Consider the following 57,671-nt stretch of genomic DNA (forward strand, 5'->3'; position numbering starts at 1 on the left):
AATTTTAGAGTCCATATCAGAGCAAGGTTTTGTTTGTTAAATATTTAAATATAAGACACTTAAATATAAACAAAACTTTGCTTTTTTGCTAGCAATTTCTTAGGTTTCTTACATCGAACTGACGTTACCTAAGCTTTTTATTATCAATGGATAATAAAAAATCCGGAGTAGCAACCCCGGATTTTTTTGCTTATAAAATTTTCGCTATAAAAGATGCTTTTGCAACAGTGCTGTTAATACGATATTTCCCATTGAGAAAGGCCTCCGGTATCTGCCAAAAATCGAATGGCTTCCCGGTAGCTAATCATTTGGACATCGAGCAACATTTCAGGAGTAAAGACGATTGGATTACCCTCATTATCCTTACCGTTAGAAAACCCGTGACTTGGAGTCTCAATCACCACACTCAATGCACCGCAATGAAAATTCAAAGCAGCATCGATACTAAACAGCATCGGACGGGGCCTTTTCGCTTGTGCATCTGCTTCCACCTCTACATTATTTGTTCGCTGAAAACCATTTTCGGTAAATCCTTTATGCACATACCGGAACAATGAATCAAAAACAGCATTCATGGATGAATTTAACAAGGGACGCAGCATTAACGGATAAACTGCACCTGTATGCATATTCAATATTAAATCCGGTTTTTCTTTCTTTACCAAATCGAATAATAGTTTTGTTTCGGGCTGTTGATTGCCCAAAAAATCATCATGAACAATATTGACGCCCGCATCATTTGGATACCCACCCGGGAAAACCGGGGTAGAAAAGTCAAATGGAATTTGTTTTTTCACCTCTGGCCAGCCGGTAATGGTGCCGTCAGGATTTCCTCCAGTATTTAAATATTCTATAATCGTTTCATCTTCACCCCGGTATGGAGCCATACGAATTGGAACCCGGTTTCGCCCGTCAGGATTAAGAAGTGGGATTAAAATGATACGATCAAGTTGCTTGATCATATCCGTGATTTCCGGACGCAATTTTCCACTTAAGTCTTTCCCACTTTCCATAACAGAAAGCAAATTAACAACGCCCATAATGGTTTCTGTTTCAAAACCGTGCATGCCACCCATTCCTAAAAATACTTTCTTGTCATGGTCTGGCCCTCTGAAAGCTTGTACATCCCGGAATCCAAGTGATCCTGAATAGGTAGAAGTTCCTTTCCCTTTCCTGGGGTTGCCGTAAAAAACGCCAAAAATGGGACGTCCGCCCGCAGAAAGGCCAAGTTGTTTTACCTCTCCTTTCTTTATCCGTGTTTGCAAAAAATTTAAAATCTCGTCATTGGTAGTAATCCAAAAATCAGGTATGGTTTCACGTTCCCGAAGGTACTCCTTTGGCACCTGAAAAGTATGAATCCCTGGTTTTATGGTTACAGTCTCCTGTCCATCAAGTGAACCAAAAGAAAACAATCCGATAAAAAAACTGCTAAAAAAAATCAAAATATTTTTCATATATCAAAACATTTAAAATCAAATCTATACAAATAAAGACATGATTAATAATCTATAAGTTCATTTTTCGATATAAGGCTTCAAGGAAATAATAATCAGCATATACCAGCGGAACATCGATTTCGACGCCATGAGGAATACTTCCTACGCTGTGATTAAGAATAAAATAATTATTATTTCCGCTCGTATTCATGTATGCAGGTGACGACAATGATTCAAAAATGGTTGAAGCCGCTTCGAAATACCGGTCGGCATTGGCTGCCGAAAATGTTCCTAATTCAAACAAGGCAGAACAAATAATAGCAGCAGCAGAGGCATCCCTTGGAATTTCGGTAAACTTTGAGGCATCGTATCCCCATTTTGGATTCATTCCCGGCTCGCCAACATTAAAATCCCAGTAGGGGACCATATCTTCCGGAAGGTTGGGATGTTCCAGAATAAAATCCGCAATATTTTCTGCAAACTTCAGGAATACTTCATCTTTCGTGTACCTGTAACAGGTAGTGAATCCGTAAAGTCCCCATGCCTGGCCGCGAGCCCACGCGGACTCATCGGCAAATCCCTGATTGTTTCCCTGGTCGGCCGCGGTACCTGTAATTGTATCATAGTTTACCACATGAAAACACGAAAAATCATCGCGGTAATGATTTTCCATTGTAGTCAGTGCATGTTGTACCGCAATATTTTTAAAGGAATTGTCACCACTTAACCTGGTTGCCTCAAACAACAGCTCCAGATTCATCATATTATCAATAATAACAGGATAAAACCATTCGGTATGCCCATCCCAGGACCTTTTGTAATTCCATGATTTAATAATCTTCGCAACCGGATTATACCTTGTACTTAAAGATTGGGCTGCATTTATAATTACCTCCTCATACTCCGTTTTATCTGCAAACCTTAATCCATTCCCATAACTACAATTAATCATAAATCCGACATCATGGTCTGCTGTATAAAATTGAACCGGAGCCAATGCTTCAGTCCATTTTACAGCCTCTGTTTGCCATTTAGAATCTCCCGTAATTTCGTATAAATACCAAAGACTCCCGGGGAAAAACCCACTCGTCCAACCAAAAACACCCGTTGTTCTCAATTTCCCTTCTTCCATAATCGTCCTGGGAAATTTGGTGGAATCATCAACTTCTGACAGTACATTTTCGAACTGACCAACGACAAACTGCATCTTTTCATCGGCAGGTACAGCCTTCTTTTCTATACTATTACATGCCGAAAAATGAACTGCAAAACCGAATGTCAGTAAAAATAAAATGTAGTTTCTCATAACTGTTTATATATTTCTAAAAATTAGTAATCCCCAACTCTAAAACATTCCGTATCCTATCCGGAATAATTTCTTCATGCAAAATCAAGAACCAAGGCTAAAATAAATGATTTCAGACAACGAATAACCTGCTTTTAAAAAATCTGGGATACAAACAAAATGCATCCTACTTTCTGCGATATCCGTTGTGCTGCAAATCACTCCATCCATTGATGTCAAAAAAGCCCCCCCTAATATATCAGGAAGGGGCTTTAATCCTTAAAATGATCTAAATTTTATTATCCTAAAGCTCTCCCAGGTGTTCATAAGGAACATCCGGATTGGTATCCCACCACATTTTAGATAATAATTTATCGCCACCAATTCGATTTGACACTTCCTGATAATTCTGACTGTTAAAGTTAGCTTCCGCAAAAGGATACCTCAGCCTTCTCGGAATCTGACCATCTGTATCACCCTTCATGGAACCAATCAAAATTTTAGGATATCCTGTTCTTCTCCATTCGGCCCAGGCCTCAAAAGAATTAGGGAACAGGGCAATGTGTTTCTGGTTTATAATTTGCTCCAATTTTTCTTCGTTGGTACCAGCTAAAGATATGGCAGGATTATCCAGGAATGCAGTAATACTTTCCTCCTCAATTCCATCGTTTTCCATATCAGCCCTTATTCCGTTTTCATACCACACATCGGCACTTGTTTCTCCCAATCCTAAAAATAACTTTGCCTCTGCAAGAGCAAAACATACCTCGCTGTAATACATTACAGGTGCCTGAACAACAGCCGGCCTGTAAAGTGGGCCTATTTCTGATAATTCATTCCCCGGATAAAGTTCAATCTCGTCCTGCTCAAGACCAAGAGCTCTTCCTCTATATTCCAGAAGACTTAAATCGCCTGTAGTGTCGGCATCCAACTTTGAATTCACCGTTGGATTAACAAGAAGAGTCAAACGCGGGTCGTCGTTGTCTTTTAGATTATCCACAATCGGTCTTCCCATGTAGCCACCATAATACCTGTTGGCAAACAGTGCATTATATATTGGATTTTGATTCGCTTCAAAATCGGTTGAAGTCATAACAAATGCACTGTGGGAATTATTTTCCATCAAGTCTGCACTTAAAACTTCCCCTATATGTTGTTGTGCCAGAGCCTCATCAACATAACGAGCTCTAAGTGCCAATCTCAGGCGAAGTGAATTGGCAAACCTCCTCCATTTATCTGTATCCCCTTTATAAATTAAATCAGCCTCTCCATAACCAACCGTATTGTCATCCTCCAATTGAGCAGCGGCTTCTTTCAATTCCTTTAGCAAATCTTTGTAAATACTTTCCTGCGTATCGTATTTGGGCTGAGTAATTACATTTTCTCCACTTTTTACTGCCTCAGTGTAAGGAACATCTCCATAAATATCAGTCACATACTGAAAAATGTAAGCCCTCATAATCCGGGCAATAGCTGTTTTATTTACCTGTGCAGGCTCATCCTGGGTCAGACGAATAATTTCAGCCAGGTTAAGCAGGTTTTTATAAGCCCTGTTAAAATAGGTGGGTTCATCGCCACCCATAAATGGATAACTCCCGGAAGTGGCCGTATATCCTGAATATTGACCGGGAAGTCCACCCTCGGCGATACTATTTCCAATGGTCATTTCTTTCTGTACGCGTGTCAGCAATAAACCAACATCAACCTGATCTGCAGTCATTATAGCAGGATCAGTATTGAGTTCCTGAAAATCATCGGTACAAGCATTACTTATAAAAAATGCAATACCAATCAATAATAGTTGCTTAAATATTTTGTTCGTTTTCATATCTGTATCTTATTAAAATTAGTTGATAACAATCTTTAAAACTCTACAGTTAAGTTGAACCCAAAGCTCCTTGTTGATGGCAAGGTATATGATTCGGAACCTTGCGCACCTGAAGCAGAACTGAAGGCACCTTCCGGACTAATTCCTAGTCCTTCCATATTTTCATGGATGTATAATAAGTTCCTTCCAACAACAGACATTTTTATATTAGATACAGGAGTATTCCTCAAAAGGGAAGCCGGGAAAGAATAGCCTAAGCTCACCTCTCTCAAGGAAACATAGCTGGCATCCAGCACAAATTCTTCAATAATATCAGCACGAGTGTACCACCCATGCAGGAACAAACGTTCTAATTCAATATCACTTTTTTCTCCTGCCTGAAGATGCAACACCATATTCCCATTTTCATCTTCAACATAATAATCATTTTCCATTACACCGTCAGCAACGCCAACCCAATGGCCTTCCGCGTTTTCATAAACACCTTCTTCCGTAAATTTTGCCGTACCTCTTGCCGTTTGAATATATTTAGTACCAGACAACAGGTTACCCCCCATTTTAATATCGATAAGTGCCTTTAATGAGAAACCTTTATACGAAAAACGGTTAGTAATACCACCAATCCAATCTGGCTGGATATTTCCTAAAACCTTCACTTCATCCGGATCACGCTGGTACATTCCATTATCATTCAGAAGCTTTTCTCCTTTTTCGTTTCGTTTAAACGCGTACCCAACAATATTCCCAAAATCGTATCCGGGCCTGGCTTCAATTGTACCCCAGCGGTCGCGTGACATTTCGTGGGTTTCAATTCCATCAGCAAGTGAAACCACTTTCGATTTGTTTTTGGCGTAATTAAAGGTTACATCCCAACGAAAACTATTACTTAACTGAACAGGTGTTACGTCCAATAAAAGTTCCACACCTTCGTTTGTAATCTCACCAGCATTGATAACCATTTGCTCAAAACCAGTAGCAGAAGAGATATTTACCGGTAAAATCTGGTTTTTAGTTGATGAATTATAATACGTAAAATCAACCCTTACCCTGTTATCCAATAACCGGAGATCAGTACCGAATTCGTACGATTGAGTCAATTCATTTTTCAGGTCCGGATTAGGAATCCTTCGTTGAATTTCAGCTTGTCCCTGACCTTGTACTGTTTCAGAAAGACTTTGATAGCCAAAAGATGTCAAATACGGGCTTGAGTCATTACCAACCTCTGCATAACCAGCCCTGATTTTACCAAAATTGAGCACATTCGAATCCATCTGTAATGCATCGGTCAAAACAAAACTGGCTGTTGCCGATGGGTAAAAGAAAGAATAATTGTTCATTCCCAGAACAGATGACCAGTCATTTCTGGCAGTAAGGTCCAGGAACAAATAATTTTTGTATCCTAATTGCCCTGCAGCAAATACCGAATTCATTTCTCTTTGCACTTTACGATGACGCGGAGTTATCTGAGCGGCATTATCAATGTGATAAAGCCCCGGAGTACGAAGAGCAATTCCTTTCATTCCGGTCACCTCATTCTTTGAATACAGGTGACTGGCTCCTAAAGTTAACGAACCTGAAAAATTACTGGATAAATCTTTCTCTGCCATCAATAAAATATCACTGTTGTTTTCCATTACATGGAAGGTATAATTAGACACCAGACCTGTCCTTGCACTGGTAGTTCCTACAGCCCTCCGTTCAAATCGTTGGTCGGTATAGAAATCAGTCCCTGTTCTTGCCTGCAATGACAGCCAGTCTGTAAATTCATATTTTAATGATACAAAACCGATAACCCGGTCACGTGCATCCTCGTTTTGAATTTCGTTAATGGTCCAGTATGGATTCTCATATCTTGTTGTCCAGTTCACCGGGTTACCATTTTCATCTTTATAGTTTTTCAATCTATCCATGTCAATATGATTCGGCCATTGGATAAGCTGTGCCATTATGTTGGATGAATTAGCCGACAGTCCGGGTCGGTTATTCCCTTCATGGTGCACATAATTCACTTTGGCATCAATTGAAAACTTATCTGTAATATTGGTTGTACCCCTGAAGTTTATTGATTGCCTGTTATATTTACTTCCGGGAATTATTCCTTCATTTCTTAAATCTGACAAAGAAAGATAAAACGTAGATTGTTCATTTCCCCCCGTAAAAGATATGGTATTCGTTGCTGTGTACCCTGTTTGAAAGAAATTCCTGACATTTCCTTCCGGCTGTGGATTCATGGCCATAACTTTTGTAGGATCCTGCCAGTCTGCAACCAACTGACCTTCCAGCCTGGGACCAAAATAAGCAAACATCCTTGGATCAAGAACCTCATATTCTTTCCCGTCAATTATTGTGGTTCCTATGGGTTCAAAACCATCAGCAGAAAAATACCCCGGTCCAAATTTGTTCTGATAAGTGGGCAGGGTGGCAACATCTTCGAAAGTATAATTCGAATTCACCGAAATCCCCAGTCCTTTTCTTGCTTTTCCGGATTTAGTAGTAATTACAATAACCCCGTTTGCTGCACGTGCACCATAAAGTGCGGCAGCGTTAGGACCTTTCAAAACACTCATTGATTTAATATCGTCCGGGTTAAGATTTACAATACCATCACCATAATCCACACCACCACTGGCATAATGAGGCGAATCAAGGTTTTGGTTGTCAATAGGAATTCCATCTACAACATAGAGTGGTGCATCATTCCCGGAAATGGAACTATTACCCCGGATAACTACCCGCGATGAACCACCGGCCCCCGTTGCTATATTTGTTACCTGAACCCCTGCAACCTTACCTGCCAGGGAATTAGCTATGTTAGTTTCCCTTGCCTCAGTAAGTTCCTTACCTTCAACTTCCTGCACGGAATACCCCAGTGATTTGGTTTGCCTGCTTATACCAAGTGCAGTAACAACAACCTCATCCAAAGCTTCGGTTGACATCACCAGTTCCACATCCAATACTCCTGAACTGCCAATTTCTGCAACTTTTCGTTCCATTCCGATAAATGAAAATACAAGCACCTTAGCTTCTGAGGGCACACTAAGTGAGTATTTCCCATCTACATCAGTAACAGTTCCGAGACTCGAAACCCCCTGCACTACCACAGTAACTCCAGGCAGCGGAAGCCCATCAGAGGCAGAAGTCACTGTACCTTTTATAGAACGTTGCTGTGCATATACACCACTGATTAAAGTGAGTAATAATGTAAACGTTACAATAAGATGTTTTTTCATAAGATTTAAAAATTTATAATTTAAAATTCTCTATTCCAGTAGCTGACCAAATGATTCAAAACGAAATACCTCAATCACACTACAAACACGCCGCTAATTTATTATATAATTTTAAACAATTCTTATTTTTTGTTATTTTTTTTTAATAAATCTTTCATAACATCACAAAAAGAAACTTATATAAAGTATTTTTACTTTACTAAAAAAAGCAGAATACGAACCTAATGCACCATAAAGCAAAAGCACTATTCGATACATAAAAAACTAATAGACAACATACTAAATAATATAAACATAATAAAATACTACTAGCCTACGCACTATGGTTCAAATGATCCATCGCAGTTGAACCTTAAAAGATGAAAAACGAAATGAAAATATTACAAAATGGTTCAACAAAGCCTAACAGTATCTTTTTCAAGATTACCTCCTACCTTTGTTATTTACTGAATCTCCTGTATACCCTTAAGAAAGGGCTATTCAACATAAATAAGACCTGAACAATTTCAATATCTATCCTTTTACCATGCTACTCAAAAAAGGAATTGATTTGCATTATTTTGACACAAATATCTTTTGAAACCTTACTTTTGTCATATTTTTGTCGCTTTTTTTTATTAGCCCTCATTAAAGTCACTTAACAACATTACCGCATGACTCATTCCGGAATAACTCCCACTCCTGCTTTATAAATTGCATAGCGCCCCTGAATCAATATTTCCTCCATAGAATTCTTGCGGACAAGAAAACCATTAAAAGTTTTGTTTGTAGATTTCACTTCTTTTAATCAGCCTACCGCAAGCCTTGCTGGCTATTTTAAGTGCAATTAACCCTGTGTGATTTGAAATTCACTTATGAATGGAAATATTTGGCAGAGACCAAATTCCATAAGAGAAGAAGGCCCTGGATATTATCTTCTACCCTTCCTCGAAATACATGTACGATATAATAAGAATCCTGTCTATTAATTATTGGTGCGCATTTATTTCAACAGGCAAGGCCCTAAGTGCGACTGTGACTATTCAATCCACACCAAACTGTTTTTTTGCCGTTTGCTTAAATCGTTCGTAATCTTCAAATGCTGTTGTTCCACCGGCTGCTGTTGTCGACACCGCACCGGTCAGGTTCCCAAACTTTTGGCATTCAGCAATCTCTTTCCCTTGTATAAATTTATAGATAAACCCTGCATTAAAACTATCCCCGGCGCCGATCGCGTCCACCACATTTTTATTTAAGAATGCCGGCATTTCAACAAGTTGCCCCTCACAAAAAACCACAGACCCCTTGTTCCCTCTTTTAATTACTAAAATATTGGCATACTCCTTAACTGCCTCAATTGCCTCATCCATAGTGTTCTTCCCTGTCAACAACTTTAACTCTGTTTCATTTGGAAGAAAAACATCCACGTGAGGAAGAACGTCAGCAACATCCAACTTCCAGGTCTCCTTTGGATCCCATTGCATATCAAACGATGTTGTTAAGCCATTAGCCTTGGCCTTTCTGAATAAATCACCCAGACTACCCCACATCCCCGGTTGAAGGAAGTACGAAGAAAAATGGAGATGTCGGGCTTTTTTCAGCTCGTCGTCACCAATATCGTCAATTGTCAGATAATCCATTGCTCCGGGATATGTTGTATTTGCCCTGTCTTCGTCCACATTCAAAATTACAGTAGCGCCTGTCCCTAAACTATCATCCACCTTAATCATTGATATATCGACTTTATTTTTCTGAAGGCTTTCGAGTACAACCTCTCCGAATTTATCTTTTCCTATTTTCCCAATAAATGCAACCCGGGCTCCCAAACTGGAAATATTACTGGCAAAAATGGCAGATGAACTTCCCAACGTTAATGTCATTCGCTGAGCCAGTACTTCTTTCCCCACCTCGGGAAATTTTTCAATTTCATCAAGGATAAGGTCAACATTTAATTCCCCAACAACCAATACATCGTACATTTTTTCCATTTTAAACACCTAATTATTTATTATTGTAATATCTCCAAACTGACACATTCAAAATCCTGTGAGGTCTTTAGCAGTTACATCAGGCTCCCAAAACCAATAAAGTCTGGAAACAAACTAGACCAAAGCAATAAAAATATCTTTCTATACTGACAAAACACATCCCGAATTCATTCAATTTATACTATTTTTTGCTTCTCCCGGAATTTTATGACTCTACTTATTTCAATAGTCAAACTTATAAAAAATAATAATTTGATAAGGTTTGCTAAGAAAATAAAACTTTTTATTTTTACAAAACCATTTTAATGAAATAAAATGACAACAATTATTATTTGTGCTTTTCATCATACAATAGAATAAACTGCAAAAAAGAGATCCCGATAAATGGTGTAATATTTCATTCGTAAAATGAAGCAGGAATAGAGTACAATACATGAGTTCATTGATAAACTTTCGATTTTAGCAAAGTATACATTTACACTGAACAGGATTGCAAACAGCTCTCCACATAGTGATTGACGATCAAACACTTAGTTTGATGTTGCAATTATTATCTTGCTAATCTTCAAGAAGTGTCAACATAAAGAAAAAAATACAAAAATTGAACAAGATGAAAAAAACAATTCAAATCGGGCTCGCCTTGTTACTTTTTACGGTAGCTGGCTGCCAAAAACAAAATGAGGAAGAATTTCCTGCAGAACTGGTCCATTTTAAACCCTACGAAAATAATCCTGTTTTCAGTGGTAGCGGAACAGGGACATGGGACAATCAAATAAGAGAACGTGGCTACATTCTGTTTGAAAACGGGGTTTACAAAATGTGGTATTCAGGATATAACGGCGGCGACAGCACCGAAAAACATTTGGGCTATGCCACTTCAACAGACGGTATTAACTGGAAACGTGATGCCGGCAATCCCATTTTTGATAAAAAATGGACGGAAGATATGTTTGTCTTTAAAAACAACGATATATATTATATGTATGCGGAGGGAAACAATGATGTCGCCCATTTGCTGACTTCTACAGACGGGATACAGTGGAAGGAAGAAGGCGATCTGACTATCCTCAAAACCAATGGTGACACTATTCCTTCACCTTACGGAACGCCAACAGTTTGGATAGAAGATGGTAAATGGTATCTTTTTTATGAACGTAATGATTTGGGAATCTGGCTGGCCACATCCGATGACAAAATCACATGGACGAACGTACAGGATGAACCGGTGATTAAAATGGGGCCGGAAGAATATGATGCCGCGGCAGTAGCTGCCAACCAGGTAATAAAACACAAAGGCCGGTATTACATTTATTACCACGGCTCTACCAATCCTAACTGGGCGGATCCAAATGAGAATGCACTATGGACCTCCAGTGTGGCCATGTCAACAGACCTCATCCATTGGAAAAAATATCCGGGGAATCCGATTGTTGAAGGCGACCATTCCAGCCCCATTCTTGTGTTTGATGGAGAAAAATATAATCTGTTCACCATGCATGATATTGTTTGGCTTTATTTCCCTGACTAACTATTGAAAGGCGCTTATTCGATAAAATTATATCGATTTCGCCACAATGGAGTCCCGTATAAGAACGACATAAAATACTGACAATAAAACAAGGAGGAGACGCCTGGTATTTGATTCAGCGAAATACACACTCCACCGGTTGCCCGTTTTAAAACCAAGGACAAACAGAAATATTGAAAGTTCGTAACTTAATGAAATAAATCAAAAACAGAAATGGCATAAAAACATAATAGTTCTGTCCTCTTTTTCAAGGAAATATTCGTTATTAGCTATTAAATAGTTTTTTTTGAAACGCATTGTACTATCTTTGTAATATTAATCAGTCAAAGCAACATTATACTATGAGTCGATCATCTAATAAGTCAACCGTATCAAGAAGGGCAAAAATACTTGAAGAGCTTGCAAACAAAGGTGAGGTGTCTGTAAAAGAACTAAGCAAGATGTTCAGTATAAGCGAAGTAACCATTCGAAATGATTTGGGGCATTTAGAAAAACAAAACATGTTAATCCGTGCACGCGGCGGAGCAATTAAAATCAAATTTTATCGAATTGGCAAGGATCCTTCAATTGCCGAAAAACAAAAAGAATTTCTGAAAGAAAAACAACGGATTGCCAAGGCTGCCATTAAATTACTTAATGATGGTGATACTATTGTATTAGACTCAGGATCAACCACCACAGAAATTGCAAAAAATCTGGAGCAACTTAACAATCTTACCATCATTACGAATGCCTTAAATATTGCCAGCATCCTTGCTGAATATGAAGGTATAAACATCTTTATGCCGGGCGGCTCCCTTCGTAAAAAGTCATTATCTCTTGTTGGCGTGCTCGCTGATGAAAACTTTGAAAAATTTTACTGTGATAAACTTTTTCTGGGCGCCGACGGATTCGACACAACCCATGGATTATCCACCCATGATTCTGAGGAAGCCCATCTTAATCAAATAATGATCAAAATTGCCCGGAAAGTGATTGTTGTTGCCGACTCAAGTAAATTTGAAAGAAGACGTTTTGCATTTATTGGCCCAATCTCCGACGTTGACATAGTTATCACTGACTCAGGAATTAGTAGTGAACATAAAGAGAGACTGGAAAAAAATGGCGTAGAAGTCATCATTGCTTAGAAGTGTTTTAACCAAGCACATAACCCGCTTCACATGCTATTTTTGTAAAAACAGAGTAAAACGGGAAATTACTTTTGCATTACCATTTTTACTTTTTGGCAATTCGGTCATTTTTTTTTATTTTCCATTTTAATAATTATACAGAAGAAAATGACAGAAATAATTCGTCCCACCTTAGTTATTGACAAAGAGGTTTGCTTGCGCAATATTGAAAAAATGGCGCAAAAAGCAAAAGATTTTAACCTGCGTTTCCGGCCACACTTCAAAACACACCAGTCAGCTGTTATTGGAGATTGGTTTCGAATGTATGGTGTGGAGGCTATTACGGTTTCTTCCATTCAAATGGCAGAATATTTTACCCAAAACGGATGGGATGACATAACGGTTGCATTTTCTGTAAATATACTTGAAATCAACAACATAAAAAGACTGGCTGCCAATATAAACCTGAATGTACTGGTGGAAAATAAGGAGGCTGCTACAGTATTATCCAATCAAATCAGTCAGCCACTGGGAGTTTACATCAAAATTGACACCGGCACCAACCGTACCGGAATTGACGCCTCCAAAATACGATTAATCGATACTATTCTGGATATTCTTTCTACAAACAAAAAAATTACATTCAAGGGTTTTCTTTCGCATAACGGAGAAACGTATTCAGCTCGTTCCACAAATGAAATTTTCAGCCGGCATTTTGACGCGTTACTTAAGTTGAAATCATTAAAGCAACGGTATAAAACCCAGTTCCCAAATGTTGAAGTAAGCATTGGGGATACTCCGTCGTGTTCTATTTGCAATAATTTCGACGGAGTAGATGAAATCAGGCCGGGCAATTTTGTTTTTTACGATTTGATGCAGCAAAATTTGGACGTATGCGGATTTGATGATATTGCGGCGCGAATGACCTGCCCCGTTGTCGCCAAACACCCTTCGCGAAACGAAGTAGTCATATACGGCGGAGCCATCCATCTTTCGAAAGACTCTCTTCCCAATATCGACGGCAAACACTTTTTTGGCCGCATTGCAATCAATATAAACGGGGAGAAAAAACTACTGAACAAAAGAAATTACGTAACCCGGCTTTCACAGGAACATGGCGTTTTAAAAGTTTCGCAAAAGAATTTTGGACTGTTCAATATTGGGGACTTGGTTGAAATCATACCCATTCATTCATGTCTCACAGCCAATCTTGCCAGAAAATACCTGACAACCGATGGAGAAGAAATAGCCATGATAAATTCCTGAACTCTTTTCCTGAACATATTTCCCGTTATTTTGACATACAACTTCTCCCGTTAAGAATTCAGGCTTACAATTCCTTCTGCCGGAATAAAACGGCTCCGGATTACACAATAACCCCGACGTTAAAAAAGGCTGGTAAACGAAAGTCGCCAACCTATCCGTTACATCCGGACAAAGGGAATATCATTTCGTTAAGATAGTTGATGTCCCCGGGAATCCAACACCTCCAGGCTCCTGCACAGGGCTTCCATATAAGCGGTTACCGGATACATCTTTTCATCGTACCACAATGAGGCAAAATATAGCCCGATAGGAGCTGATTTTAATCCGTTTTCGAGGTAAAACAAGTTGAGCCATTTCAACCCCGCCTCACGTATTTTACGGTTTTCTTTCGCCATAAGTGCCGAAACTGCCAACGCTGTTTCTTCCATTGTCCCGGTGATATTCTTTGCACCGCCCCAACTTCCGTCAGAATTTTGTACCGATATTAGAAACCGGCCTCCCTTTTCAATAAGCAGGTTTATACGTTGCTTCAATTCATCCGGTATCCATTCAAAACTCACGGCATCTTTTAAATAAGTAAGCACCTTCGCCGTTCCGTAAACCGGATTGACATGCCCGGGCACCTGTTGATTCCCGAACCAAAGCGGCAACCAACTCCCATCTTCCTTCTGATGATATTCAAGATAAAACAACGCTTTTCCCACAGCTTTTTTCAATTTTCTCTTTTTCCACCGGGAAAGTTCACTCTGATAGTTTTCCAATGCTGCTGAAATAGCCAGCAAGCTGTGCCCAGTCAGGTCGGAACAACTCTGATCAAAAGGCAATTTACCCCACCCCCTGGAAAATGTAGGGAAACCACCATCCTTATTTTGAAGGAAAACCAACCAATTGCAGGCAGCAAGTATTTCCTTCTTAACCATCATTTTAGGCTGAAGCTGCATCAATGCCAGAATTGCTCCGGGGGTATCGTCGCCATCAGGAACCGCCCCCGGATGATTTGTCCACCCCCATCCTCCGGGGCGGGTACCGTTAAACGGATGCACCTTGTCATTCTGATTCAATTTGAAGTGATCTGCAATTTTATCCTGCAAATCACTGTTCAAAAAACCGGGAAGACAGGAACGAAAAGACTTCACTGCAAGGGAAGTTACCCAGATTGATAAATCAACATCAATAGGCCACCCCCCATCTTCACGTTGTGTGGCTTTCAAAAACCGAATGCCTTTTTTTACAACTTCCAACTCAGCATAACCTGCATTTATCAGACTCAATGCGACAAAAGCTGTTAACGGTACAGCTTCGAGGAATCCACCACTTTTCGGGACCATACGATGCAGAACTTTAAGCGCCTTTGGAATGGAAAACCGGCGAACAAAGCGCCAAAACAAACCAGAACTTTTTTTTCTGAAAATGACAATCCCCACTGCCACCAGTGCCGGAATAGCGTAACTCACCACACTTAGGTTCAGCATCCTGTAAAAACGCCGCGGCAACAACGACAACTCAAATGGCAACTGCGGGATGTGTTTGAAGGCTTCCTCCCCTGGAACACCGCAAAGCCCGCACATGGCTAAAATAGGTACCGAAAAAGTATAATCTTTCTTATAATAATTCAAAATTGCTTCTGCCAACTGAGGTGAATGCACATCAATTTTTTGGCTGGCAAGGTACCCGGCAATTCTTTCCTGGAAAGAATGTACCCACTCCTCTTTATCCCTGAACAAATTGACTGTAGCATAAACCAGCAGGCTGGTACTCACGTTCCCCGGACTTTCGGGAGTATCGCCAAAACTACCATCCAGGTTAATGTTCGAACTTAACCAATTCAATCCTCTCTCAATCTCCCGGGCATGTACCATCCGGTCATCAAAACAAAGCGCAGCCACAGCTACTGCCACCGCCAGTGCACTGGAAGAAAGCCGGCCTTCCCAATAGCCTTCCGGTTTCAGGTCTGAAACCAGGCCCCTTCCCAGTTCGTTTATCCGTTGTTCCAACTCTTCTTTATACATTGCTATATTAATGTTCCCAAAGCCAGCAGGCCGTAAAATGTATACTCCAAATCCCGTACTTCATCGCCGTTCCCTGCAAGAAAAGCTCCTGAATCATAACTTCCCTGGATAAATTCAAGACAGTCAGGAGCCACCATCCGCAAATCTGTGTCTGTTGCTTTTAAAGCAAACAAAACTACGGCGGTTGACAACAAATCCGCTTCTTCCACATTTCTGAATGCCTTAAACCCTTTTCCTTTTTCAAAATGGAACAACAATGCTTTTTTCTCCCGGTTTACTGATAATCCCACCTTATATCGAATCAGAGTCAATGCGGCATAAATACTGCCGGGCGACTCCACAGGAAGAGGATAAAAAAACAAAATTATACGGGCAAAAAAATGAATCATCTTCCCCTGATAAAAGGCATCAAAAACCAGAAAAAAAAGAAAAAGCCGGTAAAAAATACTTTGATTACTTTCTCTAAATGCCATTTTCAAAAGTTTCAAAAAAGACGGCTTTTGAAAATCTTCTTCAAAAAGGGAAATGCGAATAAGCAAAGAAGCAAGGGCATCTACCGTTCCGGATCTTTCATGCTGCTTTTCTCCAACAAAACTTTTATGATTTTCGAGCGTCTCCGGCATATCAAGAGCTGCAGAAAGCCAAACGCCAAAAAGGGAGTAATAAAAATCAGAACGGCCGCCACGGTCAGTAAAACCTCCGTTAGGATGCTGACACGATCTTATAAACTCTTTTACCTCGCGTTGATTTTCATTTTCGAGCGTAGAAAAACCTTTCTTTACCAATCCGATGAGCTGGCTGTATAATGGCTTTCCTGAATTCCTGTTGTTCACTCGCTTATTCTTTAAAAATCTTTCCCATCACACCGTAAAGGCCCAAACGCAATTTCTGGTTCCGAAGATTATCCAGCTCCACATAACATTCTCCCGTGTACTTTTGGAGATACATCTTCGCTTTTTCTTCCAGATTAAACTTTTCAATATTTCGTCTAAAAAGGGGGATATTATTTTCATTTAGAATTCGAGAAAACTCATGGTCAGATCTTTTCATCTTTTCCTGCAACAAAACCAGCAAAAAAGGATAATCAAAAAGATTACCGGATGGGTTTCCTTCCTGAAATTCATTCAAATCGTCGCGAATCTGATACGCTATTCCAAAAGATTCTGAAAACCGGGTCAGGGATTCTTGTTCAGGCAGCGAAGCCTCACCGGCAATGGCACCAATGAGCAGAGCTACCTTCACAGCCTCCCCTGTTTTCAGTCTGAAAATCCGGATTACATCATCCACTGATTTTTCAACTATCTGTGAATTCAATAATATATCGGCTCCCTGACCTTTTACCAGCTTTAAATGAGAATCGGCTACTAAACCCAAACAATCGGCTAAAACTGTTGATTTCAGGGGTATTTGCGAAAGAAACCAGTATCCTTTCCCAATAAGGTAATCACCAACATTAATTGCCATAGGAACACCTTCACTTTGATGTAAAACCGGTTGTCCGTATCGCACCTCTTCGTCATCTTCAATATCGTCGTGAACCAGCGAAGCCTTATGAAAACATTCGATAACCCAGGCAAGGCTTTTTTGAACACTTTCAGAAGGACTTTCAGAATAAGCCTGGTAAGCCAGTGCAGCCAGAAGTGGCCGAATACGTTGCCCTCCCATGCCAACAATTTTAAGGGCCAGTTTCTCTGTTTCATCCCCGGCAGAAAAAACAGCGTTCAACACAGGGGGTTGAAAATACTCACTCACCCGGTTTTTTAGCAGGGAAACGGAAAGTGGTGTGTGTTGACTTTCCCCGCTAAACGACTCCATCACTTCAAACAGCCACTGGTAATCAAAGCTGGTATTTGAGCAACCATCTTCCAACAAGGGAATGCCAATGCCCGGAACGGCTGAGCGCATTACCGGCTCAAACGAACGTTGCAGCACCGGCATACAACTCACCCCGATAACCGCATCAATGGCCCCCTCTTCCACCAGGCCAATGGCCACTGTTGTTCCTTCAGCTACCAGTGTGGTGTAGCCTAACTTTTCCGCCTTTTGTAAAATGGAATCAATGCGACAATTCTGACAGCCGGCACAAACCAATCCCAACTCATCAAAAACCCCCTGGCATTGGGTGTCGTTATGAAGACACTGCGGCAACAGTAGCAACCTCCGGTGAAAAGGAGTGGCCAGTACGGTTTCACACCAAATTTCGTTTCCAAGTAATACCATGATAAAATCCGGAAAATCTCCGTTCACCCCTGGCTGACTCAAGATTTCTTTTGCAGCATCTGCCAATGTTTCAAAGTTAACGGGCGGAAGAATCCGGTTTTCTGAAATAAACATACGGATCCTGTGTCGTAAATCATTTCTGATTTCCGGCTGTTGGGGAACTTTCAATATGCGGTTTATTTCAAACATATTTTATCCGTATGCTCCCAGTCCCCAAAATGCTTTCTTTTTTGCAAACCGGTACATCCAACTTTTTTCCCGCACAGGAGCGGCTGAACCATGACTGGGAACAGGTGCCATCTTTCGCAACCGCTCAGTTTCATTGCCCCTCCCCGAAGTATCAATGGCAGCATGTTTTTCTGCTATTTCAACAACCCAATCCGGGTTTTCCATAAGAATACAACCGGAGGTTTTCTGCGGAATTTCCTGCCTCAACGATTTCAGAAAAGTGGAAGAGCGGTACAACTCATCCAATGGTTTTTCCCCGACCCGATCAGCCGAAAACTGAATAACCGGGCAAGGTTCAACATACCCCGCCGCATTGATGTGATGACTAAGCCCCGAAGCTGCCGGGCACAATCCGTTGCCATTTTCATCCCAATAAGCATCAACAATCACAATATCGAACTTCAAACGGGCGTCTACCATAAACTGCCTTAGTTTGTGAATTTCTTCTTTGCTGAGCGCCAGCTCCATGGATGGATTTTCTCCCACCGGACGGTAAATATAATACCACAGGTACGCCACATTCTTCCGGATTAATCCGTTTATAAATTCCGGTGAAAGGGCCAGTTCCAGGTTCGATTTACACACACTCATGGCTACTCCGGTAAAAAGTCCGGCACCGGTAGCAACTTCGATTGCATCATTGGTACGGCGGTAAATATCTTTTCCCCCGCGGCGAATGTCTGCCACCTGCTCATCTCCTTCAAAACTAATTAGCGGCGTAACATTGGAACACCGGCGTAACTCTTCGGCCACCGAAGGCGTAAGCAATGTTCCGTTGGTAAACAGTTGAAAATAACAATCAGAATGTTTTCTGAAAATATCTAGCAAAGGCTTATACAATAGTGGTTCGCCACCCAGAATACCAAAAAAATAGGATCCCATTGCTTTGGTTTCAGAAATAATCTGATTCAGCATTTCGGGTTCCATTCGATTGTTTTTCTCTTTCCCGGTTACCCAGCATCCCTGACAATGTAAATTGCAATCGTCGGTGACCGAAATAAAATGAAACGCCGGAAAAAACTCTCCCTTTTTCAGCCGCCGCTGAAAACGGTTAAAACCAAACGCTCCCTTAACCCCCAGGTTGTAAATCATTTTCCAAAGGCAACGCTTATCGGTATGCCATACTATTCTTCTTAACATTTCATTCTTTTCTCCGTACTGAAATTTTCAACTCTTCCAATGCTTTTCGCCGTTCTTCTTTAGCCCGTTCCATCACTTCCTGCCGAAGAATATTTCGGCGGTTGCTATTTCGTTCGTTCAGGGTCATCAGCAGGTTTCCCCTGTCTACAGATATCTGGGTACTGCCAGGCTCGTCTCCTGCAAGCACAGAATTCTCTGCCAACCTCGGAAAAATAATTGCTGACGCCGGACATGTCCTTCCACAGGCCGGGCACCTATTTTTGCAGGCCAGCGGATTCACCACGTTCAGGTTTTTCTTATCGAAAGTATAAACCCCAAACAGGCAAAACCGGGCACATCTTCCGCAAAGAGTGCAGCGTTCTTTATCAATTACCGGGAACCAGGCAGGCACATCAAGTTTGGTGGCCCGTGTTTGAAAACGGGCTTCTCCCTGAGCCACACCAAACTCTGTTTCCAGTTTGGACAAAATCTGATTTGCTGTTAATTCTTTAAAATTAAGCACTTCAAAATTGCCAAAATCGATTCCGTTTTGAAGCAACATATTTCTTACCGCGCGCGGATAACAAGCCACTAATATTTTCTGCTGAAATTCTTTGCCAATAGCGTTCAAAACGTCCTTTTCATTAACCGAAAAAGCACACAAATCGTGAAGTTCATACACATGAACATCCTGCTTCTTCAATCCCTCCAGAATATCATTCTGTTTGGTATCAGAAATAACATTGGCACTGCAACGGCAGAAAATTACACACGATTTTTGGCTCATAAGAAATCCAAATGTGAAAGTTAAAGAAAACAAAAATAAACCAAAAGCGGAAACGCAAACAACCCGTTTAAACATCATTAACAATAACAAGCATCAAAATATTTAACAGGTTCTTCCTGCAACAATGAGTTGATTTTCCTGTCGGGATACCTGCTCCGGACCAGAGCATAAGGAAAGTGGTCTGCCAAACCTTTGCGGTTGCAGCAAAAAGCGATGTTGAAGCCTGGCAGAACCGGACAAAACATTCCCGGACAGATACAATATCCGCTATACAGATCTCTGGCCATAATCCGTGAAAAATTGCCCGGTGCCTTTTCGGGAGCCCAGCAAGCATGGAAGCCCATAGGATTGAATAAAAAAACTCCCACCTAAAAGAAAGATGAGAGTCCTTTTTTCCCGATGCCCTTGCCCATCAGGAAGCATCTTATGGTAAACCGTTAATTTGAAGTGCAATTTTCAAATCACACCGTCTGTTATTTTTCAGGAATATTTTCCAGTGTAGCTTTCATAAAATCCCAGAACTTCTGCACGGTTTCTACGTTCACTTTCTCGTCCGGAGAGTGTGGAAAACGAATGGTAGGGCCAAAAGAAATCATGTCCCAACCAGGGTATTTTCCTCCCAAAATCCCACACTCCAACCCGGCATGAATCGCTTTTATTTCCGGTATTTTGCCAAACTTCTCATGATACACCTCCTGCATGGTTTTCAGGATGGCTGAATCCATATTGGGTTTCCAGCCGGGATAAGAACCGGAGAAGGTTACTTTGGCCCCGGCCAGTTCAAATACCGCTTTAATCCGCGAAGCCAGATCTTCCTTAGCCGAGTCAACCGAGCTGCGCATCAATGCGGCACACAGGATGGTTTTCTTTTCCGTATCCGATTTTATAATGGCCAGGTTAGTGGAAGTCTCCACCAAACCTTTCATGCTGTCACTCATCCGGATAACCCCGTTCGGACATGCCACAACCGCCATGGTAAGACTCTCCTGTGTTTTTTTGTCGATTAAAGCTGCCGGAAATTCCGTCTGTTCTATTGTCACCTTTAAATCAGGTTCGGTAGCCGACAGTTCGTGTTTGATGGTTTCAGTCAGCTCATCCACCAGTGCCGCAAAATCAGATACCGATGCCTCACTAACAGCCAAAACACCAAATGCTTCGCGTGGGATAGCATTACGCAAACCTCCGCCATCAATACTTGCCAAACGAACCCCAAGCTTCTCGCCCGCAGCATTCAGAATCCGGAAAAACACTTTATTTGCATTCCCACGACCCAAAGCAATATCCATCCCCGAATGCCCGCCTTTCATGCCGGTTACACTCATTTTTATCCCGGTAAACCCGGCTGGAATTTCTTCCTCCGTATAGGAAAACAGAGCTGTTGCATCTTCACCTCCGGCACAGCCCACATACAGTTCTCCTTCATCTTCCGAATCGGTATTGATTAAAATCTCCCCTTTCAAAACCCCTGCCTTCAGTCCGTTGGCGCCATCCATCCCGGTTTCTTCTGTGGCAGTAAGCAGTACCTCCAATGGCCCGTGCTTCAGATTTTTTGATGACAATACCGCCAATGCCGCAGAAACACCGATTCCATTATCAGCACCGAGAGTAGTTCCATTGGCAGTCACCCATTCACCATCAATAAACGCGTCAATGGGATCGGAAATAAAATCATGTTCTTTGTCACTGTTTTTTTGCGGTACCATATCCAGGTGGCCTTGCAAAATCACTCCTTTCCGGGTTTCCATTCCCGGGGTAGCCGGTTTACGGATAACCACGTTTCCCGCTTCATCTTTCAGGGTTTCCAACCCCAGATTATTCCCAAAACGGACTGCCCAATCCTGTATTTTTTCTTCATGATTGGAAGGTCGTGGAATTTGTAAAATCTGGTCGAAAATGCCCCACACTTCAGCAGGTTGGATATCTTTAATTTTATTCATCTCTTTTTCAAATTTAGAATTTACCGAATATTTTAACGTACAATATTTTAAGTGCCCTACACTCATTTTATTCCGGCTTTTGCCCTGAAGGCAGTTCCAGCCCGTATTTTTGCCTCCTGTCTGCTTTTTTCAGCAAAAAGGAAAGGAAAATGGAAACGACACCGCAAACCACCAGCATAAGTACCGGAATTGTATAATCATACATCATTTCACCGGCACGGATAGCTTCCAGGTTTTGTTTGTTGGCCAAGTCGAGTACGGCACCAATCCCCCAGAAAAAGAGACCCAGCCCCCAGTTCTGCAAGGTAAACATAGTGGCATAAGCAGTGCCCAGACGTTTTTCGGCAACAATTTTTGCCACCGATGGCCACATGGCAGCGGGCACCAGAGAAAAGGCTACTCCCAGAGAAACCAGGCCGAGATACCCCAGTATAACATTGTTGAAAACGGAAAGCGATATGTGCGCAAAAATAAGAAGGAAAGACCCCAGAATCATCAGCGAAGCTGCTTTCCCTTTTTTATCAACATAATTCCCAAAAATGGGAGTAAAAAGAATGGTCCCCAAAGGAATAAGACTTGCTGTTTTTGGGCCGTTTTGCAACCAGAGCGACAACGTGTCGCGCATACTGTAAATAGCCGCATAAAATACAGCAAAAATGACTAAATAAGCAAGCATTTTTCCCGCTGCTGTTTTCCTTTTGGAAGGGATCATAGAAAATGCCAGCCCAAAAATAAATAAGCCTACATAAACCATCGTATTTCCAAAATTGGTACTACCAAAAAGAATAAAATTTCCCTGTCCTTCAGGAAGATTATAGGAGAATCCGAATTTATTGACCAACAAATCGGGCGCATACTGGATAAAAGGAAAAACCCCTGCATAAAAAGTGACACAGAGTAAGGCAATGTATAAAAACGACGAGTTGGTAATTAATTTTATCAAATCTGAAAAACGAAAATCTTCCTCCTCCTCTTCTTCCAAATTATTTCCGGCATTTTGTCCTTTTACCTGGCGATCCAGCTTAATATCAAAAACAATATAAATAAGAAACATAATGAGTGTCAACCCAATCAGGGTTGCTGCAAAAGAAATGGCAGGAGTAACAAACCCTTTCCCGATATCGACCGACAAAGCCATTCCCAAAGCGGTACCCAAACGGCCAAAACCAACATTAATGGCCATGGCCAATGCCAGTTCATATCCTTTAAACCATTTTACAACAGCCCGTGTACACACCACACACACCACTTCGAGCCCGGATCCAAACATGATACGTCCCAATATCATCGTATTGAGCATCACTGATTTATCTTCTCCGAAAAAACCAGCCGACCCCAGGGCCACAATAACTGCCCCCACTGCCGCAAGTCCGCCAAACAGCAGGCCGGCCAGACGCAGGCCCCATTTGTCCAGAATGATTCCTCCCACGATGATCATCCCAAACATATTGGCTATTGTGGTGAAACCGATTAAACGCCCAAACTCCTCACTGGTAAATCCCAGTTCACTTTCCATTAATCCTTTCAGCCCGGAGAAAAAATCCTGAAACCAGTAGGTACTGAACATCAACCCGGAAACAAGAATTAATACGACCCAGCGCAGGGCGACTGAGTCTTTCCAGGTCTTTCCCGACGTATCTTTCTTCATATCAATTAGTTTATTTTGTTTTTTTTAAGTCGGGTAAAAATAAAAAAAATTAAATCCGATAAAAATGACAGGATCAAAAAAGGGTGGCTTGAAAATCAACCACCCTTTTAAGGTATTATTTTTTGGTAACCGATTTTACGGCTCCTGTTTCCGGATGTATCGTTATAGAATAGCCGCCAAAGAGAAGCTCCTCCGGAATGGGGGCAACCTGTCCGAACTGCGGAAGTACAGTACGTGCCGTAACGATCGTTTTCAATTCAAAAATCACGCTCACATCTGCAACAGCCGGCATCCGGTAATAAATGCCGCTTTCCCCGGCATTTGGATTCTCAGAAGCTGCCAACCCTGAATACCCGGATATAAGATCTTTCTCTGGTTCAGTTCGCACCATTACAGGTTTCCCTGAAAGATCAGAAGCCGGCAACACCCCTTTGTCTTCCGAAAAGCGGAAAACCACATCGCCTTTGGCAGAAGAAGAGGCTGGCACAAAATCGAAACTAAACTTTTCTTCCTCATATGTCGTGCGTCCCACGAATAAACTCAGGTAGTCTTTTTCAATCTGTTCCAACTCTTTCAAACTCACCTGGTATGCTACACCGTCAGGGTGAAATTCGTCCATCAGTCCGGCTGCCATATGAAACCGCGCAAGCCGGCATTCCAGGATACGTTTTGCCGCTTCAGCCGCTTTCACATCAGTACTTACCCGCACCGGACGAAAGTTATTGGTTGAATCACCCGGAGTATAAATGGGTGTATCGTTAAAGTTGGAAAACGAAAAGCCGTCCTCTTTCTGATTGGACTCAACAAAGGAATTGGCTTGTACCGGCATACCTGTCACCTGAAGATTGCCCGCATTAATTCCTGCCAGGCATCCGTCGGGAGTCAGGCTCACCAGAAAAGCAGCATCCCCCAGGGCTTTATGTACCTGTTCGGGATCCGGTTCAGAAAAAGTTTCAAGCTTCACCTCATCTATCATCCATCTCACTGAAGACCGGTTACGTGCATCAGAAACCCCCAGCAACTGCTCCGCATAAGGGGCATAAGGACCGGGTTCAAACGTTTCTTTTATGGCTTTAACTTTTAGTCGCAGTCCCGTGCGCGGAAGGGCATAAGCTATTCCTTCCACAAAAACGGGAGCCACATCATCACCCGATTTTTTACTGCGCTGTCCGAGTGCCGGCAATGCCAGCATCACAGCCAAAACAAAAATGAATATCCGCATCTTTCAAACTTTATTTTAAAGACCTAAAAATAGAACTTTTATTGCTCAATACAAGGGAAAAGTTTGAAGGCCCCTTGCAACTAATCTTACCGGAATTAATCGAGATGATCCTCCATTGCATCGAAAAACTCCGACAAAATCATGGCTGTGGCCCCCCAAATTATTTCACCTTCAAAACGGAAACATGGTACCCTTAATACACCGGAAACGGTTTCCAGTTCCGTTTCTTCCAATGCATCTCTGTATTTTAACAGGGGAAAAAGGATTATCTTTTCCACTTCGGCCTCGTTAATACTGAACCGGGGTTTTTCTTTTAACCAGCCTACAAAAGGCCGAATAAGAAAACCGCTTACATCCACAAACAATTCAGACAATGCTCCCAATATCTCAATTCTTTCAGGCTTTATCCCGATCTCTTCATGGGTTTCCCGCAGGGCCGTTTCCATTGCCGTTTCTCCCGGCTCAATTCGTCCGCCGGGGAAAGCCACCTGCCCGGCATGATATTTCATGGTGACAGGCCTTTTTATAAGGCAAATTATTAATTCTTCATTTTCTGAAAATAGTAAAAGAAGGACACTACTGGGTTTCAAACGTTTTTCATCGTCGCGGGCAGCCCGCAGTTTCCGGTTGGGAGGCATCATTCTTTGATGCGATGCTAATCCTCTCAGGTTTCCGGCCAGCGCACGTTTTATTCCTTCAGAAGTGTATTGCATGTATCAGCTCCAAAAAATCAATCAAACCGGATAGTTCTCTCCGGCGAAATTTTACTTACAAAATAACTGGGAATGACCAGCATCAATACAGTGACAACTATCGTCCCGATATTAAGTAACAGCAAGTGAAAAAGCGAAAAGTTCACCGGAACCACATCTACATAATAGGTGGCAGGGTTAAGTTTGAGTACTCTCCCGAAGTGCTGAATAACGATAAAAGCAATCCCCACAGCATTTCCCCACAACATGCCGCGCGAAGTGAGGAAGGCAGAAAGATAAAGAAATACTTTCCGGATACTCCAGTTGGGACTTCCAAGGGCCTTTAGCACACCAATCATTTTACTGCGCTCGAGGATAAGTACCAGTAGACCCGAAATCATATTAAACCCGGCCACCAAAGCCATCAGGAAGAGAATAACCCAAACATTCATATCAAGAATGGAAAGCCAGTCGAAAATCTGAGGGTACTCCCGGGTAATGTTGGTGGTCCGCAGGATGGCGTCATTCTCAATACTGTAATCAAGCACAGCGTTGCGTACCTCCTGTTCAATGGCATCGATGCGGTTAAAATCGGCAATGGTTACTTCAAATCCGCTAATCTGGTCGCTTCGCCAATTGTTAAGGCGCTGCACCTGCTGTAAATCACCCAGAACAAACAGGTTGTCAAACTCCTCAAGGCTTGTGTTGTAAAGGCCGCAAACAGAGAGTTGCAGCATGCGCGGATTGTTTTCATCTTCATTGATAAAATAGAGCACTACTCTATCGCCGACCGAAACATCCAGTAGTTTTGCCACCTGACCGGAAAGCAGAATTTCGTCCGACCGCACAGAATCGTTTATAGCCGGAAGTTCCCCTTCCACCAGGTTATTCCTGAAAAACGTCCAGTCGTAACCGGCATCTGCTCCCTTAAACACAATCCCCTGAATGTATTCATCGGTTTTTATCATACCCGGTTTGGTAGCAAAGGTCTGTACGTTTTTTACACCGTATATGGTTTTCAGTTCTTCGAGAAATGATTGTTTTTTCGATACCGGCAATGTTTCATACGAATTATTCGAATCGAAATTTACCACCTGGATATGAGAGCCGAATCCGATTACCTTGTTACGGATTTCCCTCTTAAATCCGGTTACCACAGCCACCGAAACAATCATCACAGCAAGCCCGAGAGCAATGCCGACCAGTGCAATACGGATTATTTTCTGCGACAAAAATTTCTTGTCGCCTTTTTCAAAAAATAACCTACGTGAAATGAAAAGTTCCGTGTTCATGTCCCGGAAAGATATAACAGATTTATTCAATTTCTTTTGCTACCATCGCTTCGGAGGTAGTTTTCCTTCCGTTGATAAACGGTAATACAAGCAGTGATATTATTCCGATAAGGATAATCATACCCGTCATGGAAGTGTGCGCCACAAAAGCAAAAATAATTCCGTTTTCATTGGCAATTCCATAAAGGGAGAGTGCTTCTTTGGCCATAAAATGCCATGCCCCGATTCCACCCTGCACCGGTGCAACCATTCCAAAACTGGCCAGTACAAAAGTAGTTAACCCGGCCAGTGGCCCCAGGTTGCTCGTAAAGTCGAAAGCAAAAAACACCACGTAAAGCATCAGGTAGTAAAGGGCCCAAATAGCTACTGAATGAAAAAAGAACCATCCCTTTTTGTCAATAGACCGAATGGAAATAAATCCCTCTTTCAGGTTCATCAGGATAGCATAAACCTTCTTGTAGAACAAGGTATGTTTCAGGGTTTTCCAAAAAACAATGGCCAGAACTAACATTCCCACCAGGGCAATTATTAGGATTGGAGATGTCACAACAGCCAAAAGTTTTGCTTCAATTTCAGGGTTGTCGCCTAAAAACTGTAACATGTGCCCAAATTGCGAAAAAATTACAATAACCAGCAACAGCAGCAACGACACCATATCTACTGCCCGTTCGGCCACCACCGTGCCAAGGAGCTTGGTAAACGATATTTTTTCGTACCGGGCCAGCACGCCACAACGCGATATTTCACCCATCCGAGGGAAAGCCATATTCATAAGGTAACCGACCATTACACCCAAAAAAGTATTGATAAAACGCGGCTTGTGACTTATGGGTTCTATCATCAGCCCCCACCGCATGGTACGGCTAATGTGACTAAGCAGGCCAATAAACAAAGAAACAACAATCCAAAAATATTTGACATCGTTTTTTAATACCGTTTTAATACGATCAATGTCCTGATCTTTATAAATAAGCCAAAAAATGAATGCCCCAATGGCAAAAAAAATCAAAAACTTTATGATTTTTAAGGCTATATTCTTCAAAATAAAAAATTTAAGGTGAAACAATTTCCCGGTTTTTAATTCCCTTAATTTTATTAATTTCGGGAGGCAAAAAAATAAAAAAATTGTTTCGGCTGTTCAGTAGCAGACAAAAATATAAATTTGTTTTATTTTTCCCGGCGAAAAGAAAATTTAAGTAGGAACCGAAAATGAGCGAGACGGAGAGTAATGAATATTGTCAGGCCCAAAAAAAAGTTAGGTCAGCATTTTCTAAGGGATCAAAATATTGCCCGAAAAATTGTTGACAACCTGCGGGGCCCCATTCCCGATGTGTTGGAAGTGGGACCCGGTATGGGTGTATTGACCCGTTTTCTGCTGCAACGCCCCGAACTGAATGTGCATGTAGTTGAGATTGACACGGAATCAGTGGAATACCTCAAAACTCATTTCCCCGAACTTCATAATAAAATCTATTCCCATGATTTTCTGAAATGGGAAGCCCGGCAGCTACCCGAGTTATTCAGCATCATCGGAAATTTCCCTTACAATATCTCTTCGCAAATTTTTTTCCGGATACTGGCCTGGCGTCATCGCGTTCCTGAAGTGGTTTGCATGGTGCAAAAGGAGGTGGCCGAGCGTATCAGCGCTCCCCCCGGCAGTAAAACGTATGGAATTTTAAGCGTCTTACTTGGCGCATTTTATAATATTGAATATTTATTTGCCGTTTCTGAGCAGGTTTTTGTCCCTCCCCCGAAAGTAAAATCGGCGGTTATCAGGCTCACTCGCAATCCTGTTGAAGAACTCTCCTGTAACGAGGCCTTGTTCTTTCAAACAGTGAAGGCAGCCTTTAACAAACGACGAAAGATGCTCCGGAATTCCCTGGGAGAAAAAGGGTTGGAATTACCGGAGCCATTCGCCGAAAAACGGCCCGAGCAACTTTCTGTTGCCGATTTTATCGAGTTGACAAAATTGATTCAAAACCTGAAAAAAACAGAAAATGGAATTTGAAATTACCAGGGAATATATTGAGAGGCTCAAAGAGCTTATTGAAGAAAACAATACTCAAGAGCTGAAAGCGACCATGGAACCGCTTCACCCGGCCGACATTGCGGAAGTGATGGACGACCTGACCATAGACGAAGCCAAATCTGTTTACCTTTTACTGGATGGGGAGAAGGCCTCTGATGTATTGATTGAAATTCCCGAAAACGACCGCAGACGTTTTCTGAATGTATTGCCTCCGGAGCTCATTGCCAGTAAATTTATCGAGTACATGGACTCCGACGATGCCGCAGACATTGTGGCCGACCTCGACGAAGACCTTAAACAGGAAGTACTGAGGGAAATTGAGGATACCGAACAGGCTGGTGACATTGTAGATTTGCTGGAATACGAAGAAGATACAGCGGGGGGGATTATGGCTAAAGAGCTGGTGTCAGTCAATGAAAACTGGACAGTGGCTACCTGCCTGAAAGAGATAAGCAAACAGGCCGAAGAAGTGGATGAAATCTACTACATTTATGTGACGGATGACCAGCAACGTTTGAAAGGAGTCCTTTCCTTGAAAAAACTGATTTTGAACTCTACCAACACAAAAATATCCAATCTGTATGAGCCTGATGTAAAAATGGTACGCACCAATACCCGCCAGGAAGAAGTGGCTGAAATAATGGACAAATACGACCTGGTGGCGATCCCGGTAATAGATGATATTGGACGGCTGAAAGGACGAATCACATTCGATGATGTGATTGATTTTGTTCGTGAAGAAGCGGAACGGGATTACCAGATGATCTCGGGTATTACCGGCGATGTGGAACCGGATGACAAACCCTGGGAACTTATCCGTGCACGATTTCCCTGGCTGCTTGTGGGCTTGCTGGGCGGAATAATGGGAGCCCTGGTATTGGGCAGTTACGAATCGGAAATAAGTCATGTAACCGAACTGGCATTTTTTATTCCACTCATTGCGGCTATGGCTGGAAATGTGGGCGTACAATCATCCTCTATTGTGGTACAAAGTATTGCCAGCGGGGTAAAAGATGTGGAAACCACCGGGAAACGCCTGCTAAAAGAGTTAATGGTTTCGTTTGCCACAGCCGCAATATTTGCCATCCTGATTTTTATTTACAACTATTTTGTGCAGGGGAACATCAACCTCACCCTTTCGGTTTCCATTTCCCTGTTTATCGTCATGTTGTATGCTTCCTTTTTCGGAACCCTGATTCCCCTGCTGCTAAACCGCCTCAAAATAGACCCGGCTCTTGCAACCGGCCCGTTTATTACTACAATGAACGACATCCTGGGTTTGTTTATTTATTTTGGAGTGGGAAAAATGTTTTTTGATTTTCTGTAAAACCATCTTTTACAATGGAGAAAATTATTATTGGCAGAAAGGATAAAGCTGATTTTAAACAGCTCGAACTGGAAGGAATCGATGTAAAAATTGACTCCGGAGCCTATACTTCCAGTTTCCATTGCCACCATATCGAACGGTTTGAGAAAAGTGGAACAGCATGGGTAAAATGTCACTTCCTCGATCCGGAACACCCTCTCTATCACGAAAAAGAGTTTATTTTTAAGGCATTTAAAATACGCAGGGTAAAAAGCTCCAACGGCGCAGTAGAAGAACGGATATCTATTCAGACTGAAATTTTTCTGTTTGGCAAACACTATCCTATTGAACTGACGCTTACTGAGCGGGCAGAAATGAAATACCCGGTATTATTGGGACGAAAATTTATTTCAAAAAAATTTTTAATCGATACCTCCCGAAAAAACCTTTCTTTTAAAGGCCAAACCGTGAAGGTAAAAGAAGTTTCATAATCTAAAAGAAAAATGAAGATTGCCATATTGTCACGCAACCCGAACTTATACTCTACAAGAAGGTTGTACGAGGCCGGAATCCAACGAAAACACGAAATACTTGTAGTGGATCACACCAAATGCGACCTCATTATTGAAAAACGAAACCCGGTAATTATCTATAGAGGAAAAAAGCTGGAGCACATAGATGCGGTAATCCCACGTATTGGCGCGTCGGTAACTTTTTACGGTACGGCAGTGGTACGCCAGTTTGAAATGATGAAAGTATTTACCGCCATCGAATCGCAGGCACTGCTGCGTTCACGCGATAAACTGCGCAGTCTGCAGATATTATCAAGGGCCGGACTGGGCCTCCCGAAAACAGTTTTCACCAACTATTCGCGTAATGTAAAAGACATTGTAAAAGGAGCGGGAGGCGCCCCTGTGGTGGTAAAACTACTGGAAGGAACCCAGGGGCTGGGGGTGGTACTGGCAGAAACAGACAATGCTGCCGAATCAGTTATTGACGCATTTAACGGACTAAAGGTCAGAGTGATTGTGCAGGAATTCATTAAGGAAGCCCAGGGCGCCGACATCCGTGCGTTTGTAGTGGATGGCGTGGTTGTGGGCGCCATGAAACGACAGGCCCGAAAGGGTGAATTCCGCTCGAACCTCCACCGCGGTGGCACCGCCCAGGTAATTGATCTTACGGAAGAAGAAGAAAACGCTGCGCTTAAAGCGGCAAGGGTCATGGGCCTCGGCATTTGCGGGGTGGACATGCTGCAATCCAGCCACGGACCACTCATTCTTGAAGTCAATTCCTCACCGGGCCTTGAAGGCATAGAAAAAGCCACAGGTAAAAATATTGCCAAAAGTATTATCCGCTATGTAGAACGCCATGTTTAGCTGAAGGTATGAAACAAATCAGAAAATCCATTACCATTTTGGGAGAAGAAATACTTCCCGGGCGCAAAAAAATTCTGAACCTCGACACCGCGCGCCTGCATACCTACACCAAACTGGAAGTTCCGGTGGTGGTGGAACGCGCCAAAGCTGATGGCCCCGGACTGCTGCTGCTTGCCGGCATTCATGGGAATGAACTGAACGGAGTGGAAATTGTAAGGGAATTACTCGCAAAAAAATACACCAAACCCGATGCCGGAATGGTTATCTCGATTCCTACGGTCAATATATTCGGATTTATTAACCAAACCCGCGAGTTCCCTGACGGGAAAGATTTGAACCGGGCCTTCCCCGGCTCCAGAAAGGGGTCGCTGGCAAGTATTTTTGCCCATCATCTGATGAATGAAATTTTGCCCCATGTGGATTACTGCATCGACTTTCACACGGGCGGCGCCCGCCGGTTCAACTCGTCTCAGATCCGCATCTCGCGGGATAACGAAGAACTCCTTGGACTGGCCAAAATTTTTAATCCGCGGTTTATCGTGTATGCCGCCCAGCGCGAAAAGTCGTTTCGGGAGGCTGCCACAAAAACCGGTAAAAAAGTGTTGCTTTTCGAGGGGGGTAAATCACACGATTTTAACCAACGGATTACCATGCGCGGCGTAACCGGTACACTCCGGTTAATGCAACATTTAGGCGTGCGCGGTTTCCCGGAAGAATTGGACAAAAACATCTTTCCGCCGCCGGTAATGGTTAAAAATTCAACATGGATCAGGGCACGCCAGGGAGGGCTCTTCCGCTTTTTTGTAAAAGACGGTTCCAAAGTGGAAAAAGGCCAGGTAGTAGGCACTGTTTCCGATCCTTACGGGAAATACGAGTTTAAAGTAAAAATGCCGCAATGCGGTTATATTATTGGACTAAACCATGCACCGGTAGTTTACAAAGGCGATGCATTGTTGCATTTAGGGGTGATTTGACAAAATTCCCGGTGATAGCTAACTCGTAGATTTAGCCCGGAATACAATAAATCTTTAGCTGAAAATAGAAAATTCATTCGGGTTCTACAATATGCTGTACAATACAATTTGGGCATAAAAAAAGAGATGAAAAGCCCCTCACTCAGTACGATTCCTGCCTCTATATTCCGGAACAAAAAAGAGTATCCTCCCAAAAAAATCTCTTTGGGAGGATACTCTTTTTTTATCGTTTCGCAGTAACTTGAACCGATAAGTAAGACCCAAATAAAATGGGCTATTTCTCTAGCTTCAAATAAGCTTCTTTAATCTCATTGTACGTTTCATCGCTAATGCGGAACAAGGGTGAACGCAGTTCATTTTTTATCAATCCCCGGATATTGAGCAGGGCTTTTATCCCACCGGGATTTCCTTCCTTAAATAACAGCTTAAAAAGATCAATCATATCAAAATGCAGGGCAAGAGCCTCATCATACTTTCCATCCAGTGCACTATGAGTCAGTTTGCTCAGTTTCCCGGGAAGGGCATTGCCAATAACAGAAATTACCCCGGCCCCGCCAATGGAAAAAATAGGCAACGCAAGCACATCATCTCCTGAAATAACCGCAAAATGTTCAGGTGTGTATTTATTAATCCGGGTAATTTGCGAAAGGATACCGGAAGCCTCTTTCACGGCAACAATATTTTCCGAAGCTTCTGCCAGGCGCACAACGGTTTCTGCTTCCAGATTTACACCGGTGCGGGTAGGTACATTGTACAAAATAATGGGCACCGGACTGGCTTTGGCTATGGTCAGATAATGCCGAAACATCCCTTCCTGCGAGGGTTTATTGTAATAAGGAGTCACTATCAGCAATCCGCTCACTCCGCTAAAATCAAATTCGTCGATTTGCTTAATAATTTTCCGGGTATCATTGCCGCCCATACCAACCACAACCGGTAAACCCGAGGAATGGTCCTTTATATATTTTACCACCTCCGTTTTTTCATGCGAAGTTAGTGTAGGGGTTTCTGCGGTAGTTCCCAATGCCACGAGATAATCAGATCCTTCCCTGGCCTGCTCATCGAGAATTTTCCCCAACGCGTCAAAATCAACCGTATCGTTTTCAGTGAACGGCGTAATGAGCGCCACACCCGCGCCCCTAAATTGATGATTCATCATAAAGCTTTTTATTAAGTTGCCCAAGATAAAAAATTTGCTGCTTGGCAAGATACAATGCATCCTGTTTCATGCCAATATTAATATTCAGATCGAAAAAGTTAGCATCATCCGGCGACCATCCTACTTTAAACCGGGCTCTGCTGAGAGCCGTAAGATAGTTAAGTACAAGGGTTTGCTCCAAAGCAATGTTCAATAACAAATCGTATTCTATTTTTATAAAATCGTCGGCAGGCCCGTTTTTTGGCAGGCCCATCCAGTTAAGGTCCTTTTGCGTAATAATATTGGTTCCGGCATCTGCAACGGCATTCGACGGGTAAACACAAAGATTTCTAAAAATAACCTGCTCACGCAAAAAATGATCATGAAGGTATTGAAATGCCTCTTTTTGTGATGGTTGCCACAAAACACAAACCTTCCTGACCGAATCAGGATTTGGCAACTCCACCCGGCGGTTAACCGCCGCGGCTTTTTTCCGGAGTTTCCGGCAGGCATATTTTTCAATCAGTTTCATGGTGGCGCAAAGTTAATGAATTGCAAAGAAGAAATATTATCCGTCAAGCATCTTCAAAAATTCATCTTCGGAAATGATGGAGATTCCAAGCTTGTTAGCCTTCTCCAGCTTGCTTGGCCCCATATTATCCCCGGCAAGCAAATAATTTGTTTTTTTTGAAATAGACCCTACATTTTTCCCCCCGTTTTGTTCAATCAGTTGTTTCAGCTCGTCCCGGGAATGTTTTTCAAATGTACCGGAAATAACAATGCTCAGTCCTTTCAGCTTATCGGTCCGGTTGCTCAGTTTATCTTCACTCACCTGGAACTGAAGACCTTGCTTTTTCAGAAAGTCAACCATTCCCAGATGTTCCGGTTTCGAGAAGAATTCGATAATGCTCTCAGCAATTCGATCGCCGATCTCATCAATCTCCACGAGCTCCTCTTTTGTTTTTTGAATCAGGTTATCTATGGTATGTACCTCATTCGTCAGTTTCTTTGCCACTGTTTCGCCTACGTAGCGGATTCCCAAAGCAAAAAGGACACGTTCAAACGGCGCCTCTTTCGATGCCGTCAGCCCATCAAGAATACGCTGTGCTGACTTTTCGCCCAGCCGTTCAAGTACTGACAGCTGCTCTTTTTTTAACAGGTAAAGGTCAGCAATACTTTTGGCCAGCCCTGTATTGTAAAGCAACTCGATGGTTTCCTGCCCCAGCCCGTCAATGTCCATGGCCTTGCGGCTCACAAAATGTTCCATTTTGCCTTTTATTTGCGGCGGACAACCTGTTTCATTGGGACAATAATGTGCTGCCTCCCCCTCGCTACGTACCAAAGTTGTTTCACACTCCGGGCATTTCTCAATAAAAATAACCGGCTGTGCCATCGGATGTCTTTTCTCTGCGTCAACTCCCGTTATTTTGGGAATAATTTCACCTCCCTTTTCCACAAACACCGTGTCGTCCAAATGCAAATCCAGGTTTTTTATTATATCGGCATTGTGTAACGAAGCCCTTTTCACCACGGTTCCAGCAATCTGTACCGGGTCGAGGTTGGCCACCGGCGTTACTGCACCCGTTCGTCCAACCTGATAAGAAACAGACCGCAATACCGTTGCAACGTTTTCCGCCTTAAACTTATAGGCAATGGCCCATCGTGGCGATTTGGCCGTAAAGCCCAGTTCTTCCTGCAAATTCCGCGAGTTTACTTTTATAACCACGCCATCGGTAGCAACCGGTACCTTGTGGCGCTCCACATCCCACTTGGAAATATAAGCGAAAACCTCATCCAGGCTTCGACACAGTTGAGTGGCTTCTGAAATTTTAAAACCCCATTCACCGGCTTGCTGCAGGTTTTCGAAGTGTCCTTCGGCCGGAAGGGTATCGCCCATCAACGAATAGAAATAAGCGTCCAACTTTCTGGATGCTACCACAGAAGGATTCAGCATTTTTAAAGTGCCGGCAGCCGTATTCCGGGGATTGGCAAGAAGTGGCTCTCCTGCCTCTTCCCGTTCTTTATTCAGTTCATCAAAAACATGAAAAGGCATTACAATCTCTCCCCTTATTTCGAATATTTCGGGATATCCCTCTCCCCTCAGCGTAAGCGGAATGGAGCGGATGGTACGTACATTTACAGTAACATCGTCGCCTTTAACCCCATCGCCACGGGTAACAGCCCGAACCAGTTTTCCTTTTTCGTAAAGCAAACTGATAGAAGAGCCATCAAATTTTAGCTCGCAAACATATTCAAAATCTTCGCCAATAAGTTTTTTTATCCGGTTGTCGAAATCCCTGAGCTCTCCTTCAGAATATGCATTGCTAAGCGACAGCATCGGATAGCGATGTTCCACCTGATCGAATGCCTTGCTGATGTCGCTTCCCACGCGCTGTGTGGGTGAATACGGGTCGGCAAATTCCGGAAACTCCGCTTCCAGCCTCTCCAGTTCACGAAGTTTCATATCAAAATCATAATCACTTATCTCAGGTTGAGCCAGAACATAATACTTGTAATTATGATCTTCCAGTTCTTTACGCAACCCGGCTATTTTTCTATAAGCTTCTTCACGTTCCATTCGTCAGCAATTAATCGTATTTCAGGTGTGATAAAAATGAATGACACACGGCTAAAATACGTAAGATTTTTCATTCACATTAAACAATGGGAGGTGATTTTCTTTTATAGTAATGAAGACACAAACAGATTCAACGCAAACAGCGAAAAATGAAAGATGATGCAGATGATCTTATTGCCAGGCATCATTTAACGGAGAAACACAAGCTGGTTCTGTACGTATAACTCTCCAAAGAAAAAGTTGAGTATAATGAAGCAACGAATTTTTTCCCCCGGTTACCTTTTTTTATTCCTCCTCCCGTTGTTTTCATGCGGGCAAAACAGCGATCCTTTTTTTATGCTGCGAAACCGGATGGTAAAAACACAGATAGAAGCCCGTGGAATTGCCGATAAAAAACTACTGGAAGCCTTTCGCAACGTGGAGCGCCATAAATTTGTCCTGCCGGAATACATTCCTTATGCTTACAATGATTCGCCCCTGCCTATTGAGGAAGAGCAAACCATTTCACAACCCTACATTGTGGCATTTATGACCGATGCACTGAATCTGGGAAAAACCGATAAAGTGCTTGAAATTGGTACAGGCTCAGGCTACCAGGCAGCTATTCTGGCTGAGTTGAGCGATTCGGTTTACACCATTGAAATTTTTGAAAACCTGGGAAACAAGGCCCGTAAATTATTCTCCGAACTCGGATACAAAAATATTTGGTGCAAAGTGGGCGACGGATTTCAGGGGTGGCCTGAACATGCCCCTTTCGATGCCATTATTGTGACCTGCGCCCCCACTAAAATTCCGGAACCACTTCAGGAACAACTGGCAGAAGGCGGACGAATGATCATCCCGGTGGGAAGTAGCCCGGTTCAGCATTTGGTCCTCCTGAAAAAAAGAAAAGGAAAAATCAGGGAAGAACGTGTTTTACCTGTACGTTTTGTTCCCATGATTGATACTTCCGGGAAAAAATATTGACATTTTACTGGTGGGCTACCCCAAAATCCTTTATCTTTTCCGGAAGAAAAACAGAACCTGAATGGAACTCAAAAGAGACATAAAGATTTGATTAACGCGGAGAGAGCTGACAACATATCTAATATTTTCCATACTCAAATCTGGAATAAAAATTTATAGCAACGAAAGCCGCTGCACTAAAATGGCAGGGGCTCAACCATAAATAGAAAATGAAGTTTGTAGCCGATTTACATATCCATTCCCATTATTCACGGGCCACCAGTAAAACACTTACGCCGGAACACCTTGACTACTATGCCGGAATGAAAGGGATTAAGGTAGTGGGCACAGGCGATTTTACCCATCCGGGCTGGCTCGCGGAGTTGAAAGAAAAAACTGACCCTGACGGCAACGGGTTGTTCAAACTAAAAAAGGAGTACCGCCTCGATTCACCGTTTGCCGAAAATGACACACGTTTTTTGCTCACCACCGAAATCAGCAATATCTACAAACGGGGAGGCAAAGTACGAAAGGTGCATAATGTAGTTATGGTTTCCGATTTTGAAGAAGCGGAAAAAATTAACCGGAGGTTGGTGAATCTGGGGGGAAACCTCACCTCTGACGGGCGACCTATTTTGGGGCTGGACTCCCGCGATCTACTCGAAATTGTACTGGATTGCAACGAAAATAATTACTTCATTCCGGCTCATATCTGGACTCCCTGGTTTTCTATGCTGGGTTCCAAATCGGGGTTCGATTCGCTGGAAGAATGTTTTGCAGACCTTTCGCCGCACATTCATACCATTGAAACCGGCCTTTCAACCGACCCTCCTATGAACTGGCTCTGCTCATTTCTCGATGGCGTTACCCTGGTTTCCAACTCCGATGCCCATTCACCCGAACGGCTGGGCAGAAATGCCAATATTTTCAGCACCGATCTTAGTTACCATGCCATTACCGAAGCGCTTCGCGACGGTGATCCGGAAAAATACCTCGGTACCATCGACATGTTCCCGCAGGAAGGAAAATACCACTACGACGGCCACCGTAAATGTAATGTTTGCTGGGACCCTGCCGAAACGTTGCGTAACAATTACCTTTGTCCGGCCTGTAAAAGGCCGGTTACTGTTGGGGTGATGAACCGTGTTATTCACTTGTCGGATCGCGAAGATATTTCGGAGCGTCCCAACAGACTCCCTTTTCGCTCGATCATCCCGCTAAAAGAGATGTTGGCTGAAATAGCCGGCGTTGGAGTAAAATCGAAAAAAGTGGAAGCCGATTATTTTCAAACAGTCCGGAAACTGGGCAAAGAACTGGACATTTTACTGGAAATCCCTGAGGAAGAAATTGAAGCAAAAACATCCAAAACACTGGCGGAAGCAATACGACGGATGCGCAACCGCGAAATTTACATTCAGGAAGGATACGACGGCGAATATGGGGTTATAAGCGTTTTCAGGCCGGGAGAAACGAAAAACTTTGAAGCAACGGGGACACTTTTCCAGGTACAAAAACCCGCCTCTCCCGAAAAAAGGGCGTTGATTAATTTCGATTTGAAAGGTATTCAGAAGTTACTGCTCCAAAAGGAACAAATAGAAAATCTGGTGGCAGAAAAATCCGAAAACTATTCCGTTAAAAATGCAGATGAAAAAACTTTTGCCGGGTTAAACCCCGAACAATTTGCAGCAGTAGAACAAACGGAAGGGCCTTCCTTGATTATTGCCGGACCGGGTACCGGAAAAACCAAGACCCTTACCGGCAAAATTGCCTGGCTGGTGGGCAACCACATGGCCCGTCCTGAAGAGATTCTGGCTATTACATTTACAAACAAGGCGGCAGATGAACTCCGGGAACGGCTGGAATCCCTGATTAAAAACAAAACAAAAGCGAATGAAATTACAGTAGCCACATTCCATGCTTTTGGACTTTCGGTACTAAAAGAATTTTACCATAGATTTCAACGAAGCGAAAATTTTATCCTGATTGACGAAGCGTTAAGACCGGATATTATACGATCGCTTTTCAATATAAAAAGCGGGGAGGCAAAAAAGCTTGCTTCCGAAATATCTGAGATAAAAAACGGCACGAAGCCCGAAACCCCGTCATTTGAAAAATATGAAGAAGAGCTGCAAAAACTCGATGCCTTCGATTTAGATGATTTAATTGCCAAACCCCTTCAACTTTTCACGGAGAATGAAGACGCAAGAGCCTTATACCACCAGCGATTCAGCTATATTTTTGTAGATGAATACCAGGACACCAACCATGCCCAATACCAGTTGTTGCGCCAACTGGCCCCGTATGCAACTTCCAACTTGTGTGTAGTAGGCGATGCCAACCAGTCGGTCTATGGGTTTCGTGGCGCCAATGCAACTTACATACAGCGCTTTGCGGAAGACTATCCCGGAGCCGGTGTTTTCCGGCTGACCCGCTCTTATCGCTGTTCACAAACCATACTTTCGGCGTCAGCCAATGTACTGAATCATGATTCCGGCTTTTTGGAAGGCCTCACTGAAGGGGTTCAGGTTTCTATCTCGGAGCAACCCACCGGCGCTGCCGAAGCTGAATTTATAGCCCGTCAGGTGGTGGAACTGGTTGGCGGAGTGAGTTTCTTTTCAATTGACAGCGAGGTTACAAAGGGCGACAAAAACGACACCATCGGCAGCTTGTCCGATTTGGCCATTTTATGCCGTACACGCAACCAGTTTGAGGCCATTACCAAAGCGCTGCGCGATCACCATGTTCCTTACCAGGAAGTGGGTACAATCCCCTTCTTCCGGGAAGAACCATTCCGTTCTTTTACCGGTCTGCTCGAAGCTTTTTCCATGAAATCTTATAAACAGGCGCTTCCGCTTTTTAGCCTGAAAAAGCAAACGGTTACTGACTCTCAGTTTGAGTGGGCCCAACAGAAAATGTTGGAGCTAAAACCTGTTCTCTTTATTGAATGGGTAAAAAAACAGTTTTTCAGTAAGGAAACATTTAAAGAAGCCGAATGGGAACGTTTTTGCATTTTAGCCGGTGAAATGGACAGCCTGCGCGCCTTTTTGGACTTCCTTGCTTTGGGCGCCGGCGCCGACATGCACAACCACCGGATGGAGGCTGTTTCACTGATGACGCTGCACGCATCGAAAGGACTGGAGTTTGAATGTGTTTTTATCCCCGGCTGTGAGAAAGGGCTGCTTCCTTACAACCTGTACAAAACCGAAGTGGATGTGGACGAAGAAAAGCGGCTACTGTATGTGGGAATGACCCGCGCCAAAAAGTTACTCTACCTTACCAGTGCCAGAAGCCGTACCCTGCGCGGACGTAGATTTCAATTGCCCAAAAGCCCGTTTTTACAATCCATTCAGCAGGAACTCATTCAGCAAATAAAAAATAAACCGCACAAAAAGCCTGTGGAAAAGGATAATCAGCTAAGTTTGTTTGATTAACAAAATGGAATACAAAAAATTATGAGTGGGATGCTACTGGCCATCGATATTGGAAATTCAAACATTGTCTTTGGAATAAACCACCAAAACAAGTGGCTGAACTACTGGCGGATTCAAACCGACCACCTGAAAACAGCCGATGAATATGAAGTTATTTTCCGGTCGCTGCTTGATGCCGGAAAAATCGACAGAAAAAAAGTGAACGATATAATTCTGAGCAGTGTGGTTCCGTCGTTGGTCAGGCCCTTCGATGAAATGCTTCCGGGATTGTTTAACGAAGCAAAAATAACAGTAGTAACTCCCGAAGTTTATCCTCTCCTCCCGGTTCAGATTTTGAATCCTTATGAAATTGGATCGGATCTGGTAGCCAATGCGGTGGCAGCTTTTCAGAAATTCGGCAAACTCACAACGGTGGTAGATTTTGGAACAGCCCTCACCTTTACAACCATTGGAAAAGATGCCGAAATCAAAGGGGTGGCAATTGCACCCGGTTTACAGACAGCAGTGGATTCCCTGGCTGCAGGAACAGCGCAATTACCACAAGTACACCTCGCTGCGCCTCCATCGGTTTTAGGCGAAAATACTGTTCATGCCATTCAGTCGGGAATTGTATACGGGTTCACCGGCCTGGTCGATTCGATAATTGAACGTACAGAGAAAGAGTTAGGAGAAAAACTTTCGGTGGTGGGGACAGGCGGATTAAGTACAGTAATTGCACCGCTTACCAAACACATTAAAAACGTGGAGCCCATGCTAACACTGAACGGACTGGTACAGATTTGCGTCTTTATATATCAGGGAGAAAAATAAATCAGTCGCTTCAAACAGAAGTTCCGGTTTCTCTTTCGATTTTGTCCCGAATTGATTCGGCAACAAAATTATTTAATGACATTTTTTCCTCTTTAGCCAACAATGCTGCTTTATAATGAAGTTTAGGTGATATCCTGACATTAAAACTGCCTTTGAAAGGTTTTTCAGGGTTAGTACCTTGTTTCTTACAAGTCTCGAGATATTCATTAACTGCTTCTTTAAAATCGTGTTCAAGCTCTTTCCCCGTCTTTCCTTCATAAGAAATAAGACTTTGTATCCCAATAACTTTTCCGTAAAAAAGATTGTCTTCCCTGCTGTATTCGATACTCCCGCTATATCCTTTGTATTCCAGATACTTCATAACTCCAAAACTTCTTTAATTTGTTTCATTTGATATCTCTTCATAATACCGGAAGGATGCGGTTTATGCAACATTATCATCACTCCTTCTTCGTTTATAAATTTCACACGCGACCCGGATGTCTTCCCCGTTTTTACTTCATGGAAACTAAAATATCGCAGCAACTTTACCATCTCATCATAATGAAAATCAGATGGCATACCCAAAAAGCGGGAAATTAATTTATCCTTTTTTGTCACGATACAAATGTAACTATATATAGTCGCAAAAGCAAGAGATTACTAAAATGGTTATTCATTCCACGGCAACCGGGAATCCTTCATTTCCCTTAGTTAGCCTCCAAAATTTCCAGCAGCTCATCCAGTTTAGGTGTCAGGATAATTTCCGTCCGGCGATTCATCTGACGTCCTTCGGCTGTTTCATTTACGGTAAGCGGGACATACTCGCTCCTCCCTGCCGCAATGATACGTTCCGGGTCGAGTTGCACGTTCTGGGTAAGTATTTTGGTAACGGCAGTGGCCCGCATAACGCTAAGGTCCCAGTTGTCTTTCACTTCTCCCGAACCGCGCATTGGCACATTGTCGGTATGACCTTCCACCATAATATTGATATCTGTGTTTTCAGCCAGTAACTGACTCAAATCACGCAATGCACGCTGCCCGTTAGGATCTACACTCCACTGCCCGGTTTTAAACAGCAGCTTTTCGTCCATAGAAACATACACTTTCCCATTTTTTTCGTGAACAGTCAGCCCCTTGTTGGTAAAACCGGTTAAAGCATTCATCACCTTCTCTTTGAGTTCCTTTACGGCCTGATCTTTTTGTGCCAGCACATTTTGCAGTTCGATGAGACGGGCATTCCGGTCTTCCAGTTCCTTTTCCGCTTCAAGCAGCCGGTCTCCCCGGGCATTTAAATCACGGCGCGCCGTCTGCAGCTCTTCCAGGAGTTGTTCTATTTCCGAACTACTTCCGGTCTTTAATATATCAAGCTGGCGGTTCAGGTTTTGTATGTCCACTTTCAACCCGGCATTTTTCTGTTTTTGCACGTTCGACTCGTACAAAGCCTCCTCCAGTCGGGAGTTCAAATCCTCATTCTTTTCCTTCAGCTGCCGGTTTTCACTTTTCAACTCGGTGTTGGTGGTTTCGAGCCGCATGTTGGTCTGCTTCAGTCGTTCATTTTCTGATGTTGCTTCCTTCAGTTTATCCTGAACATCAGCAAATTGCTTCACAGACACACAAGAAGACAAAAACAGAATCCCGGTAAATAATATTAAGATATGTACAGTTCTCATTTTTTAAATCTTTAATTCCGGCTAAATTTACTTTTTTTGCAGTTTCGGAGCAAATTTGATGCCCGTTGCTTTTTTGTGAACAAAACGGAATATCCGATTTGTTGTATCTTTGAAAATATTTTGGTGGGAAATGGTTAAAGTAAAAGAAAAATTACTCGAAAACATATATAGTCCAGCTGATTTAAAAAAATTACAACCGGCTGATCTGCCTGATGTTTGTGACGAACTCAGGGAGTTTATCATTGATGTGGTTTCAACCAACCCCGGACACTTTGGAGCAAGCCTTGGAGTGGTGGAACTCACCGTTGCCCTGCATTATGTGTACAATACTCCCCGTGATTTGCTCGTGTGGGATGTGGGTCATCAGGCTTACGGGCATAAAATATTAACCGGACGTCGTGAAAATTTTCACACCAACAGAAAACTGAAAGGCATCAGTGGTTTTCCCCGCCGTGAAGAAAGTGAATACGATACGTTTGGCGTAGGACATTCTTCTACTTCCATTTCGGCAGCATTGGGAATGGCAGTGGCCTCGAACCTGAAAAAGGAAGATGACCGGAAAATTGTAGCCGTTATAGGCGATGGCGCGATGACAGGCGGGATGGCTTTCGAGGCACTTAACAATGCGGGGGCCTGCAAAGCAAACCTCTTGGTAATACTGAATGACAACAACATGGCCATTGACCCTAATTCAGGGGTTATCGGACAGTACCTTCTGAATATTTCCAAATCGCACGCATACAACAAAGTAAAAAAGGAAGTTTGGGAAGGGTTGGGAAAACTCGATGGCTTTGGGAAAACAACCCGGAAGTTTATTCAAAAGAACCAACACGCGCTGAAAAATATGCTCCTGAGGGAAAACAATTTGTTTGAAGCGTTCGATTTCCGGTATTTTGGCCCCATCGACGGGCATGATGTAGAATACCTTACCGAGGTTCTGAATGATCTGAAAGATATTCCCGGTCCCAAATTACTGCACGTTATCACAAAAAAGGGGAAAGGATTCAGGCAGGCAGAAATGGACCAGATAAAATTTCACTCTCCCGGTTTGTTCAATAAAGAGACAGGCGAGATCTATTCTAGTGATTGCCCATCAAAGAAAAAGCATAAATTTCAGAATGTGTTTGGCGAAACACTCCTCGAACTGGCCGAACAGAATGAAAAAATAGTGGGAATTACACCGGCTATGCCAACGGGCTGTTCCATGAACCTGATGATTGAAAAGATGCCCCACCGGGCTTTTGACGTAGGAATTGCCGAACAGCATGCGGTTACCTTTGCGGCAGGACTGGCCACGCAGGGCATGGTGCCGTTTTGTAATATTTATTCCACCTTTATGCAACGGGCTTACGACCAGATCATTCACGATGTGGCCATTCAAAACCTGCCGGTGATATTCTGCCTCGACAGGGGTGGTTTGGTTGGAGAAGATGGTCCCACGCATCATGGGGCGTTCGACATTGCCTACATGCGCACGGTCCCCAACATCATAGTTGCCGCACCGATGGATGAAGTTGATTTGCGCAACCTGATGTACACGGCACAACTTGGCGAACTGAAACAACCGATATCTATTCGCTATCCGCGCGGTTCGGGTAATATTTCAGACTGGAAAAAGCCTTTTGAAAAAATCGGAATTGGAAAAGGAAGGCAATTGTCAGACGGTCAGGATCTGGCCATTCTGACTATTGGGAAATCAGGCATTTTCGCCCAACAGGCAGTGAAGGTTCTGGCAGAGAAAGAAGCCATTTCTGCCGCTCACTTCGATATGCGTTTTGTAAAACCACTGGATGAAGAATTGTTGTTGAAAATATTAAAAAAATACCGGCTGATTTTAACGGTGGAAGACGGTGCCATTAAAGGGGGCTTTGGAAGCGCTGTGCTGGAATTTATGGCAGAAAAAGGTCTATCAGCACACGTAAGAATGTTAGGTATCCCCGACAGGTTTATTGAACATGGTCCTTCCGAAGACTTATACAGAATCTGTGGCATTGATGAAGAGGGAATTGTACAGGCAGCCTGTGAAATGTCTGGAAAATGAAATAATATTTATATATTTCTCTCGTTTTCAACAAAAATAATTTAACAGACTTGCCTTGGATATTTACCTGAAAAGAAAGCGCGGTAAAATTCTGCTCCTGCTGGTAGCAGTGCTTATTGGAGTGGCTTCCCTGCTTTACACGAACTGGCTTACTGAAAAAATGGCCAACGAAGAGCGCAAAAAAGTGGAGCTTTGGGCCGAAGCCACAAGGCGACTGGCAAGTTCCGGTATTCAGAACAGCAGTGAAGCCAATGTTGAAGACCTGAATACAGCTTATCTTACCCTTATTCAATTGATACTGGAGCAAAATACAACTATCCCGGTATTGATTGTGGAACCGGGTGGAGATTTTAACTACAAGGCCAATATCAATTTCAATGAAGGCAGGGAAGAACAGGTACTCAGCAAGGAGCTGGAGAAAATGAAAGATCACTCACCTCCCATCCGTATTGACCTCTCTGAAGAAGACTATCTTTTGTTGTACTACCGTGAATCGAATCTGCTCCAAAACCTGCGTTATTATCCGTTTGTTCAACTTTTTGTAATCATGGTTTTTATTGCAGCAGCCTTTTCAGCTTTTGGAGCAACCCAGCGGGCGGAACAAAATCAGGTTTGGGTGGGCATGTCGAAAGAAACGGCGCACCAGTTGGGAACTCCCATCTCCTCTCTTATGGCCTGGATTGAGTTACTAAAATCAGAGGATGTAAATCCCAAACTCATCAGCGAATTTGAAAAAGATACTCAGCGACTGGAAAAAATCACAGAACGCTTTTCCAAAATTGGGTCGAAACCGGAACTGATCCCAACCGACATTACAGAAGTACTAAATTCAACTATAAACTATTTAAAAACCCGTTCGTCCGGAAGGGTCAAATTTAAAACCACTTTCACAGAAGAAGCCCCGCTGTTTGTCCCGCTAAATGCCGCCCTGTTTTCATGGGTCATTGAGAACCTCTGTAAAAATTCCATTGACGCTATGGACAATCATGGCACCATTACCCTCGCTATGAGCAAGAAAGAGAATACCATCATACTTGATGTGACAGACACCGGAAAAGGAGTACCAAAATCACAGTTCAAAACCATCTTTCAACCCGGTTACTCTACTAAAAAACGAGGTTGGGGACTGGGTCTTTCGCTGGCCAAACGTATTATCGAAAACTACCATAAAGGGAAAATATTTATCAGATGGTCGGAAACCGGAAAAGGAACAACCTTCAGGATTATACTGAATAAGTAAAGTGCAAAAGTTGCCGGTCTATTAACCCTTGCAAATAATTTCTAACTTTGAAACAAACTATCATAAAATAAAAATGCCACTGCTTAACTCAGTAATAAATTGGATAAATTTTAAACGGAATTACCAGATACAACTGTACCGTGAACACCCGCACGACATTCAAAAAGAGACCTTGCTGAATTTACTGCGCCGGGCCCGTGAGACCCATTGGGGAGAAAAATACCGGTATGATGAAATTCAATCGGTGAAGGCCTTCCAGGAGACCGTACCGATACAAACCTATAATGACATACGCCCTTATGTTGACAGGCTGCGTGACGGGGAAACCGATGTACTCTGGCCGGGTGAAGTGAAATGGTTTGCCAAGTCATCGGGCACAACCAGCGACAAAAGTAAATTTATCCCTGTTACCAAAGAGGCGCTGGAGGATTGCCACCTGCGCGGTCCGAAAGATGTGTTTGCCATTTACATAAAAAACCATCCCGAAACCAAAGTACTTCGGGGGAAAACCCTCATACTTGGTGGCAGTCACCGTGTCAACAATTTCAGCAACAATTCGTATTACGGCGATCTTTCTGCCATACTGATTGAAAATGTTCCGTTCTGGACCGATCTTATTCGCATTCCTCCCGCTGAAATTGCACTAATTGAGGAGTTTGAAGAAAAAATTGAGCAGATTATTGAAACCTCTCTCGATCAAAATGTAACTTCTCTGGCCGGAGTACCTTCCTGGTATTTGGTCCTGTTAAAACGTATCCTCGAAAAAACAGGAAAAAACAATATCCTTGAAATTTGGCCCAACCTGGAAGTTTTTACCCACGGCGGCGTAAACTTTGAACCCTACCGGGAACAATTTAAAAAGATCATTCCCTCCGACGACATGCACTATATGGAAACGTACAATGCATCAGAGGGTTTTTTTGCGATTCAGGACGATCCTTCCCGCAACGACATGTTACTGATGCTTGATTACGGTGTTTTTTATGAATTTATTCCCATGGATGAATTCGGAAATGAAAACCCGCAGGTTTTAACACTGGAAGAGGTGGAACTGGATAAAAACTATGCCATGGTTATTTCGACCAATGCCGGTTTGTGGCGCTACATCATTGGCGACACTATCCGGTTTACGGGAAGAAACCCCTATCGTCTGAAAATTACCGGACGAACCAAACACTTTATCAATGCTTTTGGAGAAGAAGTAATCATCGACAACGCCGAGAATGCATTACAGGCTGCCTGTCGACAAACAGGAGCCATTGTGAATGAATATACAGCAGGTCCTGTTTTTATGGGCGACAATCAAAAAGGCGCTCATCATTGGATTATCGAGTTTGAAAAAGAGCCTTCGGACATAAACCAGTTTACCACGCTACTGGACGAAGCTCTCCAGGCGGTCAACTCCGATTACGAAGCCAAACGTCATAAAGACCTTACGCTGGAAAAACTCCACCTGACCGTGGCACCTTATGGCACCTTTTACAAATGGATGAAAAAACGGGGAAAGGTAGGAGGTCAGAATAAAATTCCACGTCTTTCCAATGATCGAAAATACCTCGATGAACTTTTAACGCTTTTAAGGAAATAACCTTATTTTTACTTTCAGAATTAAACAGCAAAGAATATGCATATTGCAGTAGCAGGAAATATCGGAGCCGGAAAAACCACCCTCACCCAATTACTGGCGAAACATTACAAATGGACACCCCATTACGAGGATGTGGATGAAAACCCATACCTGAACGACTTTTACAATGATATGCAGCGCTGGTCGTTTAATCTGCAAGTTTTCTTTCTCAATTCACGTTTCAAAAAAATTATCGATATCCGGAAATCGGGAAAAACAGTTATTCAGGATCGCACGATTTACGAAGACGCAGAAATATTTGCCCCAAACCTGCATAGCATGGGACTGATGAGTACGCGAGATTTCAAAAATTACAAATCGCTTTTTGATTTGATGGTGAGCTTTATTCAGCCTCCTGATCTGCTCATTTACCTGCGGGCATCCGTTCCCACGCTGGTAAACCAAATTCAAAAGCGAGGCCGTGAATATGAAAATTCAATCCGCCTCGATTACCTGAAACAGCTCAACGAGCGTTATGAAAAATGGGTTGCAGGCTATAAACTTGGAAAATTACTTACTGTCAACGTGGATAATCTTGATTTCACCAGCAGCCCGGAAGACCTTAGTTCTATCATCGATAAAATTGATGCCCGGATTCACGGACTATTTTAATCTTCCATTGCTTCCACGGTTTGCAAAATCCCTAGCCAACTGGACTCAGGTATTTTGGCTCCCATTACTTCTACTACTTTACCCGACACCAAAGCGGCAATCTTTCCGCATTTTTCAAGGCTGTAACCCTGGGTGACCCCAAACAGAAAGCCGGCAGCGTAATTATCACCGGCACCAGTAGTATCAACAGCAGTTGCAGGAATAATACCTACCTTTACTTTTTCATCGCCCCGCTGAATAAATGAACCTTGCTTTCCCACCTTCACTACCGCCAGTTCACACATAGAAGCGATGTCTCCGAGTGCTTCCTCCGGCGATTTCCCGGTAAAGGCCAAAGCTTCCTCCTCATTGGCAAAAACAATATCTACCTTTTCTGAAATAAGTTTTTTTAAAAACTCAAGGTTTGCCTCCACAACATTGAAACTGGAAAGGTCGATGGCAATCTTCAGTCCTTCTTCCCTTGCCAAATCCACAGCAGTTTCAATCAGCCGGTGATCCTGCACAAGGTACCCTTCAATATACAGAATAGCATATTCACTGAATATCCCACGATCCAGTTCTTCGGGCTTCAAATCGGCAGCAGCCCCCAGAAAGGTGGCCATAGTACGTTCCGAATCGGGGCTTACCAGCGCCATTACCCTGCCGGTATCTTTTTGGCTCAGCAACAGGTGAGTCTTTATGTTTTTTTGTTCAAATTCTTTGCGGAATGCAGTTCCGAGGGCGTCATTTCCAATTTTTCCAAGATACCCGCAGTGGCCTCCCAACGCAGCCAATGTATGAACTGTATTTGCGGCTGAACCTCCGGTAGTAATTTCCTGTTTGTTATACCGGGTGGCTTCAAAAATTTTCCTTGAAAGCTCGGCATCTACCAGTGTCATACTTCCGCGCGGCAGCCCAAATTGGGTCAATACTGTATCGTCTTCCAATACACTTATAATATCGGCAAGTGCATTGCCTATACCTAAAACGGCAGGTATCCTTTCGGAGTTTTTCATACTTTTTTAATTGTTATTTCAAAGGTAAAACATGGAATTACCATGCATTGTTGATTCACAGGCGGGGTTAAAAATAAATATCACGTCAATTGAATAAAATTGATTTATCAAAAAACAATTGTGCTAATATTCGGAACAATCCAGAATTAATGACCCCTCTTTGATCATTTTGAGTAAAATTTCCCTGTCTTTTCTATTGTATCCCGAAAGAAAATCCAAAAAATTATTTACAATCTTTTCAGGCAAATTCTGGATAAGTGTGTCCTTGTCAATCAAATATATTTTTAAATCACTATCTTTTACAATGGTTTCTTTTAATGTTTCCATACATTCAGAATGGGGCTCCCGGTGGATTAGTTTTATTCGCTTCATTCTGGTTTTATTTTAAACCGGTTGTAAAATAAAAAACTTTCCTGAAATATTATACACTTCCTATGAATTCATTATCAACAGGTAATTGGTGATAACTTACGCCAATGTGTCTGAGTTTAGGAAAGTGAGGGGTTAATTTTTCATTTTTAACTCCTTCAACAAATCTCCCAGCATGAAGTAGCTCGACTCAAAACGTTTAGTCCTGAACAAACCGGTTGACATTTTATGTAGTTCGCCGTGAATATCCTCGAGAGACTCTGTGATGGAACTTCGAAAAAAATTGACACACCTGCTACAGGAATCTTCCTTCAATTCTGTAGTGGTGGAATAAGCATTTTTTAATGCATCGATTGAATTCCGGTATTCCTTATTTTTTCTATACTGCTCTGACTCAGAATAACTTTGATTAATCTCCGGAAGTTGTCTTTTACAGTATTTTCCTTTTAAAGGACAATTTACCAATTCAAACTTTTCCTCCTTATTAAAGTACTCTATGTCTCTTAATGAAAATAAAGAAAACCCTCTTCTGCTTAATTTCATGTTCCCATTTTTTAACTTGCATAAAGTTAAGCGATTGAGAATTGGGCGATGCAAGAAAAAACACTGAAATCCACAGGAATAATTACGTATTTCAATATCAGACTTTTTGCTCTTCTTTTCGGTATTCATGAAGGCAATCCCTATTCACGCAAGAATCATACAGCTGAGATACAACCTCTTACAAACACACGAAACAAACACTCAAACGGTACAAAACCATTTACAATAGCATCTTAATCCCTTCCAAGCATTAATTATCATCGCCCTTACGAAACAGCAAAATGGAATATTAAATTTCCACGCCTTACAATAACGAACAGCACCGGATAATTTAATTCTCCTGATTTACCGTTATAACAACATGGCCTTTTTTATGTCCTGTATCAACATAAGCATGCGCCTCTGCCATTTGTTCCAGTGTAAATGTTTTGTCAATGGCCGTCTTCATTTTTCCTTCTTCAATGAGGTTCTTCAGAAAAATCAGGTTTTCAGTTGTATAAGAAGCAACACCCCCGATTACCTTTTTACTGCTTTTTACTGAAATTCGAATTCCTTCAAAAATTCGCGATAGTTCAAGATGAACCGCAGAAAGGTACATGCCCTTTTCTTTTAACAATTCCACACTATCTGAGATGGAGGCTTTACCGATTGTGTCAAAAATAACATCAAAAGGTTCATCAACCTGCGTAATTTTTCCTTTCGTGTAATCAATCACCTTATCGGCGCCAAGCAATTTTACCAATTCTACATTTGCCGTACTGCAGACCCCTGTAACCTCCGCACCAAATGCTTTGGCAATCTGTACTGCAAAGGTTCCGATACCTCCTGAAGCCCCATAAATCATCACTTTCTGACCTTCACCTACTTTGCCCTTTCTCAGGTAGTAGTAAGCCGCAAGGGCACAATGTGGAACCGCAGCCGCCTCTTCAAAAGTCATGTTTGATGGTTTAATGGTCATCACACTTTTCTCCGGCAGGCAAACATATTCGGCATACCCTCTAAAACCTGAACCGGTTGAAGCAAATACCTGATCGCCAACATGATATTTTGTGACGTTTTTGCCAATCGATTCAACAACACCAGCCACCTCCAACCCCAGTATCTTTTTCCTTGGGCCTTTAAATCCCATAGCCAGCTTTACCGGGAGATTAAATATGGAAGGAAAAACAGCTCCCCGAATCCGGGCATCGGCGGCATTTGCTGTAGTAGCAAATACTTTAACCAGCACCTCATTATCTTTTACTATTGGTTTTGGCACTTCCCTGATTTTGAGCACTTCCGGAGGGCCATACTTTTCGCAAACTACTGCTTTCATAAGTTATGTTTTTTTAAAATAAGATTACAGATGAAGTCGTACCACGGATAAATTTAACATACCTCCGTTCCACAGTTTTATCGTTTTACAGGAAAAAATCAAAAGAAAAGAGTATTCGGAGTTTTGGATATCATTTTGCCAAACTGTTTCGGTTGCCATAGCCATACATCATTTTTTGTTACGAATGAAACAATCACCCTTTGGCTTTTCCTGCACAATTTAATCATTTTTTGGCTTATAGAATTGCAAAAAGATTGCATTCCTCGCCACTAACAGACAGTAGCTTTTATCGAAAAATGCCAATTATTATTTGAGTGGATCCTTACAATAGCCACCAGCAAAATCCACCCAGTACATAAAACCTTTACGGATTCATTACGAACACAAAACACCTGAAACTCTCTGGCTTTGCTAATAAACCAATTTTATTCCTGCCAGAAGTAACCTTCCCTGATCCGGATAGCCGGCAACCGTTTCATATTTTTGATCCAACATATTTTTTCCTTCTGCAAAAATCCGTGTCTTTATTTTACCCTGGAATGTGTAACCGCAAGTAAAATCAACCGTTGTATAATCGCCCAGCCGATAATCCCCATTTTCTGCTACCCACCTGGGGTTTACAAACCGATTATTGGAATACGGCCCGGTATAATGAATAAAAAGACTGGCATCCACTCCTGAATGTTCGTATAAAAATCCGCCATTTACAATTACATTCGGCAATTTGTCCTCTTCAATCATTTTGCCGTCAGACTCCTGCTCATTTTTCATAAACGTAGTATTGGCAAACACGGAACTATGAAGCAAAGCAACATTCATATTTGCCGCTAATTCAACTCCATAACTTCTCTTATCCCGGTTTTCGTACAACTCCACCAAAAGATCGTTTTCCGCAACAACCGTTTCCCCGCTTAAATCAAGTGCATTCTTCCTTTGAGCGAAAAAGGCAGTTATTTTCATTTCATTTTTACGTTGGGTCCTCATCCTGAAACCCAAATCATGCTGCAGCCGGGTTTCATTCTGAGGTGCTACTCCAAGTCCGGTTATACTGCCTTTGCGCGGAGCAATGGTTCCTCCCGAAAAATTATAATGTATTGAGGAAATGGGGGATAGCAAATAACTGCCACCCAATGCAGATTGCCATTCAACCGGAGCAGCCTGATCCGTTATGGGAGCCACCTCCCCAAAGCCCGCTCCACTGCCTTCAATCCCAAATCCACCCCATTCACTGATATAACCTCCAATTAACCGGAACCCGGCATCCAGTAAAAACCGGCCAAATTGCTGTTCATCGGCGATAACTCCCGACCAGGTGTGCACATCGCAACGACGACCGGCATAATACCGTTTGCCGTCGGGAGCTACCCAGTGATTATAAAGGGCACCAACACGCAACGTGTTTGAATGACTGAGTGACCGGCTGTGCAAAAGATTAAATCCATATTCCCGGTCTTTATCGTGATGCGAAGTAGTTGTCTCCTGCTGGATATTATAATTCTGATAATTTGCATCGCGGAATGTATAATTTGCCTGAAGTTCGGTTTGTGAACCATCCTTCCCCCGGTAGTTAAGTTTTGCATACGAAATCCATGTATGTAGCGGATCAAACTTTTCTTTCTGGTTTAATATTTTAGGGGAGCCCGGCTCAACAATACCAACAAATTCGCGCAACCCGGAAATATAAGTCGCACCGGCATGTAATGTTATACTGTTACTGATTTCCCAATCCATATTCCCATGAAAGTTGGCTATTCGTTCTTTCCCTCCGCGCCCCGGAATACCGTTGGTGCCAAAAAATGCCGCCGCTGTAGTAAATGTAATATCGTTGATTTTATTCCCATACTGTAAACCCGCCACATAATTATTCTGTTCCCCGTACTTTGTCAAAAGAGATGCGGTTTCGCGCTCCGGCTTTTTTGTTTTCACTTCAATAACTCCGGTGAGGCCCGACAATCCTTTTACCAGGGCATTGCTCGACCGCACAATTTCTACCGATTCAATATCAAGCACTGAAAGGGTGTAAGCAGTTTCTTCAAACTCTTTTTGCCAAACTCCGTCGATGGAATAGTCAGGGTAAGGATACTTTTGCCCTCTTACAGAAAAAAATTGCTTTGATTTTCGCCCCCGGGTTTCTGTCCATCCTCCCGGTACATATTTTAAAGCGTCGGTAAGCGTCACGGCTCCCTGCTTTTCCATTTCAACAGCACTTATTTTTGTAACTGCAGGCAACACCGACATCGGGACCACATTAATTACAGTGTCTCTTCCGGGTACTGTAAAATGTCCAAAAACATCCACGCCGCCAATCTCCTGTTTTTTGGGTTGAAGGCCAACTTTTAAACGTTCACCACTTTCCCGGGGAATACGAATTTGTATCTCTTTGTCTGAAAATCCGACCGATGTAATTCTGATTGTATATTCGCCGGATGCCAGTCTCAATTCAAAATCCCCCTGCGCATTGGTACTCGTACCACTTCCGGTATTCACCACCACAACATTGGCATTTATTACAGGTTCATTGGTTTCGCTATTAAACAAATTTCCGCCGATGGTGTAAAACGATTGTGAATAAGCAGGAATAATTATAAAAGACGCAAGTATAGCGGTTAACACAAATGGAAAATATTTTTTCATTACCAGTAGGATTATACTCGTTTTCCCGAGCGAAGGGTTATTATTTTGGTTGCATAATTTGTTGTTTCAGGCTCATGTGAAACCAACAGGACTGTGCCCCCATCTTCATTAAATTCTTTGATAAGCGTCATCAAAATTTTGCTGTTTTCAGGGTCGAGGTTTCCGGTAGGTTCGTCGGCCAGCAAGATTTCCGGTTCTGATATAATGGCGCGTACAAAAGCCGTTCGCTGCTTCTCTCCCACACTTAGCTCAGACGGGTATTTATTTTTCAATGGTAAAAGAGCACATTTTTCCAAAAGTGCTTCTATTTTTCCGTTTTTCCTTTCTGATTCCGTTTCAGCTATTTTTATGTTTTCATACACTGTCAGGTAAGGTATTAAGTGGAACTGCTGAAAAACAAAACCCACATTTTTTGTTCGGTACCGGTTTGCCTCCTTACTATTCATTTTGTACACGTCGTTCCCCCGGAATAAAACCTGGCCCGAATCGGGTTGAATCAGTCCTCCAACCAAGTGTAACAGCGTTGATTTACCGGAACCGCTTGGTCCGACAACAGCCAAAAAATCAGATTTTTCTACTTCCAAAGAAACATCCTGAAGGGCTGTAAATTTGTCTTTCCCCTTCAAATATATTTTTGAAACGTTATTGATTTTCAACATCCTGTTTTACATTTTATTATTCCTTACTCAATGTTTTTGCGGCGTCAATCTGTGTAGCCAAAAGTGCAGGCACCCAACTCGCCAACATCCACAAAATGGGAAAGATAAATACGCTGTACCCGAGCAGTGACCATAGTGGTTTGATTGACATGGCCGTAAAACGAAAAATCTCCTTCCCAAAATATTCTGCAATAAAACTGCCCGCAAAAAAACCGGCAAGGCTGCCTAAAAGTCCAATAACAAATGCTTTAAAGAGAATCATAAAAAGGATGTAAGATTTGCTTTTACCCATGGCTTTCAAAATCCCGATTTCGTATTTCCGGCTGTTGACATTGGAATAAAAGAGCAGGCCGGAAATAAGCAGTGAAACAATTAGGACAAACGGAATGATAAATGAACCGTATTTATTCATCATCAGCCGCTGGTTTTCGCGGGCATTGGCAATGCTGCTCACCTCCGTTACTTCCAAATCAGAAAAAATATCCTGCAACTGCCCCCGTGCATTCTTAATCCTGCCATCGTGACAAACACAACCAAGGGCTTCTATTTTATTAATTTGCCCTTTCATATCCAAAACCTGCTGCAGGTCGGTCAGGTTAAATGCCACTCCCTGGTCCAGCATCCCCTTTCCCTCTTCCAGTCTTTTGGCAACCTTAAACTCATATTGTTTGCCATCGGTTCCGGCAATAGTAAAATTTTCGCCTTCCGGAATATTTACCGATAAAAGCGCCCCTATATGAACAGTCCCTTTCTCCACATCGAATCCCATTGTTTCCTGTTTCGACAGGAATCGCTGCATGGCTTCGTCTTTGTATCCCATCACGACAATCTGATGTTTGGAGCCATTCGGATCAACCCAGTTGGGATATTTTAGCTGAAGAATACCGGTAAGATGCCTCACCGCATCAAAAGTTTTTGATTCTGCCAGTGTATCGATATAATGTTCCGGAAATGTGGAGGTGTTGTTCACCGAGTAGAAATCAATCAGGTTTGTTCCTTTCGGAAAGATATACAGATTCAATCCCTGTTCCCGCATAATTTTCCGTGTCTCATTCTCGCTGGCTTTACTTAGTGTGTACACCGCCACCGACACCGTCCCGGCCGCAATCACGGTTACCAGGATTATCAGCGAACTGACCTTCCGGTAAAAAAGCTCTTTGAAAACCAGTTTTAAAGGATTCATATTAGTTTCTCTTTTTATTTTTTCTCAGAAAATAGATGGTTAAAAAAACAACCGTTAACAGGATTACCACCCCGGTAGAAATAAGCGAAACCTGTAATGTCCTGTCTTCCTTCATCTCAAACTTTTCGGGCTGATAGGTATTCAGCCCATCCCGCTGGTCGGTAAGCCATTTGGGCAAAGGCCGCGCGCTCAATGAATCGTATGCAATGGTATCCTGCTTCATTACCGGTGCATTAATTCCGGGGTTGCGTCCAGTATGGCATTAACCCGTGCAGGTTGGGGATCATCCCAGTTGCCCTTGCACAAAATACTTTGTCCCGGCAATTGGTCTTTAATCAGGCAACTGCAGTCGGCTGTAAAAAAATCGATCATCAGGTTAATGTTTTCTGCTGAAATCCCTTTTGCCAATAATGGTTCAAGCGCCCTAAAACGCCCAAATACTCCAAACAACATGGGCTCCTGAATTTCTTTTAAATCACTTTCCACATTCAATAACATCGATACGAAAAGACTTTCCTCCACACTGTTTCGATCCAGTTCAACAAGCGAAATTATTTTTCCAAAAGGAGATGCTTCAAGCGTTTGGTTTAGCGTACTCCATCCTTTCGCATCTTTTTCATTGTTGCCGCATTTCAGGTAAACCATTACACACAGTTTCCCGGCCATCAATTCGTTTCTCGTTTTTTCACGCAAAGGCGAAGTGACGATATTTTTCATTTCCGCAGAACCCGCATATTCCGAAATGAGTTGATTGTTAAAATAAAGCGCATAGTATGGTTTTTCAATGTCTTCCCTTTTTATTGTTTTAAAAAACAGGTTTGCCGGGGTGAAATGATTTTCAAGCTCTTTATTTTGTTGAATTTCTGATTCGGTTAGTTCATTCTGATGGAAATAAACAAGCAGGTATTTTTCTGAATCGGAGTTCAGCAGCACCCATTCCGATACTTTTGTGGTACATGCCAAGCTCAGCAGCGCTCCAATAACCAATATTTTCAGATAGGTTCGTTTCATTTCCCGACCAGTTTTTCCTGCGTTAATTCAATCCCTGAAATCAGGGTATTTCCATTTACCGGAATCAAATCTATTTTTAATATTTTACCGGCTTTTATTCCTTCAAACACTTTTACCACCTCGGCATCAGGGGCACCTGCCTCTTTTACAATATCAAACTCATTCGCCACTTTTTCTCCCTGAACGACAATGTCAAATATCCGTTCTCCGGGATTTTTATTTTCGAGTTCAGCAAAATAGAGTTTTACCGTGTAAAATGTTTCAGGAATAAATTCCTCCTGGCTTAATGTTATTTCAACTGATTTTATGCCGCCGAGTGCGCTGGCGCTTACCCACGGAGTTTTTTCAGATGAAATACTGACCGGTTCTTTTCTGATTTGATGAAACCCAAGTGTATCCA

Annotated in this window: 47 protein-coding genes (1 of these 47 running past the window's edge); 15 read left to right on the forward strand and 32 right to left on the reverse strand. The window is 42.6% G+C overall.

The features are described 5' to 3' along the window. Positions 1 to 233: 233 nt before the first annotated feature. The 5 genes from D1164_RS17595 to D1164_RS17615 all read right to left on the reverse strand — a co-directional run bounded on the left by D1164_RS17595 (position 234) and on the right by D1164_RS17615 (position 9,746). A complete protein-coding gene (locus tag D1164_RS17595) occupies positions 234 to 1,454 on the reverse strand; it encodes a M14 family zinc carboxypeptidase (protein WP_119351215.1) in 1,221 nt (406 codons plus the stop codon). Between the two features lie 52 nt (positions 1,455 to 1,506). Continuing rightward, the gene (locus tag D1164_RS17600; RefSeq protein ID WP_119351216.1) at positions 1,507 to 2,742 is read right to left on the reverse strand and encodes an AGE family epimerase/isomerase; all 1,236 of its coding nucleotides are present in this window, start codon (positions 2,740 to 2,742) and stop codon (positions 1,507 to 1,509) included. Between the two features lie 283 nt (positions 2,743 to 3,025). Beyond that, the gene (locus D1164_RS17605) at positions 3,026 to 4,549 is read right to left on the reverse strand and encodes a SusD/RagB family nutrient-binding outer membrane lipoprotein (RefSeq protein ID WP_119351217.1); all 1,524 of its coding nucleotides are present in this window, start codon (positions 4,547 to 4,549) and stop codon (positions 3,026 to 3,028) included. Positions 4,550 to 4,584: 35 nt separating this feature from the next. Next, positions 4,585 to 7,779, reverse strand: a complete 3,195-nt coding sequence (locus D1164_RS17610) for a SusC/RagA family TonB-linked outer membrane protein (RefSeq protein WP_119351218.1) — start codon at positions 7,777 to 7,779, stop codon at positions 4,585 to 4,587. 1,022 nt (positions 7,780 to 8,801) lie between these two features. Then, positions 8,802 to 9,746 carry a carbohydrate kinase family protein gene (locus D1164_RS17615; protein WP_119351219.1) on the reverse strand — a complete coding sequence of 315 codons (945 nt, stop codon included), beginning with the start codon at positions 9,744 to 9,746 and terminating at the stop codon, positions 8,802 to 8,804. Positions 9,747 to 10,356: 610 nt separating this feature from the next. On the opposite strand from D1164_RS17615, the gene D1164_RS17620 reads away from it, so the two are divergent. The 3 genes from D1164_RS17620 to D1164_RS17630 all read left to right on the forward strand — a co-directional run bounded on the left by D1164_RS17620 (position 10,357) and on the right by D1164_RS17630 (position 13,649). Beyond that, on the forward strand, positions 10,357 to 11,274 hold the full coding sequence (locus D1164_RS17620; protein WP_119351220.1) for a glycoside hydrolase family 130 protein: 918 nt from the start codon (positions 10,357 to 10,359) through the stop codon (positions 11,272 to 11,274). A gap of 341 nt (positions 11,275 to 11,615) precedes the next feature. Next, positions 11,616 to 12,401, forward strand: a complete 786-nt coding sequence (agaR, locus tag D1164_RS17625) for a transcriptional repressor AgaR (RefSeq protein ID WP_119351221.1) — start codon at positions 11,616 to 11,618, stop codon at positions 12,399 to 12,401. A gap of 150 nt (positions 12,402 to 12,551) precedes the next feature. Then, entirely contained in the window at positions 12,552 to 13,649 is a 1,098-nt protein-coding gene (locus D1164_RS17630; protein ID WP_119351222.1) for an alanine racemase, read from the forward strand. Positions 13,650 to 13,837: 188 nt separating this feature from the next. Here D1164_RS17630 and D1164_RS17635 read toward each other — a convergent pair whose 3' ends face one another. The 11 genes from D1164_RS17635 to D1164_RS17690 all read right to left on the reverse strand — a co-directional run bounded on the left by D1164_RS17635 (position 13,838) and on the right by D1164_RS17690 (position 27,845). Continuing rightward, a complete protein-coding gene (locus tag D1164_RS17635; RefSeq protein WP_119351223.1) occupies positions 13,838 to 15,658 on the reverse strand; it encodes a prenyltransferase/squalene oxidase repeat-containing protein in 1,821 nt (606 codons plus the stop codon). 2 nt (positions 15,659 to 15,660) lie between these two features. Beyond that, complete coding sequence (locus D1164_RS17640) at positions 15,661 to 16,491, reverse strand: prenyltransferase/squalene oxidase repeat-containing protein (RefSeq protein WP_119351224.1); 831 nt, start codon at positions 16,489 to 16,491, stop codon at positions 15,661 to 15,663. Positions 16,492 to 16,495: 4 nt separating this feature from the next. Beyond that, positions 16,496 to 18,067, reverse strand: a complete 1,572-nt coding sequence (locus D1164_RS17645; RefSeq protein WP_119351225.1) for a polyprenyl synthetase family protein — start codon at positions 18,065 to 18,067, stop codon at positions 16,496 to 16,498. A 3-nt stretch (positions 18,068 to 18,070) separates the two neighbouring features. Then, positions 18,071 to 19,246, reverse strand: a complete 1,176-nt coding sequence (locus tag D1164_RS17650) for a radical SAM protein (RefSeq protein WP_119351226.1) — start codon at positions 19,244 to 19,246, stop codon at positions 18,071 to 18,073. Between the two features lies 1 nt (position 19,247). Next, complete coding sequence (locus tag D1164_RS17655; protein WP_172594513.1) at positions 19,248 to 20,012, reverse strand: 4Fe-4S binding protein; 765 nt, start codon at positions 20,010 to 20,012, stop codon at positions 19,248 to 19,250. A 473-nt stretch (positions 20,013 to 20,485) separates the two neighbouring features. Next, on the reverse strand, positions 20,486 to 21,949 hold the full coding sequence (locus tag D1164_RS17665; RefSeq protein WP_119351311.1) for an aminoacyl-histidine dipeptidase: 1,464 nt from the start codon (positions 21,947 to 21,949) through the stop codon (positions 20,486 to 20,488). A gap of 67 nt (positions 21,950 to 22,016) precedes the next feature. Then, positions 22,017 to 23,597, reverse strand: a complete 1,581-nt coding sequence (locus tag D1164_RS17670) for an MFS transporter (RefSeq protein WP_119351229.1) — start codon at positions 23,595 to 23,597, stop codon at positions 22,017 to 22,019. Positions 23,598 to 23,712: 115 nt separating this feature from the next. Beyond that, positions 23,713 to 24,819, reverse strand: a complete 1,107-nt coding sequence (locus tag D1164_RS17675; protein WP_119351230.1) for a DUF4831 family protein — start codon at positions 24,817 to 24,819, stop codon at positions 23,713 to 23,715. Between the two features lie 95 nt (positions 24,820 to 24,914). After that, positions 24,915 to 25,532, reverse strand: a complete 618-nt coding sequence (locus D1164_RS17680; protein ID WP_119351231.1) for an NUDIX hydrolase — start codon at positions 25,530 to 25,532, stop codon at positions 24,915 to 24,917. Between the two features lie 17 nt (positions 25,533 to 25,549). Continuing rightward, on the reverse strand, positions 25,550 to 26,803 hold the full coding sequence (locus tag D1164_RS17685) for an ABC transporter permease (RefSeq protein WP_119351232.1): 1,254 nt from the start codon (positions 26,801 to 26,803) through the stop codon (positions 25,550 to 25,552). A gap of 22 nt (positions 26,804 to 26,825) precedes the next feature. Then, positions 26,826 to 27,845, reverse strand: a complete 1,020-nt coding sequence (locus D1164_RS17690; RefSeq protein WP_172594514.1) for a lysylphosphatidylglycerol synthase transmembrane domain-containing protein — start codon at positions 27,843 to 27,845, stop codon at positions 26,826 to 26,828. 186 nt (positions 27,846 to 28,031) lie between these two features. Between D1164_RS17690 and rsmA the strand changes: the two genes are divergently transcribed. The 5 genes from rsmA to D1164_RS17715 are packed head-to-tail and all read left to right on the forward strand — an operon-like array spanning position 28,032 to position 32,488. After that, positions 28,032 to 28,811 (forward strand): 16S rRNA (adenine(1518)-N(6)/adenine(1519)-N(6))-dimethyltransferase RsmA, encoded by a 780-nt coding sequence (gene rsmA, locus D1164_RS17695; RefSeq protein WP_119351234.1) that lies wholly within the window; start codon positions 28,032 to 28,034, stop codon positions 28,809 to 28,811. After that, positions 28,801 to 30,159 carry a magnesium transporter gene (gene mgtE, locus D1164_RS17700; protein ID WP_119351235.1) on the forward strand — a complete coding sequence of 453 codons (1,359 nt, stop codon included), beginning with the start codon at positions 28,801 to 28,803 and terminating at the stop codon, positions 30,157 to 30,159. Before rsmA ends, mgtE begins: the two co-directional genes overlap by 11 nt. A 14-nt stretch (positions 30,160 to 30,173) precedes the next feature. Next, positions 30,174 to 30,629 carry an ATP-dependent zinc protease family protein gene (locus D1164_RS17705; RefSeq protein ID WP_119351236.1) on the forward strand — a complete coding sequence of 152 codons (456 nt, stop codon included), beginning with the start codon at positions 30,174 to 30,176 and terminating at the stop codon, positions 30,627 to 30,629. Between the two features lie 12 nt (positions 30,630 to 30,641). After that, on the forward strand, positions 30,642 to 31,514 hold the full coding sequence (rimK, locus tag D1164_RS17710) for a 30S ribosomal protein S6--L-glutamate ligase (protein WP_119351237.1): 873 nt from the start codon (positions 30,642 to 30,644) through the stop codon (positions 31,512 to 31,514). Positions 31,515 to 31,522: 8 nt separating this feature from the next. Continuing rightward, positions 31,523 to 32,488, forward strand: a complete 966-nt coding sequence (locus D1164_RS17715) for a succinylglutamate desuccinylase/aspartoacylase family protein (RefSeq protein ID WP_119351238.1) — start codon at positions 31,523 to 31,525, stop codon at positions 32,486 to 32,488. Between the two features lie 274 nt (positions 32,489 to 32,762). Here the strand turns inward: D1164_RS17715 and dapA are convergent, their stop codons facing one another. Genes dapA through ligA form a run of 3 tightly spaced genes read right to left on the reverse strand, consistent with a single transcriptional unit; the run spans position 32,763 to position 36,204 of the window. Next, on the reverse strand, positions 32,763 to 33,647 hold the full coding sequence (dapA, locus tag D1164_RS17720; RefSeq protein WP_206611057.1) for a 4-hydroxy-tetrahydrodipicolinate synthase: 885 nt from the start codon (positions 33,645 to 33,647) through the stop codon (positions 32,763 to 32,765). Further along, entirely contained in the window at positions 33,628 to 34,158 is a 531-nt protein-coding gene (locus D1164_RS17725) for a DUF6913 domain-containing protein (protein WP_119351239.1), read from the reverse strand. Before D1164_RS17725 ends, dapA begins: the two co-directional genes overlap by 20 nt. A gap of 36 nt (positions 34,159 to 34,194) precedes the next feature. Continuing rightward, positions 34,195 to 36,204, reverse strand: a complete 2,010-nt coding sequence (gene ligA / locus D1164_RS17730) for an NAD-dependent DNA ligase LigA (RefSeq protein ID WP_119351240.1) — start codon at positions 36,202 to 36,204, stop codon at positions 34,195 to 34,197. 249 nt (positions 36,205 to 36,453) lie between these two features. Here ligA and D1164_RS17735 point away from each other — a divergent pair, with 249 nt between their 5' ends. The 3 genes from D1164_RS17735 (at position 36,454) to D1164_RS17745 (ending at position 41,390) form a co-directional block, all read left to right on the forward strand. Beyond that, the gene (locus D1164_RS17735) at positions 36,454 to 37,170 is read left to right on the forward strand and encodes a protein-L-isoaspartate(D-aspartate) O-methyltransferase (RefSeq protein ID WP_241558298.1); all 717 of its coding nucleotides are present in this window, start codon (positions 36,454 to 36,456) and stop codon (positions 37,168 to 37,170) included. A gap of 209 nt (positions 37,171 to 37,379) precedes the next feature. Continuing rightward, entirely contained in the window at positions 37,380 to 40,580 is a 3,201-nt protein-coding gene (locus D1164_RS17740) for a UvrD-helicase domain-containing protein (RefSeq protein WP_206611058.1), read from the forward strand. Between the two features lie 21 nt (positions 40,581 to 40,601). After that, positions 40,602 to 41,390: a type III pantothenate kinase gene (locus D1164_RS17745; protein WP_206611059.1), complete on the forward strand. Its 789-nt coding sequence runs from the start codon at positions 40,602 to 40,604 to the stop codon at positions 41,388 to 41,390. A gap of 10 nt (positions 41,391 to 41,400) precedes the next feature. Here the strand turns inward: D1164_RS17745 and D1164_RS17750 are convergent, their stop codons facing one another. The 3 genes from D1164_RS17750 to D1164_RS17760 all read right to left on the reverse strand — a co-directional run bounded on the left by D1164_RS17750 (position 41,401) and on the right by D1164_RS17760 (position 43,042). Further along, positions 41,401 to 41,751, reverse strand: a complete 351-nt coding sequence (locus tag D1164_RS17750) for a type II toxin-antitoxin system HicB family antitoxin (RefSeq protein WP_119351241.1) — start codon at positions 41,749 to 41,751, stop codon at positions 41,401 to 41,403. Further along, positions 41,748 to 41,951, reverse strand: coding sequence for a type II toxin-antitoxin system HicA family toxin (locus D1164_RS17755; protein WP_317126935.1), 204 nt, complete (start codon positions 41,949 to 41,951; stop codon positions 41,748 to 41,750). The genes D1164_RS17750 and D1164_RS17755 overlap by 4 nt, the downstream gene beginning before the upstream one ends. A gap of 128 nt (positions 41,952 to 42,079) precedes the next feature. Next, a complete protein-coding gene (locus tag D1164_RS17760; RefSeq protein ID WP_119351243.1) occupies positions 42,080 to 43,042 on the reverse strand; it encodes an OmpA family protein in 963 nt (320 codons plus the stop codon). A gap of 130 nt (positions 43,043 to 43,172) precedes the next feature. Between D1164_RS17760 and dxs the strand changes: the two genes are divergently transcribed. From dxs to D1164_RS17780, 4 genes are all read left to right on the forward strand, one after another. Then, positions 43,173 to 45,083 (forward strand): 1-deoxy-D-xylulose-5-phosphate synthase, encoded by a 1,911-nt coding sequence (gene dxs / locus D1164_RS17765; protein WP_119351244.1) that lies wholly within the window; start codon positions 43,173 to 43,175, stop codon positions 45,081 to 45,083. Positions 45,084 to 45,138: 55 nt separating this feature from the next. Beyond that, a complete protein-coding gene (locus D1164_RS17770) occupies positions 45,139 to 46,323 on the forward strand; it encodes a sensor histidine kinase (protein ID WP_119351245.1) in 1,185 nt (394 codons plus the stop codon). Positions 46,324 to 46,396: 73 nt separating this feature from the next. Continuing rightward, positions 46,397 to 47,911, forward strand: coding sequence for a GH3 auxin-responsive promoter family protein (locus D1164_RS17775; protein ID WP_119351246.1), 1,515 nt, complete (start codon positions 46,397 to 46,399; stop codon positions 47,909 to 47,911). 36 nt (positions 47,912 to 47,947) lie between these two features. After that, complete coding sequence (locus D1164_RS17780) at positions 47,948 to 48,562, forward strand: deoxynucleoside kinase (RefSeq protein ID WP_119351247.1); 615 nt, start codon at positions 47,948 to 47,950, stop codon at positions 48,560 to 48,562. On the opposite strand, the gene D1164_RS17785 is transcribed toward D1164_RS17780, so the two are convergent. The 10 genes from D1164_RS17785 to D1164_RS17830 form a co-directional block, all read right to left on the reverse strand. After that, the gene (locus D1164_RS17785) at positions 48,559 to 49,557 is read right to left on the reverse strand and encodes an adenosine kinase (RefSeq protein ID WP_241558299.1); all 999 of its coding nucleotides are present in this window, start codon (positions 49,555 to 49,557) and stop codon (positions 48,559 to 48,561) included. The two genes, D1164_RS17780 and D1164_RS17785, sit on opposite strands and share 4 nt — an antisense overlap. Positions 49,558 to 49,680: 123 nt before the next feature. Further along, a complete protein-coding gene (locus tag D1164_RS17790; RefSeq protein WP_119351248.1) occupies positions 49,681 to 49,929 on the reverse strand; it encodes a hypothetical protein in 249 nt (82 codons plus the stop codon). A 132-nt stretch (positions 49,930 to 50,061) separates the two neighbouring features. Next, complete coding sequence (locus tag D1164_RS17795; protein WP_119351249.1) at positions 50,062 to 50,469, reverse strand: hypothetical protein; 408 nt, start codon at positions 50,467 to 50,469, stop codon at positions 50,062 to 50,064. Between the two features lie 331 nt (positions 50,470 to 50,800). Next, positions 50,801 to 51,784, reverse strand: coding sequence for an NAD(P)-dependent alcohol dehydrogenase (locus D1164_RS17800; protein WP_119351250.1), 984 nt, complete (start codon positions 51,782 to 51,784; stop codon positions 50,801 to 50,803). A 411-nt stretch (positions 51,785 to 52,195) separates the two neighbouring features. Continuing rightward, positions 52,196 to 54,418, reverse strand: a complete 2,223-nt coding sequence (locus tag D1164_RS17805; RefSeq protein ID WP_119351251.1) for a TonB-dependent receptor — start codon at positions 54,416 to 54,418, stop codon at positions 52,196 to 52,198. A gap of 11 nt (positions 54,419 to 54,429) precedes the next feature. Then, entirely contained in the window at positions 54,430 to 55,077 is a 648-nt protein-coding gene (locus D1164_RS17810; protein ID WP_119351252.1) for an ABC transporter ATP-binding protein, read from the reverse strand. 16 nt (positions 55,078 to 55,093) lie between these two features. Further along, positions 55,094 to 56,260: an ABC transporter permease gene (locus tag D1164_RS17815; RefSeq protein WP_119351253.1), complete on the reverse strand. Its 1,167-nt coding sequence runs from the start codon at positions 56,258 to 56,260 to the stop codon at positions 55,094 to 55,096. Position 56,261: 1 nt separating this feature from the next. Continuing rightward, on the reverse strand, positions 56,262 to 56,483 hold the full coding sequence (locus tag D1164_RS17820; RefSeq protein WP_119351254.1) for a hypothetical protein: 222 nt from the start codon (positions 56,481 to 56,483) through the stop codon (positions 56,262 to 56,264). Further along, entirely contained in the window at positions 56,483 to 57,271 is a 789-nt protein-coding gene (locus tag D1164_RS17825) for a hypothetical protein (RefSeq protein WP_119351255.1), read from the reverse strand. The genes D1164_RS17820 and D1164_RS17825 overlap by 1 nt, the downstream gene beginning before the upstream one ends. After that, positions 57,268 to 57,671, reverse strand: the final stretch of a protein-coding gene (locus D1164_RS17830) for an outer membrane protein assembly factor BamB family protein (protein ID WP_119351256.1). It continues 3,292 nt past the right edge of the window; 404 of the gene's 3,696 nt are visible here — the last part of the coding sequence; the start codon falls outside the window, past its right edge; it ends in the stop codon at positions 57,268 to 57,270. The genes D1164_RS17825 and D1164_RS17830 overlap by 4 nt, the downstream gene beginning before the upstream one ends.

This window comes from Mariniphaga sediminis (assembly GCF_003573545.1).
GTDB classification, from domain to species: Bacteria; Bacteroidota; Bacteroidia; order Bacteroidales; family Prolixibacteraceae; genus Mariniphaga; species Mariniphaga sediminis.

Coding starts and splice junctions, on each gene's coding strand:
- D1164_RS17735 (WP_241558298.1), top strand. CDS start 36,454: ATGAAGCAACGAATTTTTTCCCCCGGTTACCTTTTTTTATTCCTCCTC.
- D1164_RS17680 (WP_119351231.1), bottom strand. CDS start 25,532: ATGCAATACACTTCTGAAGGAATAAAACGTGCGCTGGCCGGAAACCTG.
- D1164_RS17715 (WP_119351238.1), top strand. CDS start 31,523: ATGAAACAAATCAGAAAATCCATTACCATTTTGGGAGAAGAAATACTT.
- D1164_RS17605 (WP_119351217.1), bottom strand. CDS start 4,549: ATGAAAACGAACAAAATATTTAAGCAACTATTATTGATTGGTATTGCA.
- D1164_RS17595 (WP_119351215.1), bottom strand. CDS start 1,454: ATGAAAAATATTTTGATTTTTTTTAGCAGTTTTTTTATCGGATTGTTT.
- D1164_RS17815 (WP_119351253.1), bottom strand. CDS start 56,260: ATGAATCCTTTAAAACTGGTTTTCAAAGAGCTTTTTTACCGGAAGGTC.
- D1164_RS17790 (WP_119351248.1), bottom strand. CDS start 49,929: ATGAAGCGAATAAAACTAATCCACCGGGAGCCCCATTCTGAATGTATG.
- D1164_RS17685 (WP_119351232.1), bottom strand. CDS start 26,803: ATGAACACGGAACTTTTCATTTCACGTAGGTTATTTTTTGAAAAAGGC.
- ligA (WP_119351240.1), bottom strand. CDS start 36,204: ATGGAACGTGAAGAAGCTTATAGAAAAATAGCCGGGTTGCGTAAAGAA.
- D1164_RS17785 (WP_241558299.1), bottom strand. CDS start 49,557: ATGAAAAACTCCGAAAGGATACCTGCCGTTTTAGGTATAGGCAATGCA.
- D1164_RS17675 (WP_119351230.1), bottom strand. CDS start 24,819: ATGCGGATATTCATTTTTGTTTTGGCTGTGATGCTGGCATTGCCGGCA.
- D1164_RS17745 (WP_206611059.1), top strand. CDS start 40,602: ATGAGTGGGATGCTACTGGCCATCGATATTGGAAATTCAAACATTGTC.
- D1164_RS17665 (WP_119351311.1), bottom strand. CDS start 21,949: ATGAATAAAATTAAAGATATCCAACCTGCTGAAGTGTGGGGCATTTTC.
- D1164_RS17645 (WP_119351225.1), bottom strand. CDS start 18,067: ATGTTTGAAATAAACCGCATATTGAAAGTTCCCCAACAGCCGGAAATC.
- D1164_RS17630 (WP_119351222.1), top strand. CDS start 12,552: ATGACAGAAATAATTCGTCCCACCTTAGTTATTGACAAAGAGGTTTGC.
- D1164_RS17755 (WP_317126935.1), bottom strand. CDS start 41,951: ATGCCATCTGATTTTCATTATGATGAGATGGTAAAGTTGCTGCGATAT.
- D1164_RS17705 (WP_119351236.1), top strand. CDS start 30,174: ATGGAGAAAATTATTATTGGCAGAAAGGATAAAGCTGATTTTAAACAG.
- D1164_RS17740 (WP_206611058.1), top strand. CDS start 37,380: ATGAAGTTTGTAGCCGATTTACATATCCATTCCCATTATTCACGGGCC.
- D1164_RS17795 (WP_119351249.1), bottom strand. CDS start 50,469: ATGAAATTAAGCAGAAGAGGGTTTTCTTTATTTTCATTAAGAGACATA.
- D1164_RS17650 (WP_119351226.1), bottom strand. CDS start 19,246: ATGTTAAGAAGAATAGTATGGCATACCGATAAGCGTTGCCTTTGGAAA.
- D1164_RS17760 (WP_119351243.1), bottom strand. CDS start 43,042: ATGAGAACTGTACATATCTTAATATTATTTACCGGGATTCTGTTTTTG.
- D1164_RS17775 (WP_119351246.1), top strand. CDS start 46,397: ATGCCACTGCTTAACTCAGTAATAAATTGGATAAATTTTAAACGGAAT.
- D1164_RS17800 (WP_119351250.1), bottom strand. CDS start 51,784: ATGAAAGCAGTAGTTTGCGAAAAGTATGGCCCTCCGGAAGTGCTCAAA.
- D1164_RS17610 (WP_119351218.1), bottom strand. CDS start 7,779: ATGAAAAAACATCTTATTGTAACGTTTACATTATTACTCACTTTAATC.
- D1164_RS17600 (WP_119351216.1), bottom strand. CDS start 2,742: ATGAGAAACTACATTTTATTTTTACTGACATTCGGTTTTGCAGTTCAT.
- mgtE (WP_119351235.1), top strand. CDS start 28,801: ATGGAATTTGAAATTACCAGGGAATATATTGAGAGGCTCAAAGAGCTT.
- D1164_RS17750 (WP_119351241.1), bottom strand. CDS start 41,751: ATGAAGTATCTGGAATACAAAGGATATAGCGGGAGTATCGAATACAGC.
- D1164_RS17820 (WP_119351254.1), bottom strand. CDS start 56,483: ATGAAGCAGGATACCATTGCATACGATTCATTGAGCGCGCGGCCTTTG.
- D1164_RS17805 (WP_119351251.1), bottom strand. CDS start 54,418: ATGAAAAAATATTTTCCATTTGTGTTAACCGCTATACTTGCGTCTTTT.
- dapA (WP_206611057.1), bottom strand. CDS start 33,647: ATGATGAATCATCAATTTAGGGGCGCGGGTGTGGCGCTCATTACGCCG.
- D1164_RS17635 (WP_119351223.1), bottom strand. CDS start 15,658: ATGTATAAAGAAGAGTTGGAACAACGGATAAACGAACTGGGAAGGGGC.
- D1164_RS17670 (WP_119351229.1), bottom strand. CDS start 23,597: ATGAAGAAAGATACGTCGGGAAAGACCTGGAAAGACTCAGTCGCCCTG.
- D1164_RS17615 (WP_119351219.1), bottom strand. CDS start 9,746: ATGGAAAAAATGTACGATGTATTGGTTGTTGGGGAATTAAATGTTGAC.
- D1164_RS17620 (WP_119351220.1), top strand. CDS start 10,357: ATGAAAAAAACAATTCAAATCGGGCTCGCCTTGTTACTTTTTACGGTA.
- rsmA (WP_119351234.1), top strand. CDS start 28,032: ATGAATATTGTCAGGCCCAAAAAAAAGTTAGGTCAGCATTTTCTAAGG.
- D1164_RS17655 (WP_172594513.1), bottom strand. CDS start 20,012: ATGAGCCAAAAATCGTGTGTAATTTTCTGCCGTTGCAGTGCCAATGTT.
- rimK (WP_119351237.1), top strand. CDS start 30,642: ATGAAGATTGCCATATTGTCACGCAACCCGAACTTATACTCTACAAGA.
- D1164_RS17780 (WP_119351247.1), top strand. CDS start 47,948: ATGCATATTGCAGTAGCAGGAAATATCGGAGCCGGAAAAACCACCCTC.
- agaR (WP_119351221.1), top strand. CDS start 11,616: ATGAGTCGATCATCTAATAAGTCAACCGTATCAAGAAGGGCAAAAATA.
- dxs (WP_119351244.1), top strand. CDS start 43,173: ATGGTTAAAGTAAAAGAAAAATTACTCGAAAACATATATAGTCCAGCT.
- D1164_RS17725 (WP_119351239.1), bottom strand. CDS start 34,158: ATGAAACTGATTGAAAAATATGCCTGCCGGAAACTCCGGAAAAAAGCC.
- D1164_RS17810 (WP_119351252.1), bottom strand. CDS start 55,077: ATGTTGAAAATCAATAACGTTTCAAAAATATATTTGAAGGGGAAAGAC.
- D1164_RS17825 (WP_119351255.1), bottom strand. CDS start 57,271: ATGAAACGAACCTATCTGAAAATATTGGTTATTGGAGCGCTGCTGAGC.